The sequence below is a fragment of the Cytobacillus eiseniae genome (genome assembly GCF_017874625.1).
Lineage (GTDB): Bacteria > Bacillota > Bacilli > Bacillales > Cytobacillaceae > Cytobacillus > Cytobacillus eiseniae.
Genome location: NZ_JAGIKZ010000028.1, coordinates 1 through 49,015, shown reverse-complemented (window position 1 = coordinate 49,015; position 49,015 = coordinate 1). Strand labels below are relative to the sequence as shown.

60 protein-coding genes and 2 other annotated features are annotated in these 49,015 nt (G+C 39.5%); all 60 genes read right to left on the bottom strand.

The window, feature by feature from the left end:
• Positions 1–706: DNA-directed RNA polymerase subunit alpha (locus tag J2Z40_RS17010; RefSeq protein ID WP_209795158.1), on the bottom strand; the 706-nt coding region annotated here is incomplete at its 3' end.
• Between the two features lie 173 nt (positions 707–879).
• A complete protein-coding gene (gene rpsK, locus J2Z40_RS17005) occupies positions 880–1,269 on the bottom strand; it encodes a 30S ribosomal protein S11 (RefSeq protein ID WP_066399816.1) in 390 nt (129 codons plus the stop codon).
• Positions 1,270–1,290: 21 nt separating this feature from the next.
• Entirely contained in the window at positions 1,291–1,656 is a 366-nt protein-coding gene (gene rpsM / locus J2Z40_RS17000; protein ID WP_066399814.1) for a 30S ribosomal protein S13, read from the bottom strand.
• A 22-nt stretch (positions 1,657–1,678) separates the two neighbouring features.
• Positions 1,679–1,792, bottom strand: coding sequence for a 50S ribosomal protein L36 (rpmJ, locus tag J2Z40_RS16995; RefSeq protein WP_000868344.1), 114 nt, complete (start codon positions 1,790–1,792; stop codon positions 1,679–1,681).
• A gap of 34 nt (positions 1,793–1,826) precedes the next feature.
• Positions 1,827–2,045, bottom strand: a complete 219-nt coding sequence (gene infA, locus J2Z40_RS16990; RefSeq protein WP_009336604.1) for a translation initiation factor IF-1 — start codon at positions 2,043–2,045, stop codon at positions 1,827–1,829.
• Between the two features lie 173 nt (positions 2,046–2,218).
• Positions 2,219–2,965, bottom strand: a complete 747-nt coding sequence (gene map / locus J2Z40_RS16985; protein WP_066399811.1) for a type I methionyl aminopeptidase — start codon at positions 2,963–2,965, stop codon at positions 2,219–2,221.
• Positions 2,962–3,615: an adenylate kinase gene (locus J2Z40_RS16980; RefSeq protein WP_066399808.1), complete on the bottom strand. Its 654-nt coding sequence runs from the start codon at positions 3,613–3,615 to the stop codon at positions 2,962–2,964. The genes map and J2Z40_RS16980 overlap by 4 nt, the downstream gene beginning before the upstream one ends.
• A 63-nt stretch (positions 3,616–3,678) precedes the next feature.
• Positions 3,679–4,974 (bottom strand): preprotein translocase subunit SecY, encoded by a 1,296-nt coding sequence (gene secY / locus J2Z40_RS16975; protein WP_066399807.1) that lies wholly within the window; start codon positions 4,972–4,974, stop codon positions 3,679–3,681.
• Positions 4,974–5,414 (bottom strand): 50S ribosomal protein L15, encoded by a 441-nt coding sequence (gene rplO / locus J2Z40_RS16970; protein WP_066399806.1) that lies wholly within the window; start codon positions 5,412–5,414, stop codon positions 4,974–4,976. The genes secY and rplO overlap by 1 nt, the downstream gene beginning before the upstream one ends.
• A gap of 34 nt (positions 5,415–5,448) precedes the next feature.
• Positions 5,449–5,631 (bottom strand): 50S ribosomal protein L30, encoded by a 183-nt coding sequence (gene rpmD / locus J2Z40_RS16965; protein WP_066399804.1) that lies wholly within the window; start codon positions 5,629–5,631, stop codon positions 5,449–5,451.
• A 13-nt stretch (positions 5,632–5,644) separates the two neighbouring features.
• Entirely contained in the window at positions 5,645–6,145 is a 501-nt protein-coding gene (gene rpsE, locus J2Z40_RS16960) for a 30S ribosomal protein S5 (protein WP_057767218.1), read from the bottom strand.
• Between the two features lie 24 nt (positions 6,146–6,169).
• On the bottom strand, positions 6,170–6,532 hold the full coding sequence (gene rplR, locus J2Z40_RS16955; RefSeq protein ID WP_066399802.1) for a 50S ribosomal protein L18: 363 nt from the start codon (positions 6,530–6,532) through the stop codon (positions 6,170–6,172).
• 32 nt (positions 6,533–6,564) lie between these two features.
• Positions 6,565–7,101, bottom strand: a complete 537-nt coding sequence (gene rplF / locus J2Z40_RS16950; protein WP_066399799.1) for a 50S ribosomal protein L6 — start codon at positions 7,099–7,101, stop codon at positions 6,565–6,567.
• A 31-nt stretch (positions 7,102–7,132) separates the two neighbouring features.
• A complete protein-coding gene (rpsH, locus tag J2Z40_RS16945; RefSeq protein WP_053478253.1) occupies positions 7,133–7,531 on the bottom strand; it encodes a 30S ribosomal protein S8 in 399 nt (132 codons plus the stop codon).
• A 29-nt stretch (positions 7,532–7,560) separates the two neighbouring features.
• Entirely contained in the window at positions 7,561–7,746 is a 186-nt protein-coding gene (gene rpsN / locus J2Z40_RS16940; RefSeq protein ID WP_009336593.1) for a 30S ribosomal protein S14, read from the bottom strand.
• Positions 7,747–7,771: 25 nt separating this feature from the next.
• Entirely contained in the window at positions 7,772–8,311 is a 540-nt protein-coding gene (gene rplE / locus J2Z40_RS16935; RefSeq protein WP_066399796.1) for a 50S ribosomal protein L5, read from the bottom strand.
• Between the two features lie 26 nt (positions 8,312–8,337).
• Positions 8,338–8,649, bottom strand: coding sequence for a 50S ribosomal protein L24 (gene rplX / locus J2Z40_RS16930; RefSeq protein WP_066399793.1), 312 nt, complete (start codon positions 8,647–8,649; stop codon positions 8,338–8,340).
• A gap of 35 nt (positions 8,650–8,684) precedes the next feature.
• A complete protein-coding gene (gene rplN / locus J2Z40_RS16925; RefSeq protein WP_066399788.1) occupies positions 8,685–9,053 on the bottom strand; it encodes a 50S ribosomal protein L14 in 369 nt (122 codons plus the stop codon).
• A 40-nt stretch (positions 9,054–9,093) separates the two neighbouring features.
• A complete protein-coding gene (gene rpsQ, locus J2Z40_RS16920) occupies positions 9,094–9,357 on the bottom strand; it encodes a 30S ribosomal protein S17 (protein ID WP_066301504.1) in 264 nt (87 codons plus the stop codon).
• 22 nt (positions 9,358–9,379) lie between these two features.
• Positions 9,380–9,580 (bottom strand): 50S ribosomal protein L29, encoded by a 201-nt coding sequence (gene rpmC, locus J2Z40_RS16915; RefSeq protein ID WP_053478258.1) that lies wholly within the window; start codon positions 9,578–9,580, stop codon positions 9,380–9,382.
• Entirely contained in the window at positions 9,570–10,004 is a 435-nt protein-coding gene (gene rplP, locus J2Z40_RS16910; RefSeq protein WP_053478259.1) for a 50S ribosomal protein L16, read from the bottom strand. The genes rpmC and rplP overlap by 11 nt, the downstream gene beginning before the upstream one ends.
• A gap of 1 nt (position 10,005) precedes the next feature.
• Positions 10,006–10,662, bottom strand: a complete 657-nt coding sequence (rpsC, locus tag J2Z40_RS16905; RefSeq protein ID WP_053478260.1) for a 30S ribosomal protein S3 — start codon at positions 10,660–10,662, stop codon at positions 10,006–10,008.
• Between the two features lie 3 nt (positions 10,663–10,665).
• Complete coding sequence (rplV, locus tag J2Z40_RS16900; protein ID WP_066399785.1) at positions 10,666–11,007, bottom strand: 50S ribosomal protein L22; 342 nt, start codon at positions 11,005–11,007, stop codon at positions 10,666–10,668.
• An 18-nt stretch (positions 11,008–11,025) separates the two neighbouring features.
• Positions 11,026–11,304, bottom strand: coding sequence for a 30S ribosomal protein S19 (gene rpsS, locus J2Z40_RS16895; protein ID WP_066399783.1), 279 nt, complete (start codon positions 11,302–11,304; stop codon positions 11,026–11,028).
• A gap of 60 nt (positions 11,305–11,364) precedes the next feature.
• The gene (gene rplB / locus J2Z40_RS16890; RefSeq protein WP_066399782.1) at positions 11,365–12,195 is read right to left on the bottom strand and encodes a 50S ribosomal protein L2; all 831 of its coding nucleotides are present in this window, start codon (positions 12,193–12,195) and stop codon (positions 11,365–11,367) included.
• 29 nt (positions 12,196–12,224) lie between these two features.
• Positions 12,225–12,509 (bottom strand): 50S ribosomal protein L23, encoded by a 285-nt coding sequence (rplW, locus tag J2Z40_RS16885; protein ID WP_066399781.1) that lies wholly within the window; start codon positions 12,507–12,509, stop codon positions 12,225–12,227.
• Entirely contained in the window at positions 12,509–13,132 is a 624-nt protein-coding gene (gene rplD / locus J2Z40_RS16880) for a 50S ribosomal protein L4 (protein WP_066399778.1), read from the bottom strand. The genes rplW and rplD overlap by 1 nt, the downstream gene beginning before the upstream one ends.
• Before the next feature lie 27 nt (positions 13,133–13,159).
• The gene (gene rplC / locus J2Z40_RS16875; protein ID WP_066399776.1) at positions 13,160–13,786 is read right to left on the bottom strand and encodes a 50S ribosomal protein L3; all 627 of its coding nucleotides are present in this window, start codon (positions 13,784–13,786) and stop codon (positions 13,160–13,162) included.
• Positions 13,787–13,825: 39 nt separating this feature from the next.
• Positions 13,826–14,134 (bottom strand): 30S ribosomal protein S10, encoded by a 309-nt coding sequence (gene rpsJ, locus J2Z40_RS16870; RefSeq protein ID WP_009791329.1) that lies wholly within the window; start codon positions 14,132–14,134, stop codon positions 13,826–13,828.
• Between the two features lie 419 nt (positions 14,135–14,553).
• Positions 14,554–15,741, bottom strand: a complete 1,188-nt coding sequence (gene tuf, locus J2Z40_RS16865) for an elongation factor Tu (protein WP_066399774.1) — start codon at positions 15,739–15,741, stop codon at positions 14,554–14,556.
• Positions 15,742–15,865: 124 nt separating this feature from the next.
• Positions 15,866–17,944, bottom strand: coding sequence for an elongation factor G (fusA, locus tag J2Z40_RS16860; protein WP_066399772.1), 2,079 nt, complete (start codon positions 17,942–17,944; stop codon positions 15,866–15,868).
• A 51-nt stretch (positions 17,945–17,995) separates the two neighbouring features.
• Entirely contained in the window at positions 17,996–18,466 is a 471-nt protein-coding gene (gene rpsG / locus J2Z40_RS16855; RefSeq protein WP_066399765.1) for a 30S ribosomal protein S7, read from the bottom strand.
• Between the two features lie 40 nt (positions 18,467–18,506).
• On the bottom strand, positions 18,507–18,929 hold the full coding sequence (gene rpsL / locus J2Z40_RS16850) for a 30S ribosomal protein S12 (RefSeq protein WP_066399763.1): 423 nt from the start codon (positions 18,927–18,929) through the stop codon (positions 18,507–18,509).
• Between the two features lie 103 nt (positions 18,930–19,032).
• A complete protein-coding gene (locus J2Z40_RS16845) occupies positions 19,033–19,281 on the bottom strand; it encodes a 50S ribosomal protein L7ae-like protein (RefSeq protein ID WP_066399761.1) in 249 nt (82 codons plus the stop codon).
• 145 nt (positions 19,282–19,426) lie between these two features.
• Complete coding sequence (rpoC, locus tag J2Z40_RS16840; RefSeq protein WP_066399758.1) at positions 19,427–23,029, bottom strand: DNA-directed RNA polymerase subunit beta'; 3,603 nt, start codon at positions 23,027–23,029, stop codon at positions 19,427–19,429.
• Between the two features lie 144 nt (positions 23,030–23,173).
• The gene (gene rpoB / locus J2Z40_RS16835) at positions 23,174–26,734 is read right to left on the bottom strand and encodes a DNA-directed RNA polymerase subunit beta (RefSeq protein WP_066399752.1); all 3,561 of its coding nucleotides are present in this window, start codon (positions 26,732–26,734) and stop codon (positions 23,174–23,176) included.
• A 363-nt stretch (positions 26,735–27,097) separates the two neighbouring features.
• Positions 27,098–27,700 (bottom strand): class I SAM-dependent methyltransferase, encoded by a 603-nt coding sequence (locus J2Z40_RS16830; RefSeq protein ID WP_066399751.1) that lies wholly within the window; start codon positions 27,698–27,700, stop codon positions 27,098–27,100.
• Between the two features lie 138 nt (positions 27,701–27,838).
• Complete coding sequence (gene rplL, locus J2Z40_RS16825) at positions 27,839–28,201, bottom strand: 50S ribosomal protein L7/L12 (RefSeq protein ID WP_066399750.1); 363 nt, start codon at positions 28,199–28,201, stop codon at positions 27,839–27,841.
• Between the two features lie 55 nt (positions 28,202–28,256).
• Positions 28,257–28,757 (bottom strand): 50S ribosomal protein L10, encoded by a 501-nt coding sequence (rplJ, locus tag J2Z40_RS16820; RefSeq protein ID WP_066399749.1) that lies wholly within the window; start codon positions 28,755–28,757, stop codon positions 28,257–28,259.
• 32 nt (positions 28,758–28,789) lie between these two features.
• Positions 28,790–28,930: a sequence feature (ribosomal protein L10 leader region), on the bottom strand.
• A gap of 115 nt (positions 28,931–29,045) precedes the next feature.
• Positions 29,046–29,744 (bottom strand): 50S ribosomal protein L1, encoded by a 699-nt coding sequence (gene rplA / locus J2Z40_RS16815; protein ID WP_066399748.1) that lies wholly within the window; start codon positions 29,742–29,744, stop codon positions 29,046–29,048.
• 150 nt (positions 29,745–29,894) lie between these two features.
• Positions 29,895–30,320: a 50S ribosomal protein L11 gene (gene rplK, locus J2Z40_RS16810; RefSeq protein ID WP_066399746.1), complete on the bottom strand. Its 426-nt coding sequence runs from the start codon at positions 30,318–30,320 to the stop codon at positions 29,895–29,897.
• A gap of 241 nt (positions 30,321–30,561) precedes the next feature.
• A complete protein-coding gene (gene nusG, locus J2Z40_RS16805) occupies positions 30,562–31,095 on the bottom strand; it encodes a transcription termination/antitermination protein NusG (RefSeq protein ID WP_066399744.1) in 534 nt (177 codons plus the stop codon).
• A gap of 318 nt (positions 31,096–31,413) precedes the next feature.
• Positions 31,414–31,596: a preprotein translocase subunit SecE gene (gene secE / locus J2Z40_RS16800; protein ID WP_066399740.1), complete on the bottom strand. Its 183-nt coding sequence runs from the start codon at positions 31,594–31,596 to the stop codon at positions 31,414–31,416.
• 58 nt (positions 31,597–31,654) lie between these two features.
• Entirely contained in the window at positions 31,655–31,798 is a 144-nt protein-coding gene (gene rpmG / locus J2Z40_RS16795; RefSeq protein WP_066399734.1) for a 50S ribosomal protein L33, read from the bottom strand.
• Positions 31,799–31,914: 116 nt separating this feature from the next.
• A complete protein-coding gene (sigH, locus tag J2Z40_RS16790) occupies positions 31,915–32,571 on the bottom strand; it encodes an RNA polymerase sporulation sigma factor SigH (protein WP_066399731.1) in 657 nt (218 codons plus the stop codon).
• A gap of 70 nt (positions 32,572–32,641) precedes the next feature.
• Positions 32,642–33,151: an NYN domain-containing protein gene (locus tag J2Z40_RS16785; protein WP_066399728.1), complete on the bottom strand. Its 510-nt coding sequence runs from the start codon at positions 33,149–33,151 to the stop codon at positions 32,642–32,644.
• A gap of 2 nt (positions 33,152–33,153) precedes the next feature.
• Complete coding sequence (gene rlmB, locus J2Z40_RS16780; RefSeq protein WP_066399725.1) at positions 33,154–33,897, bottom strand: 23S rRNA (guanosine(2251)-2'-O)-methyltransferase RlmB; 744 nt, start codon at positions 33,895–33,897, stop codon at positions 33,154–33,156.
• Complete coding sequence (locus J2Z40_RS16775; RefSeq protein WP_066399721.1) at positions 33,894–34,319, bottom strand: Mini-ribonuclease 3; 426 nt, start codon at positions 34,317–34,319, stop codon at positions 33,894–33,896. Before J2Z40_RS16775 ends, rlmB begins: the two co-directional genes overlap by 4 nt.
• Positions 34,320–34,322: 3 nt before the next feature.
• The gene (gene cysS / locus J2Z40_RS16770; protein WP_066399717.1) at positions 34,323–35,726 is read right to left on the bottom strand and encodes a cysteine--tRNA ligase; all 1,404 of its coding nucleotides are present in this window, start codon (positions 35,724–35,726) and stop codon (positions 34,323–34,325) included.
• Complete coding sequence (gene cysE / locus J2Z40_RS16765; RefSeq protein WP_066399714.1) at positions 35,716–36,375, bottom strand: serine O-acetyltransferase; 660 nt, start codon at positions 36,373–36,375, stop codon at positions 35,716–35,718. Before cysE ends, cysS begins: the two co-directional genes overlap by 11 nt.
• Before the next feature lie 426 nt (positions 36,376–36,801).
• Positions 36,802–37,058, bottom strand: a binding site (T-box leader).
• A gap of 41 nt (positions 37,059–37,099) precedes the next feature.
• The gene (gene gltX / locus J2Z40_RS16760) at positions 37,100–38,557 is read right to left on the bottom strand and encodes a glutamate--tRNA ligase (RefSeq protein WP_066399710.1); all 1,458 of its coding nucleotides are present in this window, start codon (positions 38,555–38,557) and stop codon (positions 37,100–37,102) included.
• A gap of 108 nt (positions 38,558–38,665) precedes the next feature.
• Positions 38,666–39,151 carry a 2-C-methyl-D-erythritol 2,4-cyclodiphosphate synthase gene (ispF, locus tag J2Z40_RS16755; protein WP_066399708.1) on the bottom strand — a complete coding sequence of 162 codons (486 nt, stop codon included), beginning with the start codon at positions 39,149–39,151 and terminating at the stop codon, positions 38,666–38,668.
• A gap of 25 nt (positions 39,152–39,176) precedes the next feature.
• The gene (gene ispD / locus J2Z40_RS16750) at positions 39,177–39,866 is read right to left on the bottom strand and encodes a 2-C-methyl-D-erythritol 4-phosphate cytidylyltransferase (protein ID WP_066399705.1); all 690 of its coding nucleotides are present in this window, start codon (positions 39,864–39,866) and stop codon (positions 39,177–39,179) included.
• 20 nt (positions 39,867–39,886) lie between these two features.
• Positions 39,887–40,969 carry a PIN/TRAM domain-containing protein gene (locus J2Z40_RS16745; RefSeq protein WP_066399703.1) on the bottom strand — a complete coding sequence of 361 codons (1,083 nt, stop codon included), beginning with the start codon at positions 40,967–40,969 and terminating at the stop codon, positions 39,887–39,889.
• 207 nt (positions 40,970–41,176) lie between these two features.
• Positions 41,177–42,250, bottom strand: a complete 1,074-nt coding sequence (gene disA, locus J2Z40_RS16740; protein ID WP_066399701.1) for a DNA integrity scanning diadenylate cyclase DisA — start codon at positions 42,248–42,250, stop codon at positions 41,177–41,179.
• Between the two features lie 3 nt (positions 42,251–42,253).
• The gene (gene radA / locus J2Z40_RS16735; protein ID WP_066399699.1) at positions 42,254–43,633 is read right to left on the bottom strand and encodes a DNA repair protein RadA; all 1,380 of its coding nucleotides are present in this window, start codon (positions 43,631–43,633) and stop codon (positions 42,254–42,256) included.
• 143 nt (positions 43,634–43,776) lie between these two features.
• The gene (gene clpC / locus J2Z40_RS16730) at positions 43,777–46,227 is read right to left on the bottom strand and encodes an ATP-dependent protease ATP-binding subunit ClpC (RefSeq protein ID WP_066399697.1); all 2,451 of its coding nucleotides are present in this window, start codon (positions 46,225–46,227) and stop codon (positions 43,777–43,779) included.
• Between the two features lie 16 nt (positions 46,228–46,243).
• Entirely contained in the window at positions 46,244–47,311 is a 1,068-nt protein-coding gene (gene mcsB / locus J2Z40_RS16725; protein WP_066399689.1) for a protein-arginine kinase McsB, read from the bottom strand.
• A 2-nt stretch (positions 47,312–47,313) separates the two neighbouring features.
• On the bottom strand, positions 47,314–47,862 hold the full coding sequence (mcsA, locus tag J2Z40_RS16720; RefSeq protein WP_066399686.1) for a protein-arginine kinase activator protein McsA: 549 nt from the start codon (positions 47,860–47,862) through the stop codon (positions 47,314–47,316).
• Positions 47,863–47,889: 27 nt separating this feature from the next.
• Positions 47,890–48,351: a CtsR family transcriptional regulator gene (locus J2Z40_RS16715; RefSeq protein ID WP_066399683.1), complete on the bottom strand. Its 462-nt coding sequence runs from the start codon at positions 48,349–48,351 to the stop codon at positions 47,890–47,892.
• Positions 48,352–49,015 lie beyond the last annotated feature (664 nt).

Sequence of the window (49,015 nt, the reverse complement as noted above, 5' to 3'; positions counted from 1 at the left end):
TTTCAGCATTTTGTGCTTCGTCAGTTAAACCAACAAAGATATTTAAATGCTCAGTTAAGACCTTCGCACCAAGTGCAACCGCATCTTGAGGACCCGTACTTCCATCAGTCCATACATCGAATGTTAACTTATCATAGTTACTCATTTGACCTACACGCGTATTTTCTACTTGATAAGAAACACGTGATACCGGTGTAAAGATAGAATCAATTGGAATCACACCAATTGGCTGATCTTCCCTTTTGTTCTGAACAGCAGGTGTGTATCCACGACCTCTTTGTGCAGTTAAACGCATACGTAAATGACCATTTGTTCCAAGTGTAGCAATATGAAGATCTGGATTCAGAATTTCAATATCACTATCATGGGTAATGTCAGCAGCCTTTACTACACCTTCACCTTGTACATCAATTTCAAGTGTTTTCTCTTCATCAGAGTAAATTTTTAGTGCAAGTTTTTTAATGTTTAAAATGATAGATGTTACATCTTCTACGACGCCTTCAATTGTTGAGAACTCATGAAGTACCCCATCAATTTGAATCGACGTGACTGCGGCACCTGGGAGTGAGGATAAAAGGATACGACGTAAGGAGTTACCCAAAGTAGTCCCATATCCACGCTCAAGTGGCTCGACGACGAACTTCCCGTACTTGGCATCATCGCTGATCTCAACCGTTTCGATTTTTGGTTTTTCTATTTCGATCATGAAAATATACCCTCCTTCAAAACGTCGAAACCCCGGCTAGCATTCTAACCGAAATTCCCCCATGTATACGTTCCCGTTTTGTGCACAACAACTGGATTAAAATTTCTGTATAAATTTAAAGTATTTCCATCATATCCCATTATAGACAAGGATACAAATTCTATACAGAAAAATTAAACACGGCGGCGTTTTGGTGGGCGACATCCATTATGAGGAACTGGAGTCACATCTCTGATTGCAGTAACTTCAAGACCAGCAGCTTGTAACGCACGAATTGCAGCTTCACGTCCTGCACCAGGTCCTTTAACTGTTACTTCAAGAGTTTTCATTCCATGCTCCATTGAAGCTTTTGCTGCAGTTTCTGCTGCCATTTGAGCTGCGAATGGAGTTGATTTACGTGAACCTCTGAATCCAAGTGCTCCAGCGCTAGACCATGCAAGTGCATTTCCGTGAGCATCAGTAATAGTTACGATTGTGTTATTGAAAGTAGAACGGATGTGTGCAACACCTTGTTCAATATTCTTTTTCACACGACGTTTACGTGTATTAGTTTTACGTGCCATTTAAAGTACCTCCTTTACCGATTATTTCTTCTTGTTCGCTACAGTCTTACGAGGACCTTTGCGTGTACGAGCGTTGTTTTTAGTGTTTTGTCCGCGAACCGGTAAACCACGACGGTGACGAATACCACGATAGCTACCAATTTCCATTAAACGCTTAATGTTAAGGGAAACTTCACGACGAAGGTCACCTTCAACTTTTAATTTGTCGATGACTTCACGAATTTTATTTAACTCATCTTCCGTTAAATCACGAACACGAGTATCTTCAGAAACACCAGCATCAGCTAATACTTTCTGAGCAGTATTTTTACCAATCCCATAGATGTAAGTTAATGAGATTACTACACGTTTTTCACGTGGAATATCTACACCAGCAATACGTGCCATAAATGAGCGCACCTCCTTGTTATTAACCTTGTTTTTGTTTATGTTTAGGGTTTTCACAGATAACCATAACTTTTCCACGTCTGCGGATAACTTTACACTTTTCGCAGATCGGTTTAACAGATGGTCTTACTTTCATTATCCTAACCTCCTTAATAGTACGGAGTCTTTGGTTATTTGAAACGATAAGTGATTCTTCCGCGAGTTAAATCATATGGAGAAAGCTCCACAGTTACTTTATCTCCAGGTAAAATTCGGATAAAGTGCATGCGGATCTTACCAGAAACATGAGCCAAAACTGTATGACCGTTTTCTAATTCCACTTTAAACATGGCATTTGGTAAAGTATCAACAACCGTGCCTTCAATTTCAATTACATCGTCTTTCGCCATCGATCAAGTCTCCCTTCTTCATTTCAAATACGAATTCATAAATCTATGCAAATGCACAGATTATTTCCCAATTACACGCCGGATTTTCTGTAAATAGATCTAAATCTTACAACCTTTCGATTATAGCACAAAAGCGGATCATAGTTGAAACGATATATATGAATACTTAACAATTAAATAATGGTAAGTACTTCATATCCTGTTTCAGTAATGGCAATCGTATGTTCAAAATGAGCACACATTTTTCCGTCTATTGTAACAACTGTCCAGTTGTCAGTTAATGTCTTCACATATCGACTTCCTGCATTCACCATTGGTTCAACAGCAAGTACCATACCCGGTTTTAGTCGTGGTCCTTTATTGGGTGGACCATAATGAGGAATTTGTGGGTCCTCATGCAAGTTTTGACCAACTCCATGACCAACATACTCGCGTACAATGGAAAATCCTTTTTGTTCCGCATATGTTTGAATAGCATGTGAGATGTTCGATAGACGCTCACCTGGCTTTGCTTCCTTTAGACCGATATACAAGGATTCCTCTGTTACTTCTAAAAGAATCTTCGTAGCATCATCGATTTGTCCTACAGGATAAGTCCAAGCAGAGTCACCATGATAACCGTTATATTTAGCACCAATGTCAACACTGATAATATCTCCATCTTTTAAGACCCGATTACCAGGTATGCCATGAACAAGTTCATTATTTACTGAAGTACAAATGCTGCCAGGAAAGCCATTATAGCCTTTAAATGAAGGAGTTGCACCAGCCTTACGAATGAACGCTTCAGCCAATTTATCTAATTCACTTGTTGTTATACCAGGAGCAATATGTTTTTTCAGTTCTTGATGAGTCAGAGCTACAATTTTCCCAGCTTCACGCATAATCTCAACTTCACGCGGCGTTTTGCAAATAATCATTCATGCAAGCCCCCGAATAAACGATCCAGATCAGTAAAGACTTTATCGATATCCTGCCTACCATCAATATTACGTAAATAACCTTTAGTATCATAGAAATCAAGTAAAGGCTTTGTTTGTTTAATATTCACATCAAGTCTAGTCTGGACTGTTTCCTCATTATCATCTGCACGTTGGTAAAGCTCTCCCCCACATCGATCACATGAATCCTCTTTAGCAGGTGGATTAAATACAAGATGATAAGTAGCACCGCAGTCTTTACAAATGCGACGGCCAGTTAGACGTTCCATAAGAATCTCATGGTTAACATCAATATTAATGACAAAATTAATTTTTTTATTCAAGTCAGCAAGAATTTCTTCCAAAGCTTCAGCTTGTGGAACTGTTCTAGGAAATCCATCAAGTAGAAATCCTTTCTCACAATCATCCTTGCTTAATCGTTCACGGACAATACCGATTGTCACTTCATCAGGAACAAGCTCGCCTTTATCCATGAATGATTTTGCCTTCAGGCCTAGTTCCGTTTCACCTTTGATTGCTGCACGAAACATATCACCTGTAGAAATATGAGGAATGCCGTATTTATCGACAATCTTCTCGGCTTGTGTGCCTTTTCCAGCACCGGGGAGCCCCATTAATACTAAATTCATATGAATTCCCCCTAAAATCTAATTGGTTGTTAGGGAACTTGTATCGGCCCCCTAAAAACCAACTTATTTAATAAAACCTTTATAGTGACGTTTAACAAGTTGAGATTCAAGTTGTTTCATCGTATCTAGCGCAACACCGACAACGATTAGCAAGCTAGTTCCTCCAATTTGCGCTGATTCAGGCAATCCTGCGATATTAATGAAAAACATCGGCAAAATTGAGATCACCGTAAGGAAGATTGCACCTACAAAAGTTAAACGGTATAAAACGCGAGTTAAATATTCCTGCGTGCTTTTTCCTGGACGAATGCCTGGAATATATCCACCCTGTTTCTTCAAATTATCCGAAACTTGTTCTGGGTTGACTTGGATAAAAGCATAGAAATAAGTAAAAGCAATTATTAATGCACTGTATATGAGCATTCCAACTGGTGTCGTATAATCAAATACTCTTTGAATCCATAAAGTAACATCATTTTGCTCGAAGAAACCTGCAACGGTTCTAGGAGTAATAATGAATGAAATTGCAAAGATAACTGGAATAACTCCAGCTGCATTAACTTTTAATGGCAAGTGAGTATTTTGTCCACCAACGGAATTCTTTCCGATTGCCATACGTTTAGCATATTGAATAGGTATTTTTCTTAAAGCCTGTTGGATAAAGATTGTACCAACAACGATTGCAACAACTGCAAGAAGAATTAATACGACTGTAACGATGCGCAGGAATAGTTGTTCCCCAACATTTTCAAACTGTTGTGCATAAATCTGGTTCACGATAGACGGAATACCAGCTACAATCCCAGCGAAAATGATAATGGAAATTCCATTTCCAACACCCTTTTCAGTGATTTGTTCTCCTAACCACAGTAAAAATGCAGTTCCAGCAGTTAATACTGTAGCAATCAGCAAATAAGAACCAATTCCAGGGTTTTCGATCAATTGCCCATTAGCAAGGTTATTAAAACCATATGACATACCAAGAGCTTGGATGAAACCAAGCACAATAGTAAAGTAGCGGGTAAATTGAGCTAATTTACGACGACCAACTTCTCCTTGCTTAGACCATTCAGTAAACTTAGGCACAACGTCCATTTGTAATAACTGAATAATAATCGATGCTGTAATGTACGGCATGATTCCCATCGCAAGAATGGAGAAGTTCAGAAGTGCACCACCGCCAAAGGTATTTAAAAGACCGAATGCATTTAGTTCATCCTGAGCCTTTAAAAGGTCAGCATTCACACCAGGTACTGGTATAAAAGTACCGATGCGAAACACGACCAGCATTAAAAGGGTGTATATAATCTTTCTTCTTATATCACCCACGCGCATAAAATTGGAGATTGTCTGAAACATTAAATCACCTCTGTTTTACCGCCGGCAGCTTCAATAGCTTCCTTTGCAGCAGAGGAGAATTTATGAGCTTTAACTGTAAGCTTTTTCTCAACTTTGCCTTTAGCAAGAATTTTAATTCCTGCTTTTTCGTTACTAACTACACCAGATTCAACTAGAAGTACAGGTGTAACTTCAGTTCCATCTTCAAAACGATTAAGTGCAGCAAGGTTCACAATTGCATATTCTTTACGGTGAATATTTGTGAAACCGCGTTTTGGTAAACGTCTAAATAATGGTGTTTGACCACCCTCAAAACCAGGACGAACTCCGCCGCCGGAACGAGCGTTTTGACCTTTATGACCTTTACCAGCAGTTTTACCGTTACCAGTACCGATACCACGGCCTTTACGTTTACGTTCCCCGCGGGAACCTTCTGCAGGCTTTAATTCATGAAGTTTCATGTTGGCACCTCCTTATTTTATAGAAGAGTGATAATTAAATTTCTTTTACCGTTACAAGGTGAGCAACTTTGTTGATCATACCGCGAATAGCAGGATTATCTTGTTGTTCAACTGTTTGATGCATTTTACGTAAGCCTAGAGCTTTAACTGTTTCGCGTTGGTCACCAGGGCGACCGATTACGCTGCGAGTGAGGGTAATTTCTAGTTTATTCGCCATTTGATTTCCCTCCTTATCCTAACAGTTCTTCTACTGATTTACCACGTAATTTAGCTACGTCCTCAGCACGTTTTAATTGTTGTAAACCGTTCAATGTTGCACGAACCATGTTGATTGGTGTGTTTGTACCTAAAGATTTAGATAAAATATCACCAACACCAGCTAATTCTAGAACCGCACGAACTGGTCCACCAGCGATAACACCCGTACCTTCATATGCTGGCTTTAAAAGAACTTCACCAGCACCGAAATTACCGATTACTTGGTGTGGAATAGATGTTCCAACCATTGGTACTTCGATTAAGTTTTTCTTCGCATCTTCAATCGCTTTACGAATTGCTTCAGGTACTTCTTGTGCTTTACCAGTACCAAAGCCGACATGACCGTTTTTGTCGCCTACTACTACAAGAGCAGAGAAACGGAAACGACGTCCACCTTTAACAACTTTCGCTACACGATTAACTGTAACTACGCGTTCTTCAAGTTCAAGTTTGTTTGGATCAATACGACGCATCTTTTTGTGTCCCTCCTTTGTCTATTAAAATTCTAGTCCATTTTCACGAGCCGCTTCAGCTAATGCTTTTACGCGACCATGATAAAGGTATCCTCCACGGTCAAATACGATAGATTTGATCCCTTTTTCGTTCGCACGTTTTGCAACTAGTTCTCCGACCTTAACTGCTGCATCAACGTTACTTGTAGATTCTAGACTTACTTCTTTATCTAGAGTAGAAGCACTTGCTAAAGTAACTCCTTTTACATCGTCAACTAATTGAGCATAAATATGCTTATTAGAGCGGAACACATTTAAACGAGGACGAGCTTCAGTTCCTGAAAGTTTAGCACGTACACGGCCATGTCTTTTCTTACGAACTGCATTTTTGTCAGCCTTCGTAATCATTTAAGTCACTCCTTTCGTTTACCTATGCGGCATTACTTACCAGTTTTACCTTCTTTACGACGCACATATTCGCCTTCATAACGGATACCTTTTCCTTTGTAAGGCTCTGGAGGACGAACATCACGAATGTTAGCAGCTAAAGCACCTACACGTTCTTTGTTGATTCCTTTAACGATAACCTTCGTATTTGATGGTACTTCAACTTCGATTCCTTCTTCAGGCTCGATTTCAACAGGATGAGAGTAACCAACGTTTAATACAAGCTTACTACCTTGTTTTTGAGCACGGTAACCGACACCGATAAGCTCAAGACCTTTTTCAAAACCTTTAGAAACACCTTCAACCATGTTAGAAAGTAGTGCACGAGTTGTACCGTGAACCGTACGGTGTTCTTTTGAATCTGTTGGACGAGTAACAGTTAGAATGTTGTCTTCTAACTGAATCATCATATCCGGATGGAATGAACGAGATAGTTCACCCTTTGGACCTTTTACAGTAATTGTGTTTTTATCATTTGTGATTGTAACACCAGTTGGAATTTCAATTGGTTTTTTACCTATACGTGACATTTATTGCACCTCCATTCATTAAGAAACTCTATTACCAAACGTAAGCTAATACTTCTCCGCCAACTTGTTTAGCACGAGCTTCTTTATCTGTAAGAACTCCTTGAGAAGTAGAAACTAGTGCGATTCCAAGGCCGTTAAGTACACGTGGTACTTCGTCAGCTTTTGCGTATACACGAAGACCAGGTTTACTAATACGTTTAAGGCCAGTAATTACACGTTCGTTGTTTGAACCGTATTTTAAGAAAATGCGAATGATGCCTTGCTTGTTGTCTTCGATAAACTCAACATCACGCACGAAACCTTCACGCTTAAGGATTTCAGCAACTTCTTTCTTGATATTAGAAGCAGGAACTTCTAATTTTTCGTGACGAACCATATTCGCATTACGGATGCGAGTAAGCAAGTCTGCAATTGGATCTGTCATGACCATTGTTTTTACCTCCTTCCCAAACTTTCGTTTTACCAGCTAGCTTTTTTGACGCCAGGAATTTGTCCTTTATATGCTAATTCACGGAAACAAATACGACAAAGCTTAAATTTACGGTATACAGAATGTGGACGCCCACAACGCTCGCAGCGTGTATATTCTTGTACCTTATGTTTAGGCGTGCGTTTTTGTTTCGCAATCATTGACTTTTTAGCCACGTTTTCGCCTCCCTCTATTTAGCGACTACTTTTGGAATGGCATTCCAAATTGAGTTAAAAGTTCACGAGCTTCTTCATCGGTATTAGCTGTAGTTACGATAACGATATCCATACCACGAACTTTGCTTACTTTATCGTAATCAATCTCAGGGAAGATTAACTGTTCTTTTACACCTAGAGTATAGTTTCCACGTCCATCAAATGACTTCTTAGAAATTCCACGGAAGTCACGTACACGAGGAAGAGATACAGAGATTAATTTGTCGAAGAACTCATACATACGTTCTCCACGAAGTGTAACTTTCGCACCGATTGGCATACCTTCACGAAGGCGGAAACCAGCGATAGAATTTTTCGCACGAGTAACAACTGGCTTTTGACCAGTTAGCAGTGCTAATTCCTCAACCGCATTATCAAGTACTTTTGAGTTTTGAACAGCATCACCAATACCCATATTGATAACGATTTTATCAATTACAGGAACTTGCATAACTGATTTATAGTTAAACTTGCTCATAAGAGCAGGCGTAATTTCTTTTGAATATTTTTCTTTTAGGCGGTTCATTCATTGTACCTCCCTTCTTCTTTAAACTATTTATCTAGAACTTCACCGGATTTTTTTGCTACACGTACTTTCTTCCCATCAACCGTTTGATAGCCTACACGAGTTGGTTGTCCAGACTTAGGATCGACAGGCATAACGTTTGATACATGAACAGGAGCCTCATGGTTGATAATTCCACCTTGTGGATTTACCTGTGAAGGCTTAGAGTGTTTCTTTACAATGTTCACACCTTCAACAAGAACACGGTCTTGTTTAGGGAACGCTGCAAGAATAACGCCCGTTTTGCCTTTATCTTTACCAGAGATGATCATAACTTTGTCACCTTTTTTTACATGCATCAGTAAGCACCTCCTTAAAGGCAATTTAGTTAGTATTATAGAACTTCTGGAGCTAATGAAATAATTTTCATGAAGTTGTTATCGCGTAATTCACGAGCAACGGGTCCGAAGATACGAGTTCCACGAGGGCCCTTGTCATCACGAATAATTACACATGCGTTTTCATCAAAACGAATGTAAGTACCATCATTACGACGCACACCACTCTTAGTTCGAACTACAACTGCTTTAACAACCTCACCTTTTTTAACAACGCCACCTGGTGTTGCTTGTTTCACTGTACAAACGATAATATCACCGATATTAGCTGTCTTGCGGCCAGAACCTCCAAGAACTTTAATTGTAAGTACTTCACGAGCACCAGAGTTGTCAGCAACTTTTAAACGTGATTCTTGTTGAATCATGTGTGTAACCTCCCTTCGGAATAAAACTTATACCGAACAATTAGATTATTACTGCTTTTTCTACTACTTCTACAAGACGGAAGCGTTTAGTTGCAGATAGTGGGCGAGTTTCCATGATACGGACGATATCGCCAGTTTTCGCTGTGTTTTGCTCATCATGAGCCTTAAACTTTTTAGAGTACTTAACGCGTTTACCATATAAAGGGTGCTTTTTGTACGTTTCAACAAGGACAGTAACAGTCTTATCCATTTTGTCAGAAACAACACGCCCAGTGTAAACTTTGCGTTGGTTACGTTCACTCATTGTGCGAACCTCCTCTCAAATATCACTTTGTAAAACCAATTTCTCTTTCACGAATAACAGTTTTCATACGAGCAATCGATTTACGTACTTCACGTATGCGAGCTGTATTTTCAAGTTGTCCAGTCGCCAATTGAAAGCGAAGATTGAATAACTCTTCTTTTAATGATTTGACTTTTTGTTCGATTTCGGCAGTGGTAAGGTCACGAATATCATTAGCTTTCATTTGATTCACCACCAATTTCTTCTCGTTTTACAAACTTACATTTAACAGGAAGTTTGTGTGCTGCAAGACGTAGTGCTTCACGAGCGATTTCTTCAGAAACACCTGCGATTTCAAACATTACTTTACCAGGCTTAACAACTGCTACCCATCCTTCAGGAGCACCCTTACCGGAACCCATTCGGACTTCTAGAGGCTTTGCAGTATATGGCTTATGCGGGAATATCTTAATCCAAACTTTACCGCCACGTTTCATGTAACGAGTCATCGCAATACGAGCTGATTCAATTTGGCGGTTTGTGATCCAAGAAGCTTCTGTAGCTTGTAAACCAAATTCACCAAATGTTACTTCAGTACCGCCTTTTGCTTGACCGCGCATTTTCCCACGATGTTGACGACGATATTTTACGCGCTTTGGCAATAACATATTATTTGCCTCCTTCCCCAGTTTTCTTCTTAGTAGGAAGGACCTCTCCACGATAGATCCATACTTTTACGCCTAATTTACCGTAAGTTGTATCAGCTTCTGCTGTAGCATAGTCGATATCAGCACGAAGAGTATGAAGTGGAACTGTTCCTTCGCTATAACTTTCAGAACGAGCGATGTCCGCACCACCTAAGCGACCAGATACCATTGTTTTGATACCTTTAGCACCAGCGCGCATTGCACGTTGAATTGTTTGTTTTTGAGCACGACGGAAAGAAACACGGTTTTCTAATTGACGAGCAATATTTTCCGCAACTAATTTCGCATCGATGTCAGCTTTTTTGATTTCAAGAATATTGATGTGTACACGTTTGCCAGTAAGTGAGTTAAGTGCTTTACGAAGTGCTTCAACTTCAGTACCACCTTTACCGATAACCATTCCTGGTTTAGCAGTGTGAATAGTGATATTTAAGCGATTAGCAGCACGTTCGATCTCAACTTTAGAAACAGAGGCATCGTTAAGACGCTTTGTAATATACTCACGTACTTTAAGGTCCTCGTGTAAAAGATCAGCGTAGTCTTTGCCTGCGTACCATTTAGATTCCCAATCACGGATGACTCCAATACGCAAACCGACTGGATTTACTTTTTGACCCACTAATTATCCCTCCTTCTTTTCTGATAAAACGATAGTAATATGACTAGTGCGTTTGTTAATTTGGCTTGCACGGCCTTGCGCACGAGGACGGAAACGTTTCATTGTTGGTCCCTCGTCAACAAAAGCTTGAGCAACTACTAAATTATTTACGTCCATTTCGTAGTTGTGCTCAGCATTGGCTAATGCAGATTTTAAAACCTTCTCTACGATTGGAGAAGCAGCTTTTGGCGTTAAAGTCAAAATAGCTACTGCTTCACCAACTTGCTTTCCTCGAATTAAATCTACGACTAAACGAGCTTTACGAGGAGCAATACGAACTGTTCTTGCAACAGCTTTAGCTTGCATATGAATGCCCTCCTCTCATTAACGTCTTGTTTTCTTATCATCATTACCGTGACCTTTATAAGCACGTGTTGGAGCGAATTCTCCAAGCTTGTGACCTACCATGTCTTCAGTAACGTATACAGGCACATGTTTACGACCATCATAAACAGCAATTGTGTGTCCGATGAATTGTGGGAAGATCGTAGAACGGCGAGACCAAGTTTTCACGACAGTTTTGCCATCAGTTTCATTAAGCTTTTCGATCTTTGTCATTAAATGTTCATCAACAAAAGGTCCTTTTTTTAAGCTGCGACCCATGATTGAACCTCCCTTCGCGATTGTTCTACGGCTCGACTTTGGAACCGTAGGTCAATCCCGTTATTTTTTACGACGACGTACAATAAATTTATCTGATTTATTGTTTTTCTTACGAGTTTTGAATCCAAGAGTTGGTTTACCCCAAGGAGTCATAGGAGATTTACGTCCAATTGGTGAACGTCCTTCCCCACCACCGTGTGGGTGATCATTAGGGTTCATTACAGAACCACGAACAGTTGGGCGCTTACCTAACCAGCGTGAACGTCCTGCTTTACCAATGTTGATAAGTTCATGTTGTTCATTACCAACTTGACCTACTGTAGCACGGCAAGTAGCAAGAATCATACGAACTTCACCTGAATTTAAACGAACAAGAACATACTTGCCTTCTTTACCAAGAACTTGTGCTGAAGTTCCAGCAGAACGCACTAATTGTCCGCCTTTTCCAGGTTTTAATTCGATATTGTGAATAACAGTACCTACTGGAATATTTACTAGTGGTAATGCATTACCCACCTTGATATCTGCTTCTGGACCAGACATTACTTCCATGCCTACCTCTAAATTCTTAGGAGCAAGGATATAACGCTTTTCTCCATCAACATAGTTGATTAATGCAATGTTTGCTGAACGGTTTGGATCATACTCAACCGTAGCAACGCGTCCTGGAATGCCATCTTTGTTACGTTTAAAATCAATTAAACGGTATTGACGCTTATGGCCACCAGCTTGATGACGAACTGTAATTTTACCTTGGTTGTTACGGCCGCCTTTACGGTGTAAAGGAGCAAGTAGTGACTTTTCTGGTGTGCTTGTTGTAATCTCAGCAAAGTCAGATGAAGTCATATTACGTCGACCGTTTGTGGTAGGTTTATACTTTTTAATCGCCATTTCGTTTCCCTCCTTTTCTTGTCAATGTTTTATGCTTCGAAAAATTCGATTTCTTGACTATCAGTAGTTAATTTAACAATTGCCTTACGACGTTTATTTGTATAACCGCCGAATTTACCCATACGCTTGAACTTACCTTTGTAATTCATGATGTTAACCTTCTCAACTTTTACGCCAAAGATTTTTTCTACAGCATCTTTAACTTGTGTTTTGTTGGCTCTAACATCCACTTCAAACGTATATTTTTTGTCAGCCATTATATCAGTGGAGCGTTCAGTAATAACGGGGCGCTTAATGATATCGCGTGCATCCATTATGCAAGCACCTCCTCTACTTTTTCAACCGCTGCTTTCGTCATGATTAATTTATCATGATTTAAAACATCCAATACGCTGATTCCAGAAGCAGATACAACTGTTACACCAGGGATGTTACGAGCAGATAATGCTACGTTCTCATCTAGGTCAGCTGTAACGATTAATGCTTTAGTTTCAACTGAAAGACCTTTAAGTACACCTTTAAAGTCTTTTGTTTTTGGAGTGTCGAATGCAAGGTTTTCTAATACTAACACGTTTTCTTCTAATACTTTAGAAGATAATGCAGATTTAATCGCTAAGCGACGAACTTTTTTAGGTAGTTTATAGCTATAGCTGCGTGGAACAGGTCCAAATACCGTACCACCTCCGCGCCATTGTGGAGAACGGATTGATCCTTGACGCGCACGGCCAGTACCTTTTTGGCGCCATGGCTTACGTCCACCGCCTGCTACTTCAGAGCGAATTTTTGTTTTATGAGTTCCTTGACGTAAAGAAGCTCTTTGCATAACAACTGCTTCGAATAACACGTGGTTGTTAGGCTCGATGCCAAAAACCGTATCATTAAGTTCGATTTCACCAACTTTAGATCCAGCTTGGCTGTATAATGCTACTTTCGGCATTCTAATTTCCTCCTTTCCGACTTATTACTATGCTTTTACCGCACTTTTAATTTTTAGCATTGCTTTTTTAGCACCTGGTACATTCCCTTTAATAAGTAAAAGATTGCGTTCTGCATCTACTTTTACGATTTCAAGGTTTTGAACTGTTACTTGTTCTCCACCCATGCGTCCTGGTAATAACTTACCTTTAAATACACGGTTTGGAGCAACAGGACCCATTGAACCTGGGCGACGGTGGTAACGTGATCCGTGAGTCATTGGTCCACGAGATTGTCCGTGACGCTTAATCGCACCTTGGAAACCTTTACCCTTTGAAATTCCTGTTACATCAACAGTTTCACCTGCTGCAAAAATACTTACATTGACTTCCTGACCAACTTCATATTCTCCTAAATCTGCTCCACGTAATTCACGAATGAAGCGCTTAGGAGCAGTGTTAGCTTTTGCAACATGTCCTTGTTCAGGTTTGTTAGATAGCTTTTCGCGTTTGTCTTCGAATCCAATTTGGATTGCTTCATATCCATCAGTCTCAACTGACTTCTTTTGAAGAACAACGTTTGATGTAGCTTCTACAACTGTTACCGGGATAAGCTCACCGTTTTCAGCAAACACTTGAGTCATACCAATCTTTCTTCCTAAGATTCCTTTGGTCATTTCAGTCACACCTCCTGATATTATAATTAAATTTATTCATTAAAGTTTGATTTCGATATCTACACCAGATGGTAAGTCTAAACGCATTAGCGAATCAACTGTTTGTGGTGTTGGATTAATAATGTCGATAAGACGTTTATGCGTACGCATCTCGAACTGTTCACGAGAATCTTTGTACTTATGAACCGCACGAAGGATTGTATAGATTGACTTCTCAGTCGGTAATGGAATCGGACCAGAAACAGCCGCACCAGAACGCTTTGCAGTTTCAACAATCTTTTCAGCTGATTGATCAAGAATTCTATGATCATACGCTTTTAAACGAATACGAATTTTTTGTTTTGCCATTATTTTCCCTCCTTTTCGCCTATTTTGAAATAGACATTCTCAGTGAAAATTTCCCACACACTCGCCATGGCAAAGCGGCCGGGTGTGTCAGCAACCTTTCACATCATCGCAGTCAAAGACCAACATTGCCTATTATACAGAAATTACGAGTAGATTGCAAGATACTTTGTGTAATTTCTTTTTGTTTTGTGCACTCGTATAATTATAGCGGCAACTATGTACTTTTTCAACCCTCAACAAAACAAACCAATAATTTCAAATTTATTGTTACTCCTTCTATTTTATCTATCTATTTCTATCAGAAGCGGCAAGATATTATATCTATAGAAGGAACACGATAACATCGAGTTATTACAGAGCAAAAGACAAAAAAAAACCAGATGGATCGTCACCCACCTGGTTTTTTCATTTATATCAAATTACTCAACGATTGTAGCAACAACGCCAGCGCCTACTGTACGTCCACCTTCACGAATAGAGAAGTTAGTTCCCTCTTCGATAGCGATTGGAGCGATAAGCTCAACGTCCATTTCGATGTTATCTCCAGGCATAACCATTTCTACGCCTTCAGGAAGATTACAGATACCAGTGATATCAGTTGTACGGAAGTAGAACTGAGGACGGTAGTTAGTGAAGAATGGAGTATGACGTCCACCTTCTTCTTTTGATAATACGTAAACTTCAGCTTTGAATTTTACGTGTGGTGTAATTGAACCTGGCTTAGCAAGTACTTGTCCACGTTGGATATCTTCACGAGCAACTCCACGAAGAAGTGCACCGATGTTGTCTCCAGCTTCTGCATAATCAAGAAGCTTACGGAACATTTCAACACCTGTTACAGTAGTTGATTTTGGTTCTTCAGTTAAACCGATGATTTCGATAACGTCACCAACTTTAACTTGTCCACGCTCAACACGTCCTGTAGCAACTGTACCACGACCAGTAATTGAGAATACATCCTCAACTGGCATCATGAATGGCTTGTCAGTGTCACGAGTTGGGTTTGGAACATACTCATCAACAGCTGCCATAAGTTCAAGAATTTTTGCTTCCCAGTCAGCTTCTCCTTCAAGAGCTTTAAGAGCAGAACCTTTGATAACTGGAATATCATCGCCAGGGAAATTGTATTCTGATAATAGATCACGAATTTCCATTTCAACTAATTCAAGTAGTTCTTCGTCATCAACCATATCACATTTGTTCATGAATACTACAAGATGTGGAACACCTACTTGACGAGAAAGTAAGATGTGCTCACGAGTTTGTGGCATTGGGCCGTCAGCAGCAGATACTACTAAGATACCGCCGTCCATTTGAGCAGCACCAGTGATCATGTTTTTAACATAGTCAGCGTGTCCTGGGCAGTCTACGTGTGCATAGTGACGATTTGCAGTTTCATACTCAACGTGAGAAGTTGAGATTGTGATTCCACGCTCTTTTTCTTCAGGAGCGTTGTCGATTTGGTCATATCCGCGTGCTTCACCGCCACCTGCTTTTGCAAGTACAGTAGTGATTGCAGCTGTTAAAGTTGTTTTACCATGGTCAACGTGTCCGATTGTACCAATGTTAACATGGGGTTTTGAACGGTCGAATTTAGCTTTTGCCATTTGGAAAATCCTCCTTTGAATTTAAAAAAGTTTAAGTATTTTGGTTGAGCTGCGAGAAGATATAACTTCCCGCAGCTTATTAGCCTACATAAGTAGTTATACTTGATAAATAAGGTAAAATCAATTATTCACCTTTATTTTTTTTGATGATCTCTTCAGAAATTGACTTTGGTACTTCTTCATAGTGATCGAAGTGCATTGAGAATACCCCACGACCTTGCGTGCTTGAACGCAATGAAGTTGCATAACCAAACATTTCTGAAAGTGGAACCATCGCACGAACAACTTGTGCATTTCCACGAGCGTCCATACCTTCTACACGTCCACGACGAGAAGTTACGTTACCCATAATATCACCTAAGTATTCCTCAGGGATGATTACTTCAACGCGCATTACTGGTTCAAGGATGACTGGGCTACATTTTGAAGCAGCATTTTTAAGTGCCATTGAAGCAGCAATTTTAAATGCCATTTCTGATGAGTCAACATCATGGTAAGAACCGTCGAATAATCTTGCTTTAATATCTACTAATGGATAACCAGCAAGAACTCCTCTGTCTAGTGCATCTTCAAGACCAGCTTGAACAGCCGGGATGTATTCACGAGGAACAACCCCACCGACAATACCGTTCACGAATTCGAAGCCTTTTCCTTCATCGTTTGGAGAGAATTCAATCCAAACGTGACCGAATTGTCCACGTCCACCAGATTGGCGAGCGAATTTACCTTCTACTGATGCAGAAGAGCGGAATGTTTCACGGTATGCAACTTGAGGTGCACCAACGTTAGCTTCCACTTTAAATTCACGTTTCATACGATCAACAAGGATATCAAGGTGAAGCTCACCCATACCTGCGATGATAACTTGTCCAGTTTCCTGGTCAGTATGCGCACGGAATGTTGGATCTTCTTCTTGTAATTTTTGAAGTGCAGTTGTCATCTTGTCTTGGTCAGCTTTAGACTTAGGCTCGATAGACAATTGAATAACTGGCTCTGGGAATTCCATTGACTCAAGAATAACTAATTCTTTTTCGTCACATAGTGTATCACCAGTAGTTGTATCCTTTAATCCAACTGCCGCAGCAATATCTCCTGCATATACAATGGAGATTTCCTCACGAGAGTTCGCATGCATTTGTAGAATACGTCCTACACGCTCACGCTTGCCCTTCGTTGAGTTTTGTACATATGAACCTGAGTTCAATGTTCCAGAATATACACGGAAGAATGTAAGTTTCCCTACATATGGATCTGTCATAACTTTAAATGCTAGAGCTGAGAAAGGCTCTTCGTCGCTTGAATGACGCTCAATTGCCTCATCGCTATCAGGTACTGTACCATTAATTGCAGGTACATCTAATGGTGATGGAAGGTAATCGATTACTGCATCAAGCATTTTTTGTACACCTTTGTTCTTGAAAGCTGTACCACACATTACTGGGTAGAATTCAACACTTAACGTTGCTTTACGGATAGCCGCTTTAAGCTCATCGATAGAAATTTCTTCTCCACCCAGATATTTTTCCATTAAGTCTTCATCTAGTTCAGCAACCGCTTCAATTAACTTTTCACGGTACTCTTCAGCTTGTGCTTTATGTTCTTCAGGAATTTCAGTTTCTTCAATATCCGTTCCTAAATCATTGTTGTAAATCGTCGCTTTCATTTCTACTAAATCGATGATGCCAGTGAATTGATCTTCTGCACCGATTGGTAGTTGGATTGCTGCAGCATTTGCTTGCAGACGATCATGAAGCGTACCAACAGAATAAAGGAAGTCAGCACCTAGTTTATCCATTTTATTAACGAAAACAACTCGTGGAACACCGTATGTTGTCGCTTGACGCCATACAGTTTCCGTTTGTGGTTCAACACCAGATTGTGCATCAAGAACAGTTACTGCTCCATCAAGAACACGAAGAGAACGTTCAACTTCTACTGTGAAGTCTACGTGTCCTGGTGTGTCAATGATGTTAACACGGTGGCCTTTCCATTGTGCAGTTGTTGCTGCAGAAGTAATGGTAATTCCACGCTCTTGTTCTTGCTCCATCCAGTCCATTTGGGCTCCACCTTCGTGTGTTTCACCGATTTTGTGGATTTTCCCAGTATAGTAAAGGATACGCTCCGTTGTTGTTGTCTTACCAGCATCAATATGAGCCATGATACCGATATTACGAGTGTTTTTCAAGGAGAACTCTCTTGCCATTGGGTATTTCTCCTTCCTAGTATGAGTGTTATTTTAATTGAATAATTGATCTTACCAGCGGTAGTGAGCAAATGCTTTGTTTGCTTCTGCCATTTTGTGTGTATCTTCACGCTTCTTAACAGATGCACCAGTGTTGTTAGCTGCATCTAAAATTTCATTAGCCAAACGCTCTTCCATCGTTTTTTCTCCACGAAGACGAGCGTAGTTCACTAACCAACGAAGACCTAGAGTTGTGCGGCGATCTGGACGCACCTCAACTGGTACTTGGTAGTTTGCTCCACCAACACGGCGAGCTCTTACTTCTAATACTGGCATAATGTTCTTAAGTGCTTGATCAAATACTTCGATCGGCTCTTTACCAGAACGTTCGCCAATGATGTCAAATGCAGAATATAAAATTGCTTGTGATTTACCTCTTTTACCGTCAATCATCATCTTGTTGATAAGGCGGCTAACAAGCTTTGAGTTGTAAATTGGATCCGGCAATACGTCTCTTTTTGCTACAGGACCTTTACGTGGCATATTATTTCCTCCTTTCAGAAATTCTCTTCATGAAATTTTATTATTTTTTAGGTGCTTTTGGTCTCTTCGCACCATATTTTGAACGGCTTTGCATACGGTTTGCAACACCAGCAGTATCTAACGCTCCACGAACGATGTGGTAACGTACCCCCGGTAAGTCCTTTACACGTCCGCCACGGATTAGTACTACACTGTGTTCTTGTAGGTTATGTCCGATTCCAGGAATGTAAGCATTAACCTCAATTCCATTTGATAAACGAACACGTGCATATTTACGTAATGCTGAGTTCGGCTTCTTCGGAGTCATTGTACCAACACGAGTACATACACCGCGCTTTTGTGGTGAAGAAACATTAGTTTGTGCTTTTTTGAAGCTGTTATAGCCTTTATTAAGTGCTGGAGATTTTGATTTTTCCTCGTTTGTTTTACGAGGTTTACGCACTAATTGATTAATAGTAGGCATTATATTGTCCTCCCTTCATTTTTTGTTAAGCCCACACATCCAGGTGGTTCATTTTGTTGCAAAAAACAAAGTCTTTGCTGATCTACACCCGCAAAAACAGTTTTTAATTAGTTATTGCAATAGCTGCCGCACTTACTTCTATGCCGCACGCCTTTCCAAGCTTTTTCATTGAATCGACATACAGTATAGGAACATTTCCTTCTTCAGCTGCACTTGTTATTTTCGCAATCACTTTGTAATCTGCGTCTTTAGCAATAACAACTTCCTTGACTGTTCCTTGTTTCAGAGCTTTCACCGTTTGCTTTGTTCCTATTAGAATGTTTCTTGCCTGCAATACTTTTTCATAAGACATTTATTGCATCCTCCAAAGTATTCGGTTAATAGGAGCACCTTTGCTATATTATCATTTTCATTTTCTAATGTCAACAAACATTTTTACTTTTTTATTAATAAAGTTCAGTGCTCGCCAGTTATGGCTAGCACTGAACTTTTGAACCTTATTCCACTGTTACAGCAGCATCCGCTTCTGCTTCATCTTTTGTATATGGTTCTGCTCTGCGGTAACGCTGCATTCCTGTTCCAGCAGGAACTAATTTTCCAATAATAACATTTTCCTTTAGGCCTAATAGCTCATCACGTTTTCCTTTAATTGCTGCATCTGTAAGGACTCTTGTTGTTTCCTGGAAAGATGCCGCAGATAAGAAGGAATCTGTTTCAAGCGATGCTTTCGTAATACCAAGCAACACGGGACGTCCTGTTGCAGGCAATTTACCCGCAAGTAAGGCTTTTTCATTTGCATCGGTAAATTGGTGGATATCCAGTAATGTACCTGGAAGCACATCTGTTTCAGCTGCATCAATGACACGAACTTTACGTAGCATTTGACGAACCATTACTTCAACGTGCTTATCACCAATTTCTACCCCTTGCATACGGTAAACCTTTTGTACTTCACGAAGTAAATATTCTTGAACAGCGGTTACATCCTTCACTCGAATTAACTCTTTCGGGTCAATTGATCCTTCTGTTAATTCTTCACCACGTTCAACGTGATCATTAACTGCTACTTTTAGACGTGATGTATATGGAGCTGTATACGTGCGTGATTCAACTTCACCTTGAACAACAATTTCTTGTTGTCTATCACGACCTTCGTTTATACCAACTACTACACCTTCGATTTCAGTGATAACCGCAACCCCTTTAGGATTACGCGCTTCGAATATCTCCTGAATACGTGGCAAACCTTGAGTAATATCGTCTCCAGCAACTCCACCTGTATGGAAAGTACGCATCGTTAACTGAGTACCTGGTTCTCCGATCGATTGAGCAGCGATAATACCTACCGCTTCTCCTACTTCTACCTCTTGACCAGTTGCAAGGTTACGTCCATAACATTTTTTACATACACCATGACGTGTATTACATGTAAATGCAGAACGAATCCATACTTGCTCAATATTGGCTTTCGTTACTGTTTCAGCAAGATCTTCCGTAATTAAGCCGTTTTCAGGAACAATTACTTCATTCGTTTCTGGGTGTTTAATTGCTTTTCTAGCATAACGTCCAATTAAACGTTCTTCTAACGATTCGATAATTTCTGTTCCGTCTTTCAATGAGCTGATTAACAGGCCGCGATCTGTCCCACAATCATCTTCTCTGACAATGACATCCTGTGCCACATCAACAAGTCGACGAGTTAAGTATCCAGAGTCAGCTGTTTTCAGCGCCGTATCGGCAAGTCCTTTACGAGCACCGTGTGTGGAGATAAAGTATTCTAACACGGTTAAACCTTCACGGAAACTTGATTTGATTGGCAATTCAATGATACGACCAGCCGGGTTGGCCATCAGTCCACGCATACCAGCTAACTGTGTGAAGTTAGAGGCGTTACCACGGGCACCCGAATCACTCATCATAAAGATTGGGTTTGCCTTATCAAGAGATTTCATTAATTGTTCTTGAATAACATCCTTCGCTGCACTCCAAATAGAAATCACACGGTCATAACGCTCATCTTCGGTGATTAGACCACGTCTGAATTGCTTCATTACGTTATCTACCTTCACTTGAGCATCACTAATGATTTTCTCTTTCTCACCAAGTACAACAATATCTGAAACCCCTACAGTAATCCCAGCTTTAGTAGAGTATTTGAATCCAAGATCCTTCATGCGATCAAGCATTTTTGATGTTTCTGTTATTTTAAATCGCTTAAATACTTCTGCAATAATATTCCCTAGAATCTTTTTCTTGAATGGATCTACTATTGGCATTTCAAGTATAACAGCAGGCACATCTGTTCCTTTTTCAACAAAATACTGTTTTGGTGTTTCCACCTCAAGGTTTCGTCTAGTAGGTTCATTAATATAAGGGAATGATTCTGGTAATATTTCATTGAAAATCAATTTCCCTACAGTTGTGATTAGTAGTTGGTTGTTTTGTTCTTCTGTAAAGGTTGGGTTTTTCAAAGATCCAGCATAAACAGCAACACGTGTATGCAAATGAACATATCCATTTTCATAAGCTAGCAATGCCTCGCTTGCATCTTTAAAGACCATTCCTTCCCCAACTGCACTTTCTCTTTCCAGTGTTAAGTAATAGTTACCTAAAACCATATCCTGTGAAGGAGTAACAACCGGTTTTCCATCTTTCGGATTCAAGATGTTCTGTGCAGCAAGCATTAATAATCTTGCTTCCGCTTGTGCTTCAGATGAAAGTGGAACGTGAACAGCCATTTGGTCTCCATCAAAGTCCGCATTGTATGCTGTACATACAAGTGGGTGTAGACGGATCGCACGGCCTTCTACAAGCGTAGGTTCAAATGCTTGAATCCCTAATCTATGAAGTGTTGGTGCACGGTTTAATAGGACTGGATGTTCTTTAATTACACTTTCCAATACGTCCCATACTTCTGGCTGCACTCTTTCAATTTTACGTTTTGCTGATTTAATATTATGTGATAACCCTTTTTCAACTAGTTCCTTCATTACGAATGGCTTAAACAACTCTAATGCCATTTCTTTAGGTAGTCCGCACTGATACATTTTCAAGTTTGGTCCAACAACAATAACTGAACGTCCAGAGTAGTCAACACGTTTTCCTAAAAGGTTTTGACGGAAACGACCTTGCTTCCCTTTCAGCATATGTGAAAGTGACTTTAATGGGCGATTTCCTGGGCCTGTTACAGGACGTCCACGACGGCCGTTATCAATTAATGCATCAACAGCTTCTTGGAGCATACGTTTTTCATTTTGAACAATGATACTAGGCGCACCAAGATCTAATAAACGCTTAAGACGATTATTTCTGTTAATGACACGACGGTATAGATCGTTTAGGTCAGATGTCGCAAAACGACCGCCGTCTAATTGAACCATTGGACGTAGTTCTGGTGGAATTACTGGAAGTACATCAAGGATCATCCAAGAAGGTTCATTGCCTGAACCACGGAATGCCTCTAATACTTCTAGACGTTTAATCGCACGTGTTCTACGTTGTCCTTGAGCTGTTCTTAATTCTTCTTTTAACGCATCTACTTCTTTTACTAAATTAATATCTGAAAGAAGCTTTTTAATAGATTCCGCACCCATTGAAGCTTGGAATTTATTCCCGTACTTTTCACGATATGCACGATATTCTTTTTCAGAGAGCAATTGCTTTCTTTCAAGAGCCGTATCCCCTGCATCAGTCACTACATAAGAAGCAAAGTAAATAACTTCTTCAAGCGCACGAGGAGACATATCAAGAACAAGTCCCATACGACTTGGGATCCCTTTAAAATACCAAATATGAGAGACAGGAGCTGCAAGCTCGATATGTCCCATTCTTTCACGGCGAACCTTTGCTCGTGTTACTTCAACACCACATCGGTCACAAACGACTCCTTTATAGCGAACTCGCTTGTACTTCCCACAATGACATTCCCAGTCCTTTGTAGGTCCGAAAATCCGTTCACAAAATAAGCCGTCTTTCTCAGGCTTTAATGTACGATAATTAATTGTTTCAGGTTTCTTCACTTCGCCATGTGACCATGAACGAATCTTATCTGGTGAAGCAAGACCGATTTTCATATACTCAAAATTGTTTACATCTAACAAGGGGCCTACCTCCCTTTTTATGTCCGTGCCATTCCTTAATTGCGTATTTTAAGGCAATTAAGTGCATCTTTACTCTCTTTTAACCTCTAACCATACAATTAGAGGTTAAAAGAGTTGAAAACGTATCATTTATATATTAGGAAGCTATTCCTTTGTAACGACTTGCTCTTGCTCTTCTTTAATCGGCTCTGGAGCAATTGCTAAGGATTCAGCCTGCTGAACCTCTTCATCGTCCTCTGTATCGCGCATTTCAATTTCCTTTTCATCACCAGAAAGGATCTTCACATCCAAACCTAAGCTTTGAAGTTCTTTAATCAATACTTTAAATGACTCAGGTACACCTGGTTCTGGAACATTTTCACCTTTAACTATTGATTCATATGTTTTCACACGTCCGACAACATCATCAGACTTAACTGTTAGAATCTCTTGCAACGTATATGCAGCACCATAAGCCTCAAGTGCCCAAACTTCCATTTCCCCGAAACGCTGTCCACCAAATTGAGCTTTACCTCCAAGTGGCTGTTGAGTAACAAGAGAATATGGTCCTGTTGAACGAGCATGTAGTTTATCGTCAACCATATGCGCTAGTTTGATCATGTACATAACACCAACAGACACACGGTTATCAAATGGTTCTCCAGATCGTCCATCGTATAGGACTGTTTTTGCATCATTTGCCATGCCAGCTTCTTCAATTGTTTCCCAAACGTCTTCTTCACTTGCACCATCAAAAACAGGGGAAGCAACATGAATACCTAATGCTCTTGCTGCCATTCCTAGGTGAAGTTCAAGCACCTGTCCGATATTCATACGAGAAGGTACCCCTAATGGATTTAACATGATATCAACAGGTGTTCCGTCTGGCATATAAGGCATATCTTCCTCTGGTAAAATACGAGAGATAACCCCTTTATTTCCGTGACGTCCTGCCATCTTATCTCCAGCAGAGATTTTACGTTTTTGAACAATATACACACGAACAAGCTGATTCACACCTGGTGGAAGCTCATCGCCATCTTCTCTATTAAAGACTTTTACATCGAGAACAATTCCGCCACCGCCATGCGGTACACGTAGTGAAGTATCACGAACTTCTCGAGCCTTCTCACCAAAGATTGCATGTAGGAGTCTTTCTTCAGCAGTTAGTTCAGTTACCCCTTTAGGCGTCACTTTCCCAACTAATAAGTCTCCATCTTTCACTTCAGCACCCGTACGAATAATTCCACGCTCATCTAGGTTGCGCAGGGCATCTTCCCCTACATTCGGAATATCACGAGTGATCTCCTCTGGCCCTAGCTTTGTATCACGAGACTCTGATTCATACTCTTCAATATGAATAGACGTATAAACATCATCTTTAACAAGGCGCTCACTCATAATGATCGCATCCTCGTAGTTATAGCCATCCCAAGTCATAAAGGCAACAACAACATTTCGACCAAGCGCTAATTCACCAAGTTCCATGGAAGGACCATCAGCAAGGATTTCGCCTTTTGTTACACGGTTGCCAACAGCCACGATTGGACGTTGATTATAACAAGTCCCTTGGTTCGAACGAATAAACTTCAATAGTTTATATTTATCAAGATTTCCTTTTACTTCTTGGCCGTCAACTGTATCAATTCGACGAACCCATACTTCACGAGCTTCAACGTGCTCTACAATTCCTTCATGCTTACAAATGACAGCAGCACCAGAATCTTTACCTGAAACATATTCCATACCCGTTCCTACTCGAGGAGCTTCAGGCTGCATTAGCGGAACAGCTTGTCGTTGCATGTTCGCGCCCATTAACGCACGGTTGGAGTCATCATTTTCAAGGAAAGGAATACATGCTGTCGCAGCAGATACTACCTGCTTAGGAGAAACATCCATGTAGTCAATTCGATCACGGTGAACGACGGTATTTTCTCCTTTAAAACGAGCAACAACATCCTCATCAAGGAAGGAACCATCCTCACCCAAACGAACATTTGCTTGGGCAACAACATAATTATCTTCCTCATCAGCAGTCAAATAATCGATTCGTCCAGTCACTTTTCCTGTTTCCGGATCAATTCGACGATAAGGTGTTTCTATAAATCCGAAGCGATTCACCTTCGCAAAGGAAGATAAAGAGTTAATCAACCCAATATTCGGACCTTCAGGCGTTTCAATTGGACACATACGACCATAGTGTGAGTAGTGAACGTCACGAACTTCCATTCCTGCACGCTCTCTCGTTAATCCACCAGGCCCTAACGCAGAAAGACGACGTTTATGTGTTAACTCTGCTAATGGATTCGTTTGATCCATAAATTGAGAAAGCTGGGAACTTCCGAAAAATTCCTTAATTGATGCAATCACAGGTCGAATATTAATTAACTGCTGTGGAGTAATCGTATTCGTATCTTGGATAGACATTCTTTCCCGTACGACACGTTCCATTCTAGAAAGACCGATACGGAATTGATTTTGCAATAATTCACCCACAGAACGCAGACGTCTATTACCTAGATGATCAATATCATCCGTATCTCCAACCGCATGAAGTAAGTTAAAGAAATAACTAATGGATGCGATAATATCAGACGGTGAAATGTTTTTCACAGCTTCTTCGACATAAGCATTTCCAATTACGTTAATTGCCTTTTCTCCATCTTCATTTGGTGCATAGATTTTGATCGATTGTAGTGTTACATCTTCTTCCAACACACCACCAACTAGACTTACTGTTTTAAATCCAATATTTTTCTCTAAATATGGAAGAACTTTGTCTAGTGTACGTCTGTCTAGCGTAACTCCCTTTTCAGCGATAATTTCGCCTGTTTCAGGATCTACAAGTGTTTCTGCAAGACGCTGGCCGAATAGTCTATTTTTAATATGAAGCTTTTTATTAATCTTATAACGACCGACATTCGCTAAATCATAGCGCTTCGGATCAAAAAACCTTGAAACTAATAAACTTTTTGCGTTTTCAACAGTCGGAGGTTCTCCAGGACGTAGACGTTCGTAGATTTCTAATAACGCCTTATCCGTTCCTTCCGTATTGTCTTTTTCAAGTGTGTTGCGGATATATTCGTTATCTCCAATCAAATCAATGATCTCTTGATCAGATCCGAACCCAAGTGCACGCAAAAGAACCGTAACGGGCAGTTTCCGAGTACGATCTATTCTGACGTATACGACATCCTTGGCATCTGTTTCATATTCTAGCCAAGCGCCGCGGTTCGGGATTACTGTTGCCGTAAAGCCTTTTTTCCCGTTTTTATCTAGTTTGCTGCTAAAGTATACACTTGGGGAACGAACAAGCTGTGATACAATTACACGCTCTGCTCCATTAATCACAAATGTACCTGTTTCTGTCATAAGCGGGAAGTCACCCATAAAGACATCCTGGTCTTTAACTTCGCCTGTTTCTTTGTTTACAAGACGCACTTTCACACGTAAAGGTGCAGAATATGTAACATCTCTTTCTTTCGATTCCGGAACGGAATATTTTGGTTCGCCAAGGCTGTAATCAATAAATTCAAGCGACAAATTACCAGTAAAGTCTTCAATCGGAGAAATGTCATGGAACATTTCACGTAAACCCTCATCAAGAAACCATTGATAGGAAGAGGTTTGGATTTCGATTAGATTTGGTAATTCTAAAACTTCACTGATTCGTGCGTAACTTCTACGTTGGCGGTGTCGTCCATACTGAACTAGTTGACCTGTCAACTGATTCACCCCTCAAATCAAGCGTTATTTAAAGAAAAGCGCAAGCGCCATGCCTACCCCCGGCGACAAACACAAGACGAACCTCCCGGAATGGTGTTGTTGGACCTTTTCGAAAGGATTAGCATGTGGCCTCGGACGCGATAGACATCGTGCTAGATAGTTTCCAATTCAAGAAACCTGTCACTTTTCAATTAGACAAAAAGAAAAAGGGTTTTTAAGTAAAAACCACAATTCCACATTACGACAATTATTTTGTTAGCATTCCCATTATAACCAAATTTATACAAGTAATATGTAATTTAGTAATTAATCGGAATCTAATATATTGGCATTTTATAATGCTATCATACACGAAATGTCAAGTCAATCTTTTTTCGCTTTTATAATAAAGTATCCCTTTTTCTTCACAACCGTCTCTACTTCACTATATAGCTCAGACATTTTCGATATGGCCGATGGTGCTCCTTGTTTCTTTTGAATTACGACCCAAAGTTCTCCACCAGGCAGCAGACAATCATGACTTTGTTCAAAGATATCATGGACAACCCTTTTCCCAGCGCGGATTGGCGGGTTTGTCAAAATCGCAGCAAATTTGTTTCCACTCACATTGTCCAAACGATCACTTTCATAAATACAAACATTTTCAACCTCATTCAATGTTGCATTATCACGCGCTAAAAGCAATGCTCGCTCATTCACATCAACCATATGAACGATTCGGTCTTTCATTTGTTTAGCGATTGATAAGCCAATCGGACCATAACCACAACCAACATCAAGAATATTTCCATCAATTGGCGGCATCTCAAATGTTTCTAATAATAATCTGGACCCAAAATCAACTTCTTTTTTAGAAAAAACCCCATTATCTGTCTTAAAACGAAAGGATTGATTATGAATCGCAAAGTCCCTTACTTGCGGATCACTTTCAACGTTTTGTACTTTAGAATAATAGTGCTCAGACAAACTTATTCACCTCCGACAGAAAAAATGCGTTAGTTAGCCTACTTTAAAATGAAACAGTTACCAGAGCTAGACGATTTTCTGATTCAATCTTATTTTACAAAAAAAGCCCGCTAAATCGCGGGCTTTTCAATGCATATATTACTTAACTTCAACGCCAGCTCCAACTTCTTCAAGCTTCGCTTTGATTTCTTCAGCTTCTTCTTTAGAAGCGCCTTCTTTAACTGCTTTTGGTGTGTTATCAACAAGTTCTTTTGCTTCTTTAAGTCCAAGACCTGTGATTTCACGAACAACTTTAATAACTTTGATTTTTTGGTCGCCTGCAGAAGCAAGGATTACGTCAAAATCAGTTTTTTCTTCAGCAGCAGCACCAGCAGCGCCACCCATAACAGCTACAGGAGCTGCAGCAGTTACTCCGAATTCTTCTTCGATTGCTTTTACTAAGTCGTTTAATTCTAAAACAGTCATAGCTTTAACTGCTTCAATGATTTGTTCTTTAGTCATGATAAAATTTCCTCCTTATAATTGGTATTCATTTAATAGTTTAACGATCTTTAACTTACGCGCCTTGTTCTTCTTTTTGATCTGCAACAGCTTTTGCAGCAAGAGCAAGATTGCGAATTGGTGCTTGAAGTACGCTGAGTACCATAGATAGTAAACCTTCGCGAGATGGAAGTTCAGCAAGAGCTTTCACTTCTTCAGCTGTTGAAACGTTACCTTCAATAATACCTGCTTTAATTTCAAGCGCTTCATGCTTCTTCGCGAAATCATTAATGATTTTCGCTGGAGCAACAACGTCCTCTGTACTGAATGCAACTGCATTAGGACCTGTTAACACTTCGTTCAAACCTGCAAGTTCAGCAGATTCAGCAGCACGGCGAGTTAGTGAGTTCTTATATACTTTAAACTCTACACCTGCTTCACGAAGTTGTTTACGAAGTTCAGTTACTTCCGCAACAGTTAGACCACGATAATCAACAACAACCGTTGATACACTTGCCTTGAACTTATCAGCAATTTCGTCTACGATTTGTTTCTTTTGTTCGATAGCACTGCTCATCATTACACCTCCTGTAGAAATGTACATTTAGACCGTTCAAATAAAAACCTCCATATCTTTGCAGACATGGAGGAAGTATACAATAGTTAATAAACAATTACTCTATCGTAATACCTCGGCAGGAAATTAAGCTTTAATGCACCTGCTGTCTACGGTAAAAATGTTATATTATTTTAACAACAAAATATATATTACTAAATATATATTTGTTTGTCAATTGTTAGTATTATCCAGCTTCAATGTTCCACAACACTTTGTAAATCAAGGCTGCTTCGCATATTCACATAATTATTTCGCTGTTACAGTTGATGGATCTACTTTTACGCCAGGTCCCATAGTTGAAGTTACAGCTACATTCTTCATGTAAGTTCCTTTAGCAGCAGCAGGTTTTACTTTCATCATTGTATCGAAAATCGTGTTGAAGTTTTCAACAAGCTTTTCGTTTTCAAATGAAACTTTACCGATAGGCACGTGGATGTTACCAGCTTTGTCTACACGGTATTCAACTTTACCAGCTTTAATTTCTTGAACAGCTTTCGTTACATCAAATGTAACTGTGCCTGTTTTAGGGTTTGGCATTAAGCCTTTTGGTCCTAATACACGTCCAAGTTTACCAACTTCACCCATCATATCTGGAGTAGCAACGATTACATCAAAATCAAACCAACCTTGTTGGATTTTATTGATATATTCTGCATCACCTGCAAAGTCTGCACCAGCAGCTTCAGCTTCCTTCAATTTTTCACCTTTAGCAAAAACAAGGACGCGTTGCGTTTTACCTGTACCGTTTGGAAGCACAACTGCTCCACGGATTTGTTGGTCAGCTTTCTTAGGGTCTACTCCTAAACGGAATGCTACTTCGATTGTTGCATCAAATTTAGTGAAATTTGTTTTCTTAGCAAGTTCAATTGCTTCTCCAATAGGATAAGCTTTTGTGCGATCTACAAGCTTTGCAGCTTCTACATACTTTTTACCTTTTTTAGCCATTTTAATTTCCTCCTTGATTTGTGGTTTTAGCGGAATAACCTCCCACGACGAAGAGCCCAGGCGCCATGCTCAATGTCTGAGCTAGACGTACAAAAGGTTGCGTGTGAAACCTAGTTCAGTCACGCAACCCTGTTGAACAGCAGTCATGGATTAGTCTTCGATAGTGATACCCATGCTGCGAGCAGTACCTTCAACCATACGCATTGCAGCTTCTACACTAGCAGCGTTTAGATCAGGCATTTTTGTTTCAGCAATCTCGCGTACCTTGTCACGCTTGACTGTTGCTACTTTATTACGGTTTGGTTCACCAGAACCAGACTCAATTCCAGCTGCTTTTTTAAGTAAAACTGCAGCAGGTGGAGTTTTCGTAATAAATGTAAATGAACGGTCTTCAAAAACCGTAATTTCAACAGGAATGATTAAGCCAGCTTGTTCAGCTGTACGAGCGTTAAATTCCTTACAGAATCCCATGATATTAACACCGGCTTGACCTAATGCAGGACCTACTGGTGGCGCAGGATTTGCTTTACCTGCTGGAATTTGCAATTTAACAAGTTTGATTACTTTTTTAGCCACGAGACACACCTCCTTAAAGTCCGTGATGTGGTAATAGGGATCTACTCCCTCCCACTCAACTTATAGTCTTTATATTAAGATAAAGAACCCTAGCATTTGTCTGTCTCTTTTCGAGACATACTGACCTTTGAAATATTACCACTTTTTAAAGATGATTTCAAGTTTTTTTCAAATAAGGTAGGGGAACTTTTTTATAATTAGCGAAGTACCGCGAAATACCCAGACATATTCTTGTTATTTCTTATAATTTTTCAATTTGAGTGAAATCTAATTCAACCGGTGTATCTCTGCCGAACATATTGACTAGTACTTTAATCTTCGCTTTATCTTTATCAATATCTTCAATCGATCCAGTAAAGTTCGCGAATGGACCTTCCTTCACCTGAACTGTTTCACCAAGTTCAAAGTTAATATCCACACGCTTTTCCTCTACACCCATCCGCTTCAAGATGACATTTACCTCTTCAGGCAATAATGGTGTAGGTTTTGATCCTGACCCAGCTGAACCAACAAATCCAGTTACTCCAGGTGTATTTCGAACAACATACCAAGAATCGTCTGTCATTACGATTTCTACCAATACGTAGCCAGGGAACACTTTACGCTTAACTACTTTCTTTTTGCCATTTTTGAAATCTGTTTCTTCTTCTTCTGGTACTACAACACGAAAAATTTTATCTTGCATCGCCATGGATTCAACACGCTTCTCCAAGTTTGCCTTAACTTTATTTTCGTATCCTGAGTACGTATGAACAACATACCAATTCTTTTCCATTCAAGGGGACTATTGTCCTTCCCTCCTTATTTATCAAATGAACTAAGAGTTTTTTATCCAAAGTAAAAATGCGCAAACGCCTTGATCACCCCCGACAAGCACAAGACGAGCCTCTCAGAAAGGTTGTTCTTTACCTTTCTGGGAGGATTGACTTGTGACCTCGAGGGGGTAGGCGTTGGAGCTGGACGGTAACATACTTATTCACAAAGTTATACACAAAATGCGAATTTATAATTTCCTTAGAAATGAAAAAACCCGTTTCCGGGCTTCACACATGTTTCCTCTGTTATTCTCCATTATACCATGGATATACAGGGGTTATTCAAGAATAATACGAATCAGTTCAGAAATACCTAGGTCAATCACTGCAAAGAAAACGGTGAAAAACACAACAGTTGCAAGAACTGTTACAGTATAGCTCGTTAATTCTTTGCGTTTTGGCCAGCTGACCTTTCTCATTTCTCGGCCAACATCACGGAAAAATTTCAAGATGCGTTGCATATCGTAACCCCCAACTTCCACGAGATATATCCAAATCTTTATATCTATTTATCATTCACTACTTTGTTTCACGATGAATCGTATGAAGATTGCATGTTTGACAAAATTTCTTAAGCTCTAGTCGATCTGTTTCTTTATTATTCATTGTAGAATAATTTCTTGAACTACAATGGGTACAGGCTAGTACCACTTTTTTTCTCATCTTATCCACCTACTAAATACTTATACGTCCTTAAAACTTTACCATGGACAATTATTGATGTCAATAACAGTGAAATATGGAAAAAAGAGCAGAAACAATGAGCAACTAAGATGGAATTATAAAGAAATTTCTCGAACCTCTAAATATCTCTCAAGCTTTCTTTTGACCCTTTGAAGGGCATTATCAATTGACTTTACATGTCGATTCAATTCTTCAGAAATCTCTTGATAAGACTGTCCATCCAAATACAACGCAAGCACTTTTCTTTCCAAATCACTTAAAAGCTCAGCCATCTTAACCTCGATAAGATCAAACTCTTCCTGATTAATAATTAGCTCCTCAGGATCCATCACCTTTGCTCCTGAGATCACATCCATTAATGTTCGGTCTGATTCCTCATCATAAATCGGTTTATCCAATGACACATAAGAATTTAACGGAATATGCTTTTGCCTTGTAGCTGTTTTAATAGCCGTAATAATTTGTCTTGTGATGCATAGTTCCGCAAATGCTTTAAAAGAGGAGAGCTTGTCCCCTTTGAAATCACGAATCGCCTTATACAAGCCGATCATGCCCTCTTGAACAATATCTTCTTTATCTGCACCAATCAAAAAATAGGATCTTGCTTTTGCACGAACGAAATTACGATACTTATGAATTAAGTAATCCAATGCCTTGCTTTCGCCTTTATGGACTAAATCAACTAATTCTTCGTCTTCAAGCTGTAAATACTCTGCATTCTTTTCATCAATTGACTTTAAGTTAGTATCCAATCAGATCCCCCCGACCGTACAAACATAGATAAAAGTATTATACAGTAGGTTTTTTTCCAGCGTCAACCATTCATCGCTGTCCTCTGCGCCATTTTTCAAAAATTTCTGTTACTTCTTCACTAAGTGGAATTTTGGAGACAGGCCTTTTCTCTTGGATTTTCTTTACTCTTTTACCGATTCGATTCTCTATATTACTCATCTCATTTAATAATTCTCTTGAAGATTTCCGTAACGCACCTTGTCCAAATATTGCCCATTGCTCCGTATAATCGGAGGTAGCCACATGAATTTGTGTTTTAATATTATTTAGGCTGATCGCCATTTTTTCGATTCGCTCATCAGCCGTCTCATTTGATTTTGTAAAAATAACTTCAACCTTGGAATCATTATATTTTTTTTCTGTCCCTTTCACAAAATGGGCATCAAAAACAACGATCACCCGGTATCCAGAGAAGGCTTGGTATTCAGCCATTTTTTCTATTAGCCGATCTCTAGCTGCAGATAGGTCTTTATTTTTAAGCTGTCGTAACTCAGGCCAAGCACCTATTACGTTATATCCATCAACGATAAGGATGTCCATTTTTATTTCTCGAGAGGATGTCGTTTCCGATGGACCTCATACATAAGAAGTGCAGCAGCTACTGATGCATTTAATGAGGTGACGTGACCAGACATTGGTAAATGAATGAGAAAGTCACACTTATCACGAATCAAGCGTCCCATTCCTTTGCCTTCACTGCCAATAACTAACCCTAATGGCAATGTGCCATCGAATCGGCGATAATCTTCACTTCCTTTTGCATCTGTCCCTGCAATCCATATGCCTCTTTCCTTTAATTCATCCATTGTCCTTGCCATATTCGTGACACGAACGACTGGAATATGTTCAATGGCACCTGTTGATGCCTTCGCCACTGTTGCGGTCAATCCTACCGCTCTTCTTTTTGGAATAATGATTCCATGCGCCCCTACTGCATCAGCCGTTCTCATAATTGATCCTAAATTATGCGGATCCTCAATTTCATCTAATAATAAGAAGAAGGGGGTTTCATTTCTCTTTTCAGCTACATGAAATAAATCATCTAGCTCTGCATATTGATAAGCAGCCACTTGAGCAATAACCCCTTGATGAATCCCTTCTACCATTTGATCCAACTTTTTCTTCGGAACAAATTGAACAAACACGTTTGATGCTTTTGCTAAACCAATCACTTGCTGCATTTGTCCACTTTGTGAACTTTCTGCAATAAGAATCTTATTAATGTCTCTTCCTGACTTTAATGCTTCAATCACAGGGTTCTTCCCCATAATGAGATCTTCGTTCATTTCACTGTTCCTCCTTTCTTTTCTTCAACAATCTGAAATGCAGCTACAATTATTTCCTCCAGCCGTTCCTCTTGTCCAGACAAATACAAAAAGCCTACTAGTGATTCAAATGCTGTACTATATCGATACGTCTGTACATCTGTATTTTTCGGAGTGGAGCCGGATTTGGCATTCCTACCTCTTTTTACAACAGCGATTTCCTCATCGGTTAAAAAGCTAGAATCAAGAAATTGATGAGCCATTTGTGATTGCGCCTTTGCCGAAACATAATGAGTCGCTTCCCTATGTAATTGATTAGGTCTCACCCTTCCACTATGGATGAGATGCTTGCGAACATATATTTCAAAAACAGCATCGCCCATATAAGCAAGGGCGAGGCTATTTAACTGTTTTTCATCAATTTTATTATCATATTGAAGCATTTTTTAGCCTCTTTTCCATCGTATACCTTGTGGTGTATCTTCTAAAATAATATTCATCTCTTTCAGTTGATCACGAATCTCATCAGCAAGCTGGAAGTTTCGATCTTTCCTAGCCTGATCTCGTTGTTGAATCAAGCGATCAATATCTTCATCCAATAAGCTCTCCTTCACCGTTTCAAGAGTTAGTCCAAGCACATGAAACAGCTCTTCGAATTCCTTTGTAAAGGCATGAATGACTTCAGTCGAAGTATTCTTCTCCATTAAGTAGTAATTAGCCAGTTTAGAGAGTTCGAACAACACGGAAATACCGTTAGCGGTATTAAAGTCATCGTCCATTTCTTTAATGAATTCTTCATGTAATGCAGTGATTTTCTCTATCCATTCCTCATTATGCTCGGTTAAATTTGCACTAGCTGTTAGGCGATGCTTCAAGTTTTCATAGGAAGTCTTAATCCGCTCTAATCCAGCACGTGTATTCTCCAATAGCTCTTCTGTATAATTAATTGGATTCCGATAATGAACAGAAAGCATAAAGAATCGTAGAACTTGCGGATCGTGATTTTTGATAATATCATGCACAAGTACAAAGTTCCCAAGAGACTTTGACATTTTCTCATTATCGATATTAATATACCCATTATGCATCCAATAGTTAGCAAATGTTTTTCCATTCACTGCTTCAGATTGGGCAATTTCATTTTCATGATGTGGAAAAGCCAAATCCTGTCCTCCCGCATGAATATCGATCGTCTCACCTAAGTATTTCTTTGCCATGGCCGAGCATTCAATATGCCAACCCGGCCGCCCTTTGCCCCAAGGACTTTCCCAGTATATTTCACCATCTTTAGCAGCTTTCCAAAGAGCAAAATCAAGCGCATCACTCTTTTTCTCCCCGACTGCAATCCGGGCACCCGAGCGCAGCTCATCAATCGATTGATGTGACAACTTCCCATACCCATCAAATTTGCGTGTATGGAAATAAACATCCCCTTCAGACTCATAGGCATACCCTTTTTCTATTAACACTTCAATAAATTCGATAATAAGATCCATGCTCTCTGTTACTCGAGGATGTGAATCTGCTCGTTTGCAGCCAAGTGCAGATACGTCCTCAAAGTACGCATCAATAAATCGGTCGGCAATTGTTGGTACATCCTCTCCAAGCTCCTTGGCAGCACGGATTAATTTATCATCAACATCTGTGAAATTAGAAATATAGGTCATATCATAACCTCTATATTCAAAATACCTTCTCACTGTATCAAAGACAATTGGCGGACGTGCATTTCCGATATGAATATAGTTATAAACGGTCGGTCCGCACACATACATTTTCACTTTCCCTTCTTCTAAAGGAATAAAGGGTTCTTTCTTTCTTGTTAATGTATTATAAATTTTAATGGCCATGTACTTGGCTCCTTTCTTTCTTCAAACTCTCAAGCTCTTTATTTAATTTTGCCATTTCACTTTCTAATTCTTTCAATCGGTCGGCAACTGGATCTGGAAGATCGGAATGATTTAAATCCTTCCTTATTTTCACACCATCTTGAATCTTTACACGACCTGGTATCCCTACAACTGTTGAATTAGGCGGTACTTCATGGAGAACAACAGATCCTGCCCCTACCTTGGAGTTTTCTCCAATTGTAATGGAGCCAAGAACCTTTGCACCTGTCGCAATAAGTGCATTGTCTTTAATTGTTGGATGTCGCTTCCCCTTCTCCTTCCCTGTTCCGCCTAATGTAACTCCCTGGAAAACAGTTACATTATCCCCAATCTCACATGTTTCACCTATTACTACTCCCATTCCATGGTCGATAAAAAAGCGTCGGCCAATTGTTGCTCCAGGATGTATTTCAATTCCTGTGAAGAAGCGGCTAATTTGGGATACGACTCTGGCAAGGAAAAAGAACTTCCTTTTGAAAAGAGCATGAGCGATTCGATGTGCCCAAATTGCATGAAGGCCAGAATAGGTTAAAATTACTTCTAAATAGCTTCTTGCAGCGGGATCCTGTTCAAAGACTACTTCAATATCTTCCTTGATCCTCTTAAACATCTCTTCTTCCCTCCTTCAGATTCGTCATCATTTCCTGTTAAATCATTTTTTCTAAATAGTATTTTCCGGGAAATTTTTTCATTTCCTATCAATAACATGAGGAGATTTTTCTTTACGTACTTCTCCTTGTATAAGGTTGTCATGTTCCTTATAAAGCTGAAACTAAAACATACTTAATGACAAAACAATATACAAGAAGCGAATGGATTGTTTCCCAAACAAGAACAAATGCGCAGGCGCCTTGATCACCCCCGACAAGCACAAGACGAGCCTCACGGAAAGGTGTCCTTTACCTTTCTGGGAGGATTGGCTTGTGACCTCGAGGGGGTAGGCGCTGGAGCTAGACGCAGAACATATCTCAAAGTTATACACAACATTTTAATTTATAATTTCCTTAACAATAAAAAAAACGCCTCTGTCAATGAAGACAGAGACGCTTTTATCCGCGCGGTTCCACTCTGTTTAGACTAATTTCAGCCTCAACTTTAATCTGTTAACGGAAGAAGTTCCGCTCATTTCTACTTATTAGAAAAGCCCAAGCGCTGGAGCTAGACCGCTAATATTGTTCGAAATGAGACTCAGAGGGGCACTTCAAAACGATGAGAGGCTTAAACCACTTTCAGCCGGTGATGGTTCTCTCTAAAAAGCATCATGTTCCTACTTTTCCTCGTCTACACTTTATATATAGATTTACTTTATACTATATTACATTTCAAATAATTTGTTAACCTAAAATATGCTTTATTCTCAATTTTACTTTTTCTTTGCCAAACAAAGCAATGGCTTGCGGCAGATCTGGCCCATGCGTTTGACCAGTAATTGCCACTCTTATCGGCATAAAAAGTTTCTTCCCTTTATGACCTGTTGCTTTTTGTACGGCCTTCATCGCTGCTTTAATTTCCTCAGCTTTGAATTCACTTAACTCGTCGATTTCATTTAAAAAGGAATTAAGAACTTCAGGCACTTGTTCTTCTTGAATGACAGCCTTCGCTTCTTCATCCATATTATTTTCCTCTGTAAAGAATATCTCTGTTAGCTCTACGATTTCAGCACCAAAACTCATTTTTTCTTGATAAAGTGCAATTAAATTTCGAACCCAAAGATCTTCTGTTTCTGATCTTTGCTCATTGACCCGACCAGCCTTTACAAGATGTGGCAAGGAGATGGAAACTAGACGATCAATATCTAGTTTCTTCACATACTGATTGTTCATCCAAGTAAGCTTTTGTTTATCAAAAAGCGCTGGTGATTTCGATAATCGATTCGCATCGAAGAGCTGAATAAATTCATCCTTAGAGAATATTTCCTCTTCTCCTGATGGGGACCAACCAAGTAAAGCAATAAAGTTAAATAATGCCTCTGGCAAATAACCAAGCTCTTCGTATTGCTCAATAAATTGGATGATTGACTCGTCACGCTTACTTAATTTCTTACGGCTTTCGTTCACAATCAATGTCATATGTCCAAAAATTGGTGCTTCCCAGCCCAATGCTTCATAAATCATTAACTGCTTCGGTGTATTTGAAATATGGTCATCTCCCCTTAATACATGGGAAATCTCCATGAGATGATCATCAACAGTGACAGCAAAATTATAGGTTGGTGTCCCGTCCTTTTTCACAATGACGTGATCTCCAATCCCATCTGCTTCAAAAGCCACTTCCCCTTTCACCATATCTGTGAAAGAAAAGACCTTCCCTTTCGGAACTAAAAAGCGAATGCTTGGTTGTCTGCCTTCCGCTTCTAATTTTAACTGTTCTTCTTTCGTTAAATGGCGACATTTCCCGGAATAAGCAGGTGTTTCTCCTTTTTCAACTTGCACTTCACGCTCTGCTTCAATTTCCTCTTCTGTACAGTAGCATTTATAGGCATGGCCTTTTTCTAGAAGTTCATTGTAGTATTGCTCATAAATCTCATTCCGTTCAGATTGGCGATATGGGCCAAGTGCTCCTTCTTTATCAACACTTTCATCCCAATCCATTCCAAGCCATTTAAGGTACTTAAGCTGACTTTCCTCGCCGCCTTCAATATTCCGCTTCTTGTCCGTATCCTCAATGCGGATAATGAACTTTCCACCTTTATTACGAGCATATAAATAATTAAATAATGCTGTACGAGCATTACCGATATGTAAATGTCCAGTTGGACTTGGGGCATAACGTACGCGAATATCCTTTGTCATCTGACTTTTGCCTCCCTAATTCTCTTCTTTTTCTTCATTTTTTCATCAGCATTTTGCTAGTAGCTTATTATTCAGTCATTACGATTTAAAACCAAAAGAAAAGAGGGCCTACTCCCCTTTGCTTTTTTGCAGCAATACAGCTACCTGTGAGGCAATCCCTTCACCTCTGCCCGTAAAACCAAGCTTCTCTGTCGTTGTTGCTTTCACATTGATCCGATCAATCTCTGTTTCTAACAATTGAGCAATTCGTTCTCTTATTTGTCCAACGTATGGAGCCATTTTTGGCATTTGCGCAATAATTGTACAATCTGCATTTACAAGCTCATACCCTTTTTCTTTTACAATCGCCCATACATGCGTCAATAATTTTGCAGAATCCGCATCCTTAAAGGCCTCATCTGTATCTGGGAAATGCCTGCCGATATCTCCCTCACCAATCGCACCTAAGCATGCATCAGCTACTGTATGTAAAAGAACATCCGCATCTGAATGACCTAATAATCCTTTTTCATATGGGATTTCAATTCCGCCAAGTATTAACGGACGCCCCTCTGTTAGTTGATGTACATCAAATCCTTGTCCAATTCGAAACATCTTATTGTCCCCTTTAAATAAAGTTCTACTGCTGATCTTTTCGTTTCTTAATGATTGCTTCTGCGAAATATAAATCTTCCGGTGTCGTCAACTTAATATTGTCATAGTTCCCTTGTACAATCACAATTTCTTGGTCAATCCGCTCTACTAAACTTGCATCATCCGTTCCAAGAAAACCATCTTCTTCTGCTTTATTATAAGCTTCTATTAAAATGGAAAAGCGAAAAGCCTGCGGGGTTTGAACAGCCCACAAGCTCGAACGTTCAACCGTTTCAGTTACGATCGTCCCCGAAGCCTTTTTTATCGTATCTTTAACAGGGACAGCTAATATAGCAGCCCCCTCTTTTTCAGCAGCTTTAATTAAAGGATGAAGAAGTCCCTTATCAATAAATGGCCGTGCTGCATCGTGAACAAGGATGATGCCTTCTTTTTCTATATGTTTTAATGCATTATATATACTGTACTGTCTCTCTTTTCCACCAGGAACAAGGGCTATGACCTTTGTCAGCTGATTGCTCTCAATCATTTCCCGTAATTCTTGTTCCTCTTGAGGGTTGATCGCAAGAAAAATCCCATTACATGCTTCATCATTTTGAAATACATTCAATGTATGAATTAGAATAGGTAAATCATTTATCTCTAATAATAACTTATTTTTCCCTGCTTCCATTCTCTTTCCTTGGCCTGCTGCAGGAATAATGACTTGATAAGCCATGCAAACAAACTCCAATCCCACTATAATGCTTTTTCTAATAGCTTTGGCTTAGCAAAAATCATTCGTCCAGCAGAAGTTTGCAAGACACTCGTTACTAATACATCAATATGCTTGCCAATATAGTCTCGACCATCCTCAACAACAATCATTGTTCCATCATCTAGATAAGCAATCCCTTGATTTTGTTCTTTTCCATCCTTGATCACTTGCACCTTCATCTCTTCCCCAGGAAGGACAACCGGTTTAACCGCATTAGCAAGATCATTAATATTTAGAACCGCTACACCTTGGAATTCACACACTTTATTCAGATTAAAGTCATTCGTAACTACCATGCCGTTTGTAATCTTTGCAAGTTTCACAAGCTTGCTATCTACTTCCTGGATCTCTTCAAAATCACCTTCATAAATTTCTACCTTTATTGATAGTTCTTTCTGAATTCGATTGAGAATATCAAGACCTCTTCTCCCTCTGTTGCGCTTTAACACATCAGAGGAATCTGCGATATGTTGTAATTCCTCTAGAACGAATTGTGGTATAACAATCGTTCCCTCTAGAAATCCAGTCTGGCAAATATCTGCAATTCTGCCATCAATAATGACACTAGTATCTAAGATTTTCAATACATTTTTATTGGTGACTTCTGCTTCCTCTTCCACTACTTTTTTCTTTCGATTTGAAAGCAAACCTAATAACTCATCACGCTTTTTAAAACCTACTTGAAACCCTAAATAACCAAATATTAATGTCAGGACAATTGGTGCAACCGTATTTAATATCGGAACTTCAATTGCATTCAAGGCATAGCCAATCAAAAAGGCAATAATTAATCCAAATACTAGTCCGATGCTCCCGAAAATGATATCGGTAATCGGTACTCGTACAAGTGATTCCTCTACCCATTTTACAAAATTAACAACATAATCAACCGCCCAAAAAGAAATAAGATAAAAAATAATTGCACCTAGCACAGCGGACATATAAGGATTATATAGCATAGGAATTTCATTCAAAGAAACCAATCTTAATAAGTCAGGAATCAAAAATATCCCAAGCGTAACTCCAATAATAAGGAAACATGCTTGAACAATACGTTTTAACATTCCCTCACCTCCTTCTAATCATTATAAACAGATTCTAAAAATTGAAACCTAAAGAAACTAATTTTTCATTCGTAAATAAATTATATTAAAATATAGTTGAAAACCATTGATATGACTACAGCCTAAGGTTAGCACCTATTGCAATCTGGTGTCAAATAAAACAAACAGCCATTGTAACATAATAGGAATTATAGTTCAATAGTCACTTTATAGCTGTCGATCCGCTAAAAGCTGATTCTTGATTAGCTTTAGCCCCTCTTTAATTTTCCTTGCTCTTACTTCACCGATTCCTTCTACTTCATCCAATTCCTCTACAGTGGCCGCAACAATTGCTGGTAAATCTTTAAATCGAACAATTAAATTTTCAATAATAACTGGAGGCAAGCGCGGGACTTTTGTTAAGATTCGATAGCCTCTTGGACATTTATACTCATCAGTATGAATATATCCATTGTATCCTAATAACTTTAAAATAGTGGAATCCTCCAATATTTTACCAGTAGATAATTCTTGTAATTTACTAAATATTTCTTTCGTATCAACTTGTTTGGCGTGCGCATAATCCTTTATGATTAACTCTGCTTCTTTTTCAATATCTAATAGGATTTCATTCATTTGCAGGCGAATAAGCCTTCCTTCTATTCCTAATTCATTCAGATAAGTAAGCAGTTCTGTTTTTATTCTTAAGACCATTTCAATGCTATGGAAAACATTAATTATATCGCAATAAGTAACTAGCTCTTCAAATTCTAGCACACTTAAATTAGCAATACTTTGCTCTAATACTACAGAATATTTCTCAAGTGTCTGCAATGCAACATTTGCTTTTGATAAGATCACGGAAATATCGCGTAGCGCATAACGAAAATGACCTTTATATAGCGTGATCACATTCCGTCTTTGAGAGATCGCAATCACTAGTGATCCCGTTTGCTTTGCTACCCTTTCTGCTGTCCTGTGGCGCATACCTGTTTCTGTAGAAGGGATGCTTGTATCTGGGGCTAGCTGAGCATTGGCAATGAGAATTTTATTTCCTTCTTCATTTAATACAATCGCTCCATCCATTTTTGCCAATTCATATAAGTAGCTTGGCGAGAATAAAGCATTGATTTGAAATCCACCATCAACTATATGTGTAATTTTTTCTTTACTCCCAAGAATGATTAATCCTCCTGTATTCGCCCGAAGGACATTATCAATGCCTTCTCTAATAGGTGTCCCTGGAGCCATAAATTGCAGGATTTCACTCATTGTTTTTTCACCAAGCTTCTTTCCATCCATGTCTTATCCTCCTAATGTTGCTTTTAATGCTTCACTAACAGAACCTACACCAATCAATTCGATCCCTTTTGGGACATTCCAGCCACCTAAATTATTAGCAGGAATGATGACTCTTTCAAATCCAAGCTTTGCAGCCTCCTGCACCCGCTGTTCGATTCTTGATACCCTTCTCACTTCACCAGTTAAGCCCACCTCGCCAATAATACAGTCTGTTGGCTTTGTTGGCTTATCACGGAAACTGGAGGCGATACTGACAGCAACCGCTAAATCAATCGCTGGTTCATCTAGCTTCACTCCACCTGCTACCTTTAAATATGCATCCTGATTCTGTAAGAGCATTCCCACACGCTTTTCTAATACTGCCATCAACAAAGAGACTCTATTATGATCAATTCCAGTTGCCATTCTTCTCGGATTTCCAAAGCTGGTTGGGGAAATAAGTGCTTGGATTTCTACAAGAACAGGACGGGTGCCTTCCATCGAAGCAACTACCGTTGATCCTGCTGCCCCTTGAGATCGTTCTTCTAGAAATATTTCAGATGGATTATCAACCTCCTCCAAGCCAAACTCTTTCATTTCAAAAATACCCATTTCATTTGTAGATCCAAATCGATTTTTCACAGCCCGTAGAATCCGGTACGTATGATGGCGTTCCCCCTCAAAATAAAGTACCGTATCTACCATATGCTCTAATAGCCTCGGTCCTGCTATCGAACCTTCTTTCGTTACATGCCCAACAATAAAGATTGCAATCCCTTTTGTTTTACCAATTCGCATCAATTCAGCGGTACACTCTCTTACTTGAGAAACACTCCCAGGGGCAGATGTTACCTCAGGGTGAAAAATGGTCTGGATGGAATCAATAATGACAAAGCTTGGGTTCACTTGCTCAATTGTTCTGCTAATCTCTTCAAGACTTGTCTCTGAATAGACTAGTAAATTATTTGATGAAACACCTAAACGATCTGCGCGCAGTTTCGTTTGACGCATCGATTCTTCCCCAGATATGTATAATACGGAGTGGTTTTTATTCGCTAATTGTGAGGAGACTTGTAGAAGCAATGTCGACTTCCCAATACCCGGATCTCCGCCTATCAACACTAAAGATCCTCTTACAACCCCACCGCCTAGGACACGATTCAATTCCTTTAGATCGGTATAGATTCTCGGTTCACTGACTGTCTCAATCGAGGTAATTGGTGTAGCTTTCGCAACAATCGTCGAGCCTTGTGAATGAGCAAATGCCCCTCTTCTTGATGTAGATGCTTTCTCCACCTCTTCGACCATTTTATTCCACACACCACACCCAGGACATTTCCCCATCCATTTAGGTGACTCATACCCGCATTCCTGACACATAAACTTCGTTTTTCTTTTTGCCATTCTTTTTTCTCCCTCTCTAATCATCCCTTGCATTTTTTATATAATGGAAAAATACTCATACCTATAGTATACGCCTTGCTGCTTATAGTAATTACAAAGAAGGTACACGTTTTTTCTACGTGCACCTTCCTTCTTTTCAATGTTTATTTTTGTAGAGTAGCTGCAATGGCTGACTTACCGGTTTCAACAGTAAATTCTCCATCTTTGACATCAATTACTACCTTTTGGCCTGTTAAAACAGTGCCTCTTAGCAGCTCTTCTGATAAACGATCCTCAATATGCTTTTGAATTGCTCTGCGAAGTGGTCTTGCTCCGTATTCAGGATCATACCCTTCAACTGAAATTTTTTCCTTCGCTGCTTCCGTTAATTCAATATCAATATCCTGTTCTTTTAATCGTTTAGTTAATGAATCGGACATCAATGTAACGATTTCTTTTAGATGCTTTCTCTCTAACGCGTGGAAAACAATAATCTCATCGATACGGTTTAGGAACTCAGGTCGGAATGCTTTCTTCAGTTCCTCCATTACCTTCGATTTCATATCCTTATAGTCCTGTTCTCCATCTTGAATATTGAATCCAACATATTTGTTGCGCTTTAATGCTTCTGCCCCTACATTAGACGTCATAATTAAAACTGTATTTCGGAAATCTACTGTTCTTCCTTTAGAATCTGTTAAACGTCCATCCTCTAACACTTGTAGGAGAATATTGAACACATCTGGATGTGCCTTTTCAATTTCATCTAATAAGACAACTGAATATGGCTTTCTACGGACCTTCTCTGTAAGCTGTCCACCTTCCTCATATCCGACATATCCAGGAGGTGATCCTACTAGTCTTGAAGTAGAGTGCTTCTCCATATATTCCGACATATCAATACGAATCATTGCATCTTCATCACCGAACATCGCTTCAGCTAAAGCACGAGCTAGTTCTGTTTTCCCAACTCCTGTCGGGCCAAGGAAAACAAATGAGCCTATTGGACGCTTCGGATCTTTAAGTCCTGCACGCGCACGACGAACAGCTTTAGAGATGGCCTTTACTGCCTCTTCTTGCCCAATCAATCTTGAATGAAGAATTTCTTCAAGGTTTAACAGCTTTTGTGTTTCGGTTTCTGCTAGTTTTGAAACAGGAATCCCAGTCCAGCTAGAAACGACGCTTGCGATATCTTCGACAGTCACTTCACTATTTTCTTTTCCTTGTTTTTCTTTCCACGTTTTCTTCGTTTCTTCAAGTTGTTCGCGCAGACGTTGCTCTGTATCTCGTAAAGAAGCCGCCTTTTCAAATTCCTGGCTTTGTACAGCTGCATCCTTCTCTTTACGAACATCCTCAAGCTTTACCTCTAATTCCTTTAAATTAGGTGGTGTTGTATACGAACGAAGCCTAACCTTTGAACCAGCCTCATCAATCAAATCAATTGCCTTATCAGGAAGGAAACGATCAGAAATATAGCGATCTGACAGTTTAACAGCCGCATCAATCGCTGCATCTGTTATCGTTACACGATGGTGAGCTTCATAGCGATCACGCAAACCATACAGAATTTGCACAGACTCTTCAGCTGTCGGTTCATCCACTCGAATTGGCTGAAAGCGTCTTTCTAATGCTGCATCTTTCTCGATGTATTTACGATATTCATCAAGGGTTGTTGCTCCGATACATTGCAATTCACCACGCGCAAGAGATGGTTTAAGAATATTCGAAGCATCAATTGCACCTTCTGCACCACCAGCTCCAATTAATGTATGAAGCTCATCAATGAATAAGATGATATTACCCGCTTGTCGAATCTCATCCATCACCTTTTTTAGACGATCTTCAAACTCTCCACGATATTTAGTACCAGCAACAACCGTTCCCATATCAAGAGTCATTACTCTTTTATCACGAAGGGTTTCAGGTACTTCATTATTTATAATTTGCTGGGCTAAGCCTTCAGCTATTGCTGTCTTCCCAACACCAGGCTCGCCAATAAGGACAGGGTTATTCTTCGTACGGCGACTTAACACTTCAATCACACGCTGGATTTCCTTGCTGCGGCCGATAACTGGATCTAGACTCCCTTCCTTTGCGATCGCTGTTAAATCCCTTGCTAAACCATCAAGAGTAGGTGTATTCGCATTAGCAGATGAACCGCCCTGATGGTTTCCTGACTCATTGCTTCCTAATAACTGCAATACTTGCTGACGGGCTTTATTAAGACTAACACCTAGATTGTTAAGTACTCGAGCAGCTACGCCTTCCCCTTCTCTTATAAGCCCAAGCAGGATATGCTCTGTTCCTACATAGGAATGGCCTAATTTCCTTGCTTCGTCCATTGACAGTTCAATTACTTTCTTCGCTCGAGGCGTATATTGAGGAGTTTGGGACGTGTCTTGCCCTCTTCCAATTAAATTCTCTACTTCAGTTTGAATTTTTTCAGAACCAAGCCCAAGTGCATAAAGGGCTTTACCAGCAATGCCATCCCCTTCACGTACAAGCCCTAGAAGAATATGCTCTGTTCCAATATTATTATGACCTAATCGAATGGCCTCCTCTTGTGCTAATGCCAGTACCTTTTGGGCCCTTTCTGTAAATCGACCGAACATCATATCATTATCCTCCTATCTATTGATTCTCCATTTTTAATCTTTCTCTTATTAAGGTAGCTCTACGGATATCTCGTTCATGAGGTCGTAATGGACCTCCTGCATATTGCTGTAGAAACCCTGGCTGTGTTAAAATCATCAGCTCATTTAGAATATTCTTAGACAAACCTTTTAGATAGCCCATATCGATACCTAAACGGACATCTGACAAACATTTAGCCGCTTCCTTTGATTCAATAATTCGTGAATTGGATAAGGTTCCAAAGGAGCGGAAAACTCTATCTTCTAATTGTATGTTAGAAGACTTCACTAATGCTTCACGGGCGGACCTTTCTTGTGAAATTAACTGACTAACAACACTTATTAAATCTTCAACAATATCACTTTCTGATTTCCCAAGAGTCATTTGATTAGACACTTGAAAGATATTCCCTAAAGCTTCGCTGCCTTCCCCATAAATCCCTCTTACCACTAGCCCTAATTGATTAATTGCAGGAATAATCCGGTTCATTTGTTGTGTAAGAATTAGTCCTGGTAAATGCATCATTACAGAGGCTCTTAATCCAGTACCTACATTCGTTGGACAGCTTGTTAGATAACCAATCCCTTCATCAAATGCATAATCAATCTTTTCCTCGAGCCAATCATCTACTTCATTTGCCATTGCCAAAGCCTCTAATAACTGAAACCCTGGATATAAGCATTGAATACGAATATGATCCTCTTCATTAATCATTACACTTAATTCTTCATTCTCCGATAGTAAACAAGCACCGAATGAAGCATTCTCTGCAAGATGAGGACTAATCAGATGCTTTTCCATAAGAACTCTTTTTTGAAGGGGCTGAAGCTCATCCATTAATAAAATTTCCATTTTCCCAAGTTTTGAAAAAGAAGAATCGTCCATTATCACTTGGATCTTTTGAATGACTGATTTGGCTTCGTCATTCGTAAAAAGAATGGGGAATTTGTATTGATTTATATTTCGAGCTAATCGAATTCGTGAACTGAGGATTATATCCGCATCCGGACCCTCAGCACTCATCCAGGAGCTGATTGCTTGATTGATAAAACGTTCTAACGACAAGCCTACTTCCCCCCCTCATGATTTGTATTTAATTGGCTTTCTAATAAGCGTATTTCGTCTCTAATTTGTGCTGCTTTTTCAAACTCTTCCTTTGAAATAATCTCTTTCAACTGGTGCTTTAGCTGCTCTATATTTTTTTTCAGATGTAGACTGCCGCCAATCCTTGCAGGAATCTTCCCATTATGTGAGGAGTTCCCACTGTGCAGTCTTCTCAGAATAGGTGTTAACTGATCTCCAAAGGCTTTATAACAGTTAGCACAGCCAAATCTCCCTAATTTAATAAACTGCTGAAAAGTCATGGAACATTGATCACATTGCACGATATTTTCCTTTTGAAATGAATCTTGTTCATGTTTTTGAATGGTTGGATTCATATTCAGCAAACCTGCTAATAAATTATTTATTGAAAAGCCTGTTGCTCCGTTTGTAATGAACATATCGCCCTTTTCCTGAGCACATTTCTCGCACAAATGATATTCAGCTTTTTCACCATTTATTATTTTAGTAAAATGCAACGATGCCGGCCTTTGATTACATTCTTCGCATATCATATCGTCACCTCTCCAGCTCGGTGTTTTTTATTTATATTTTAAAGTAGTTAACATGGCTCTTAACATTCTTGCACGAAGTTCATCTCGATAAGGAAGATCAATATATAAAACAGAACGATCAATCACACTAAGCATAATTTTTGCTTCTCTATCTGTAATAATCTCTTCTTCAACAAGTCGAATAATGACATTTTCCGCACTGTTTTGGGTTAATTGGCTATGAATCAATGCTAAAATTTGATCGATTAAATGGGCATGGTCATATGATTGAACCTTCATGATTCGGATATATCCACCGCCACCCCGTTTACTTTCTACCATATATCCCTTTTCAATTGTAAATCTTGTATTTATTACATAATTGATTTGAGAAGGGACACACTGAAATTTATCTGCAATTTCACTTCGTTTAATTTCGACAAGTTCCCTTTCACTCATCTCTAATACTTGTTTTAAATAATTTTCGATGATATCCGAAATATTCCTCATCATTCCTCCCCCTAATCTGACTTTGACTATATTTGACTTTAATTATACATAAGTATATTTAGCGATGCAATTAACAAGTATTAATAATTTTCCCGTTTTTTTAAGTTCCCAAACCTATTATTTATTAAAGGAGGACAGCTCGACCAAAATATGCCTTATCCATATAGAATAAGGCAAAGTTCATTTAGTATTGGCTCTCATCCATGTGATGTAAGTATCCATCGAAAGGCCACTTGTCGTGCAAACAGCAACTTACTCACATAGTTAGTTATACATATGAATTCCAGAAGAACAAAAGCGCAAGCGCCTTGATCAGCCTCAGGCATAGCACAAGGCTAGCCTCTCTGCAAGGTGTCCTTTACTGATTTTTAGAGGATTGACTTGTGAGCTCGAGGTCGATAAAAACGCGACGTCCTGTCGCATTGTCGACACTAGTACATCCTGTACGTCGGGGGTAGGCGCTACTCCTATAAGAAATACACTTATACTCGTGCGATGCTTATGCTGCCGATGTATTTCTTGAGGAGCTAGACGCAGAACTTGTCGCAAAGTCATCCACAATAATTAAGTTTATAATTTTGTATGAAAACACTTTTTGGCTAGAGGGCACTACTGAATAAGGCCCTTCATCTTCAATTTTTTTGAAGGACTACTAGTATAATAT

Coding starts and splice junctions, on each gene's coding strand:
- clpC (WP_066399697.1), bottom strand. CDS start 46,227: ATGATGTTCGGTCGATTTACAGAAAGGGCCCAAAAGGTACTGGCATTA.
- rpsL (WP_066399763.1), bottom strand. CDS start 18,929: ATGCCTACTATTAATCAATTAGTGCGTAAACCTCGTAAAACAAACGAG.
- rlmB (WP_066399725.1), bottom strand. CDS start 33,897: ATGAACGAAGATCTCATTATGGGGAAGAACCCTGTGATTGAAGCATTA.
- rplD (WP_066399778.1), bottom strand. CDS start 13,132: ATGCCGAAAGTAGCATTATACAGCCAAGCTGGATCTAAAGTTGGTGAA.
- tuf (WP_066399774.1), bottom strand. CDS start 15,741: ATGGCAAAAGCTAAATTCGACCGTTCAAAACCCCATGTTAACATTGGT.
- infA (WP_009336604.1), bottom strand. CDS start 2,045: ATGGCGAAAGACGATGTAATTGAAATTGAAGGCACGGTTGTTGATACT.
- secY (WP_066399807.1), bottom strand. CDS start 4,974: ATGTTTCAGACAATCTCCAATTTTATGCGCGTGGGTGATATAAGAAGA.
- rplN (WP_066399788.1), bottom strand. CDS start 9,053: ATGATTCAACAAGAATCACGTTTAAAAGTTGCTGACAACTCTGGTGCT.
- rpsK (WP_066399816.1), bottom strand. CDS start 1,269: ATGGCACGTAAAACTAATACACGTAAACGTCGTGTGAAAAAGAATATT.
- rplB (WP_066399782.1), bottom strand. CDS start 12,195: ATGGCGATTAAAAAGTATAAACCTACCACAAACGGTCGACGTAATATG.
- rpsG (WP_066399765.1), bottom strand. CDS start 18,466: ATGCCACGTAAAGGTCCTGTAGCAAAAAGAGACGTATTGCCGGATCCA.
- J2Z40_RS16785 (WP_066399728.1), bottom strand. CDS start 33,151: ATGGACATCCTTATCGTTGATGGATATAACGTAATAGGTGCTTGGCCT.
- rpmG (WP_066399734.1), bottom strand. CDS start 31,798: ATGAGAAAAAAAGTGGTACTAGCCTGTACCCATTGTAGTTCAAGAAAT.
- rplJ (WP_066399749.1), bottom strand. CDS start 28,757: ATGAGCAGTGCTATCGAACAAAAGAAACAAATCGTAGACGAAATTGCT.
- rplC (WP_066399776.1), bottom strand. CDS start 13,786: ATGACCAAAGGAATCTTAGGAAGAAAGATTGGTATGACTCAAGTGTTT.
- rpsM (WP_066399814.1), bottom strand. CDS start 1,656: ATGGCACGTATTGCTGGTGTAGATATTCCACGTGAAAAACGTGTAGTA.
- cysS (WP_066399717.1), bottom strand. CDS start 35,726: ATGGCCATTAAAATTTATAATACATTAACAAGAAAGAAAGAACCCTTT.
- rplP (WP_053478259.1), bottom strand. CDS start 10,004: ATGTTATTGCCAAAGCGCGTAAAATATCGTCGTCAACATCGTGGGAAA.
- rpsQ (WP_066301504.1), bottom strand. CDS start 9,357: ATGAGTGAACGTAACCAACGCAAAGTTTACACTGGGCGTGTTGTTTCT.
- rpsS (WP_066399783.1), bottom strand. CDS start 11,304: ATGGGTCGCAGCTTAAAAAAAGGACCTTTTGTTGATGAACATTTAATG.
- rplV (WP_066399785.1), bottom strand. CDS start 11,007: ATGCAAGCTAAAGCTGTTGCAAGAACAGTTCGTATTGCTCCTCGTAAA.
- cysE (WP_066399714.1), bottom strand. CDS start 36,375: ATGTTTAAGAGGATCAAGGAAGATATTGAAGTAGTCTTTGAACAGGAT.
- rplX (WP_066399793.1), bottom strand. CDS start 8,649: ATGCATGTAAAAAAAGGTGACAAAGTTATGATCATCTCTGGTAAAGAT.
- ispF (WP_066399708.1), bottom strand. CDS start 39,151: ATGTTTCGAATTGGACAAGGATTTGATGTACATCAACTAACAGAGGGG.
- rplE (WP_066399796.1), bottom strand. CDS start 8,311: ATGAACCGCCTAAAAGAAAAATATTCAAAAGAAATTACGCCTGCTCTT.
- rplW (WP_066399781.1), bottom strand. CDS start 12,509: ATGGATGCACGCGATATCATTAAGCGCCCCGTTATTACTGAACGCTCC.
- J2Z40_RS16745 (WP_066399703.1), bottom strand. CDS start 40,969: ATGTTAAAACGTATTGTTCAAGCATGTTTCCTTATTATTGGAGTTACG.
- fusA (WP_066399772.1), bottom strand. CDS start 17,944: ATGGCAAGAGAGTTCTCCTTGAAAAACACTCGTAATATCGGTATCATG.
- disA (WP_066399701.1), bottom strand. CDS start 42,250: ATGGATGGAAAGAAGCTTGGTGAAAAAACAATGAGTGAAATCCTGCAA.
- rplA (WP_066399748.1), bottom strand. CDS start 29,744: ATGGCTAAAAAAGGTAAAAAGTATGTAGAAGCTGCAAAGCTTGTAGAT.
- rplL (WP_066399750.1), bottom strand. CDS start 28,201: ATGACTAAAGAACAAATCATTGAAGCAGTTAAAGCTATGACTGTTTTA.
- rpsE (WP_057767218.1), bottom strand. CDS start 6,145: ATGCGTCGTATTGATCCAAACAAACTTGAACTTGAAGAACGCGTAGTT.
- ispD (WP_066399705.1), bottom strand. CDS start 39,866: ATGGCTTATCAAGTCATTATTCCTGCAGCAGGCCAAGGAAAGAGAATG.
- rpmJ (WP_000868344.1), bottom strand. CDS start 1,792: ATGAAAGTAAGACCATCTGTTAAACCGATCTGCGAAAAGTGTAAAGTT.
- rpsH (WP_053478253.1), bottom strand. CDS start 7,531: ATGGTCATGACAGATCCAATTGCAGACTTGCTTACTCGCATCCGTAAT.
- radA (WP_066399699.1), bottom strand. CDS start 43,633: ATGGCAAAAAGAAAAACGAAGTTTATGTGTCAGGAATGCGGGTATGAG.
- gltX (WP_066399710.1), bottom strand. CDS start 38,557: ATGACAAAGGATATTCGCGTACGTTATGCCCCAAGTCCAACTGGACAT.
- mcsA (WP_066399686.1), bottom strand. CDS start 47,862: ATGATATGCGAAGAATGTAATCAAAGGCCGGCATCGTTGCATTTTACT.
- secE (WP_066399740.1), bottom strand. CDS start 31,596: ATGCAACGCATCTTGAAATTTTTCCGTGATGTTGGCCGAGAAATGAGA.
- J2Z40_RS16980 (WP_066399808.1), bottom strand. CDS start 3,615: ATGAATTTAGTATTAATGGGGCTCCCCGGTGCTGGAAAAGGCACACAA.
- J2Z40_RS16715 (WP_066399683.1), bottom strand. CDS start 48,351: ATGAGGAATATTTCGGATATCATCGAAAATTATTTAAAACAAGTATTA.
- rpmC (WP_053478258.1), bottom strand. CDS start 9,580: ATGAAAGCTAATGATATTCGTGACCTTACCACTGCCGAAATCGAACAA.
- rplO (WP_066399806.1), bottom strand. CDS start 5,414: ATGAAACTTCATGAATTAAAGCCTGCAGAAGGTTCCCGCGGGGAACGT.
- map (WP_066399811.1), bottom strand. CDS start 2,965: ATGATTATTTGCAAAACGCCGCGTGAAGTTGAGATTATGCGTGAAGCT.
- rplF (WP_066399799.1), bottom strand. CDS start 7,101: ATGTCACGTATAGGTAAAAAACCAATTGAAATTCCAACTGGTGTTACA.
- rpsJ (WP_009791329.1), bottom strand. CDS start 14,134: ATGGCAAAACAAAAAATTCGTATTCGTTTAAAAGCGTATGATCATAGA.
- J2Z40_RS16775 (WP_066399721.1), bottom strand. CDS start 34,319: ATGCTTCAATATGATAATAAAATTGATGAAAAACAGTTAAATAGCCTC.
- rplR (WP_066399802.1), bottom strand. CDS start 6,532: ATGATTACGAAGGCTGACAAAAATGCAGTTCGTAAGAAAAGACATGGC.
- nusG (WP_066399744.1), bottom strand. CDS start 31,095: ATGGAAAAGAATTGGTATGTTGTTCATACGTACTCAGGATACGAAAAT.
- J2Z40_RS16845 (WP_066399761.1), bottom strand. CDS start 19,281: ATGTCTTATGAAAAAGTATTGCAGGCAAGAAACATTCTAATAGGAACA.
- rpmD (WP_066399804.1), bottom strand. CDS start 5,631: ATGGCGAATAAACTAGAAATTACCCTCACTCGCAGCGTAATCGGTCGC.